Below are 57,671 nucleotides of genomic sequence, written 5' to 3'. Positions count from 1 at the left end.
GTCTTCCAATTATCTTAAATATCTTCATAATTACTCTATCTTATTATTTCGCCTATACGCCAGTTATTACTGGATTTATGTTGTTAGCAAACCTCTTGCTTATCATTTGGGAATGGAATGAGCTTAAAATTTTATTTAATTTAAATCCTAATTTTAATGAAAACGTAAGGTTAGAAAAAGATGTTCTTTGGCAAATTGTTGGATTAATTTTATTCGTTTTTACTTTTATTTACAGAGCATTGGTTGACAAATATAATCTTGGATTTTGGATGCTCACCTGTTTTTTTATTGGTTTTATTGGTCTAATGATTGGACTGTATAGAGAAAAGAAAAGAAAAAACTAACTACGATTCTGTGGCCAGTACGATCAACATGAAGATCATGTTTACTGCCACTTATGTGGTTTTTAATTTTTTGGAGAGCATTTTAATAGTAGCCGTTAGGCTAGGGGAGATATGAGAATAATCCAAGTTGAGTTTTTACGAGTAAACCAATCTATAAAAGCTACTGAAATTTATAGGTATGTAGCTATAAATGCTTTTATATCAATTAAAAATGCGGTAGATTAGTATTTTAACTAAAATGGATATATAGAGTTTTTTAGCAAAGAAACATCAGTTGTATGATATTCCAATGAATAGATGCACACCAATTTTTGAATTAAAAGTAGTACAGAAGAAAAGTATTAAGATCAAAGGCCTTAGCTAAACTGTGAAATGTGTTAACAATATAAGGTTTCTTTAGTAGCATTTGACTATGATTTATAACACTTCATTTGAATACTAAAATCATTATAAAATACAAAATAATGTTTCTAAAAATAGAATAAAGCAGAAGATCTTAAAGTGATGAAGATCATCCGATAGCCTACATTTCAATATTACTTTATTTGGAATTTATTTTTATTGGAATAATTCCTTTAATTTGGATGAAATTCCTAGTTAATGAAATTTTATATCGAAATGATGGAAAGTCCGCAAAATGGTCGAATTGAATATGACCATTACGGTGTGAAGTATGATTATTTTTTTATGGGAAGGGCGGTGATATCAGGTCAGATTCAAAACATACGAGAACAACCAAAGCCTCGATTCTCAGATCTTTTACTATATATTGAAATTATAGATTATCGGGATCAAAAATATATCAGAAAGGAGAGGTGCAGGCTATTAAGGGTTGAAGTAAAATCTCATATTGAGGAGCGGCTAAAAAATTTTATGAGGGATCTTGATATTTCTCCGGTATTTATTCGTGGATTGCTTCGCGATTTTGAAGTAACCTCTACAAAATGCAAAGCCTGGGATGAATTTGAATTTGACCGTTATTAAGCAGCTCATTTAATCAACTATCTTTAGGGTGGCACTCTGAAATTAACGAATAGTTATTATTTTTTAAATAACTTAAATAGGAGAAAAAACACTATTTACCTTTAGTACGTTAATATTTCATAATCTTTTTAATATCACTATAAATCTGCTGCTGGTTAAACAGTAAATCACTATCCGTAATATTCAAGGCAAAGCATGGTATTTCTTTTGTAATTTTTGGCAGTCTAAACCGCACCTTTTTATCCTTTCCATCGGCAAAGGCAACGAATTCCCCTTCTTTGAGTCTAAAAAAAGCATCAGCCCTTCGTTTGGAGATTTCTTTTTCTCCTTTGGTAATCCGGCTCTCATAACTAAGACCACTGCTTTTACTGACGCTTTTTGTCGGGGTCTTGATAATTTCAAAAAAGCGTTCGTAGTATTTAGCCGTATCGGGATCATTCACCTTCCCAAAAAACTGGTAGGAGAGGTTGCTTAGGATCGCTTTGCTGGCTTTATCCCCATATAGCATATCGTTCTGTAGCTTGTCCTGCATCACATAGACGGTAGAAATATCATAACTTCGTAATGTTGCCGGAATACGGTGCATATTGGGCAGTTTTAAGGTCGGTGCTTCTTCCATCAATAAAAAAGAGGATTCCCGATGACGGATACTCATCTGTTTGATAATGGTATGCATTATCATAGCAATGACAGGAGAATAGGCCCCATCGTATTTTGGATGGTTGACCAAGGCGATCACCGCCGGATGTTCCGGGTGGTTGATATCCAAAGGCACTTCATCTTTAGAGAGTACATAGAACAGTTTTTGTGAGCTGATCTTTTTAAAAGCATTGGCCAGGGTGCTTTTCACTCCGGCGGTCTGTTTTTCTGATTCGATCCCATTGATAAAGGCACTGGCCATACTGCGCGCCGTAAGATCTGATTGTAAAAAGGCGACCAGTTTTTTAGTACTGACCACTTGAAACAGGGCAATAATGTGGGGCAGGGTGCAGCAATCAGGATAAGTGGTTTTCATCTTCCAGATCATCCCGCTCAATAATCCTTCCACGGCATCCGAAAAAAACTTATTACTACCGGTATTTGCCGATAGGTTTTGTTCCAACAGGTTTTCCATCAATACCCGGGACACCTCATTCACACTTTCCTCATTGGGCAGGTATTTTGGGGCAATAGGGTTGACCCGATAATGGACCTGATCAAAAGCGATGGTGTAGAATTTTAGGTTTTTATTTTTGAATAGGGGGTAGGCCATTTCCGTGAGTTCAAAATCCTTATAATCGTGGATCACCCCACAAAAACCATATTCACTAAAATGCTGCAAGAAGTTATAGATGACACTTTCGGTTTTTCCACTTCCTGCCGATCCGATGATGGAGGCACCCCGGCGGATATTATCCGCTTTAAATTTTCCGTTACTCAACTGAAAACGCACCTGGTATTTTTTATCCTTTGGTGCTTTGCGTTCCGCGAAAAACAGTCCGTATACCACCGCACCCAGGAACAAAGCCGGGACGATGATATAAAGGGTAATATGTTCCCATTGCCAGTTCATATCCCGATCGATCCTGATTCAATAGCTTTACTCACCCCTTTTTTCAATTGATTCAGCGCTTTTATGGCCAACTGAAACTTATTAGTAGGAATACTTAATACCGCGGTATTCACTGCTGATTGCTGTAATAATTTAAACGCCATTGCCTTTTCATTGGCCGGGAGTTTGGTAATGTTAGCAAAATACAATTTCGGATCTTTAAGAAACGTTTTTCGGGCGGTATAGCTTTCCACATAATTTCGTTTATACTGGAATAGTTGATCAAAGGTTTTTTCTGAATTTTTGATAAAAGCATTGCGGTCAAAGCCCCTTTTTACGATCTTGCCGTGCATTTGCACTTCCGAGGCTTTGTGCTTACTTCCCGGGGAAAGACTGTACCGGTTGGAGGCATCCTTTCGGCTCACAATCATATGGATATGGCTTTGCGGTCCCGGTTTGGCCATTCCCCGCACGATCCGTTTTCCGTTCAATTGATGGGGTGCTGCTGCTTCCAGCCGTTGGATTTCTTTTTGAAGTGTCTTAATATTCCCAACGCGCTCCCCCCGGTTGATACTTCGGATATCATTTTTCAACGCCAAAATCTTCGTTGCATAGGGCTGATTTTCCCGCACCTGCTTATCGGTCCCTTTAAACGTGCGCTGGCGTTCTACCTTGGCGTAATATTTAATATCCGTAATAGCCACCGGGCGACCATCGATTTCCCGGTGAAAAGCCCTGGCGTATTCCTTCATTGCTTCCCGGGTATAGCGTTTGAGGGCTTCCGGGGAATCCTGAATGCTTTTAAGTTCCCGGCCACTTGGATTTAAGGTAATCGAATAAAACTTGGGTTCTTTATTCTTAAGTTTGGCCGTATTGCTATCGATTTCCCGGATGACTTCTTCGGCAGTTATTTCATCGTGCTGCTGATCAAAAAAATGCTCCAGTTCGGGAAGTGGTTTGCCTTCATTTTCCTTTTCCAGGTAATCCACAAAATCGGCAGCACTTTGCGCATAATTACCCTGCACTTTCTGAGCGGTGATGGTGATGTACATTGTCGAGTTCTTTTTGAAGTTCTTCTAATTCTTCTGTATTCATATTCAGCTTGTAATATCCCTTCCCAAAAGTTCCTTTCACATAGGTTAAATGTTCCAGTAGGTTTTTCGTGTTATTTCGGTAGGTGCTCAGTTCTTGTAGCATCTGGTCATAGCGTTTTTTGTAATGCTCTAGTTCGGTATCTCTTGAAAAAGGTTCTGGCGTTCCAAAATCAAACTGTTCCGCTTCTTTTTCTTCCTCGTCTACTTTGTTTATTTCCTGAAATAAGGTGTCCAGCATCGCCTTGGTCGGCAGGGTCTGTTGCTTTTCAATATTCCGTACAATGGCAATCAGAGCATTGATCCTTTTTTTGGTCGCATCCGTTTTTACGCCAAGATTGTCATTTGGGTCAAGATTATTCCATTTGAAGAAGTTCAACATTGCCTCGAGGGTTTCCGAATGCGATTTGGAAATATCTTTGGAAAATGCCCTAAAACGCTCGGCAATATCTTTTTTGATATTGATCCCTGAAAAGCCGTATGTTGAAAATTTCTTCATTTTTGCTGCAAAAAAATGCCTGTTTACAATGGGTTCCAGAGGTTTTGCTGCAAAGTCCTGAAAATCAGTATAATTGAAATATATTTAAACTACTGGTTATTAGTTATTTACATAGAAATTGACAGCCGAGACACCGATTTGCGTGTCACCCTCTTGCTCTTCCAATTTCCGTCCCGCAGGGGCCCAAATTTCCAGACATTCTCACCAATCCCTATAGCTGTCGGGAGAATGCCTTTATTAGTTTATGGATTGGTCATTTAAGGAAAGTCAAATCAAAAAATGTAATGACCAAAGTGTTATTAATCAATAATCTAAAGGTACGATTTAAACGAAATAAACAAAAGAACAAGCCCTCATTTAATAAGGGCTTATTTGGTGTTGTTTAATGGTTACATATTGAATACAAAATCATAATTGTATAGATTTCGTATGGCTTCCTCTTCCAACAAGGTATCGTAATTGACCTCCTGTTGTCGGGCATAGTTCTTTAATTGCTTTCCGAAACGATTTTCAATTTCTTTTTTAGACATCAAAAGCAAACGTTCCTGTGTTTCCTTATCTAGGTTGGTATAATTCAAATAGATCATGATACCAATCTTAAAGGAGACCTTCATCGGCAAAACTCAGATAATTACCTTCTCCAGTCATAATGATATGATCGAGTAATTTAATGTCTAGAAAATCACAGGCTTTCTGAATCTTTGAGGTCAGGTTTTTATCATGATGACTGGCCTCTAATTTCCCAGAGGGATGATTGTGGCAAACAATGATGGCCGTGGATAAGCTTTTAAGGATCAGCGCGAACATAATTCGTAAATCTACTAAGGTCATGGTAATTCCTCCAGAAGAAATCTGACAAATTCCTTTTACGATATTGGAGTTATTCAGTAACATTACTTTAAAACATTCCTGTAACTGAATTTCGTTTTTATCCCAATTTTGATAATACAGGTTGGCAGCATCTTGAGAACAACAGATTTTTGGACATTTAGAAATGTTGATGCGTTCTTTGTAGCATAATTTTATTTGATTAACTTTCATAATAATAAGGTTTAAATTAGGGGGTGTTAATTCTATTCGGTTACGCCCCTTTTTAATTCAATTTTCACTAGATTTATAAGGCCTAAACTTTAGGCTAAGATCATCTCAAAAAAACAAGGAAGCGAAAGGATTTTCGCTCCTTGTTTACCATTTTTAATCGTTACCACCTAATAGTAGGATTTCAGAAGCTAGCACTTCGGTAACATATCTTTTTACTCCTTCTTTATCCTCATAGGAACGAGAAGTTAATTTTCCCTCTACGGCAATTTCTTTGCCTTTGCTTACATAATTTTCAATGATTTCAGCAGTCTTTCCCCAAGCCACTACGGTATGCCAGGAAGTCGCCTGTACCTTTTCGCCTTTATTGTTTTTGTAGTGCTCATTGGTCGCCAATGATAAGCGGGCTACTTTTTTGCCGTTATCAAGGTTGGTGGTGCTAGGTTCTTGACCTACGTTTCCGATTAACTGTACTTTGTTTCTTAGATTACTCATAATTAAAAGTTTTAGAGGTCTGCCTTTAAAGACAGACGGTTACACATTGATTAAAAAATTGATTTACTTATTATATCCGGTAGCGTTTTTCCCTGCCACGGCAGGCAAGCTTTTTTGATTTTTTTAGTTTCCTTCCGGATTGATATGTTATTGATGATTTCATAATAATCTGTTTTGATTTACTTCCCATAGCGCCGTATAGCTGTTATCTTTTTTTGATGCTTACACGATTTCAATATTTTGGATTGATAAGGACTTATAAAAGCGAGTAGGGGAGCGGCTTATGCAGTGCGGTTCAACTCCAAAATGTTGGTGTTTTGCGACCAAAAAAAGAATAACTGTACGGCGTGGTAGGGAATCAAAAACCTAAAATGAAGAATCGGTAAGCTTCAGGAAGGGAAACTAAATGCAAGAATGGAAATTTGATGAAGCAGAGATAAGCCAAGTATGTTATGTAGATATGCCATCTCTTACTTATATATGATTATTCTATTTAACTACGCTGATGAAATTGAACCTGCAATAACCATGGACCGTTTCAATTTGATATTTAACCAAATTGATACAGTAAAAATAGAAGTAAGTTTCTTATGAAGTAATTGTTAATCTTTATTTTATTATTGCAACCGTAAAAAACGCAATACAACAAGCAGTATAATTAATAAGGGGGGATAGTGGTTTGCAAGGCATATTAGCCCACTTTAGGAAGAACTGAGCTTAAAGACAAGTAAAATCCTATAATTTTTCTTTTAAAAAAACCTGTTTTTTTACTTATCCTATGGTGATGCAAAATCATTAGAAGCAAAAAAAAACATATCGTTACCGGTATCGACGGCAACAAATGGATTGTAAAGGAACGGGAAAAAACGGGAAAGCTTTTTAAAGTGCCTATGCGCTCTTTATGGGGATAATAAAAAACGCTTGTATGCAGCAGTGTTAGTCATGCACAACGGTTGATGGAAAATATTATATTCCATACGAATATTGCTGACCATCACCCGTTTTCGAGACGGTCTCAGAACTTTTTTTCAGTACTTCCTGAAGGATTTGTTTGTCTAAGCTCAAATCAGCTACCAACTTCTTAAGTTGGGCATTCTCCTCTTCCAGATTTTTGAGTCTTCTCAGTTCGGAGACACCTAGACCACCGTATTTTTTCTTCCAGTTGTAGAACGTGGCTTCACTGATGCCCATCTTGCGGCAGACCTCGGAAAGATGTGTTCCGGTCCCAACCTGTTTAATCGCAAATACAATCTGCGACTCGGTATATTTTGATCGTTTCATAAGCAAATAATCTATTTAAAGTTAAACATTTATTTGCCCGAAATCCTTTAGTCTTTATCAGTCCGATTTAATGGGAGGAGGTCAAGGGGAAGTGCTGCTCTCCCGTTATGAATGCTATCAAATAACCCGTGGACGACTGAAACTCCATGCACGAACAACCGAATGCAACGGAACTGGAAGAGCGGTACGGTATGCGTGTTCGCAGCCTAATGCTGGATTAACCTGATAGCATTCGATAAAAATAGTGAAGGTAAACTTTCAGAGTTAAAAGAAAACAACTTTCGATTTTAATACTTTTAGGGAATAATCAGAAATTAAGGATAAAACAATGCAATTAATCTTTAAGTAATATGCTGTTCTGTTTGAAAATTATTCAATTTTTAGACAAAAAAAATCATATTCAATAAATTATAGCGGAATCATTCGCTTTAGTGCGGCCCCACTTTATGAAAATTAGTAATATTGAAAAGTTTTGGCTATAAAGAAAGAACAAATGAACTATGATGCTAAAGGGGACAATAAATTTTTAGTTTCCCAACTGAAAAAGGGAAATGAAAAAGCTTTTAATAGATTATATGATAAATATCTATTGGATGTATACCATTTTTCCCTGAGTTTACTGAAATCAAAAGATCATGCCATGGAAGTTGTTCAGGAGGTCTTTCTGAAAATATGGATCACTCGTGATGCCTTAGACGAAAATAAAAACTTTAAATCTTTTCTTCTCACCATTACTAAAAATCTTTCTTTAAATATCTTAAATAAAGCAACTACCGATTTAAATTTTAGAAATAAAATCTACGATAATTTAGAAACGCAAAGAAGTACTACCAATGAATATATACTTAGTAAGGAATATGAAGAGCTGAAGAATAAAGCAATTGCTGAATTACCCGCCGGACGAAAAAAAGTATTCTTATTGTCCAGAGAAGAAGGGAAATCGTATCAGGAAATTAGTGAGGAATTGGATATATCTATTAATACTGTAAAAACTCACATTAAAAAAGCACTCGAAGGGATAAGGGAATATTTTTCAAAAAACACCGATATAGACCTTATTTTTTTACTTTTTTTTATATTTTTTAAGTAATTAAGTATTTGATAAATAGTTGTTTAGTATATTTTTTTTGATTTTTTTTAAAAAATTACACCTTTCCGGATCACCCTTATCTCCTTTTCAATTGTATTATTAATGAAGCTGTTAAGAAATGAATAAGAACGCAAGGTTTACATATCTATTAGAAAAATATCTCAATAATTCCTGCTCAAGGGAAGAGTTTGATGAATTTTTTGAATTACTCAAAGATCCTGTTTACGCAAATTATCTGAAGGAATCAGCTCTTTCCGATCATCTCCTTGAAGAAGAAAGAAATAATGATATTTCAAAAGAAGCATCAGAAATAGTTTTTCAAAATATTCTGAAACGTGCCCATCAGGAGAAAGTTTCCAGACAACGATGGACGCAGCGTAAAATTTTAAGTGCCGCCGCTATTTTTATAGGTTTACTTATAGGGGGCAGTCTGTGGAATCAATGGAGGAATGAGAATAATACCAGCGATAGCTTTTCATCCGATCATGTTATTTTAGAGCAGCATGATGGCAATCAATTAATATTGGATACGCTGAAATCAACTAAGATCGTTTCAGCTGCAGGTGATACGATTAGGATCACACAGGGGAATTTAATCCGATATGATACAAATTCGAAAATTTTAGGAAATAATACTATTCGCGTGCCATATGGCAAAACTTTTCAGGTAGCCCTTTCTGACGGTTCCATTGTTCATCTGAATTCTGGTTCATCCTTAACCTATCCGATAAACTTTTCTGAATCTCGAGAAAGAAAGGTAGAACTTCAAGGCGAAGCCTTTTTTGATATCGCCCATGATATACAAAAGCCTTTTATAGTGAAAACCAATGAACTGAACGTACAGGTTCTGGGGACGAAATTTAATATTAACGCTTATCAGGAAAATACGGATATCGCTGTAGCCTTATTAGAAGGTGCTGTAAAAATGTATGATCAAAAGGATAATACTGGTAAATATGCTAAGATTTTAAGTCCTGGATTTGTTGGAAATTATAACAGAGCGGATAGTGCAATTCAAACGGAAGAGGCTAATGTACAGCATTTTGTGGCCTGGAGGTTTGATAATCTTGTGTATAGGAATGTGGAGGTCAAAGACTTATTGACAAAGTTAGAGCGTCATTTTAACATACAAATTGATAATGAGTATAAGGAAATGGAAAGTAAAACGCTAAATGCAAATTTTGGAGATCAGCCTATAGAAGAGGTTATGAAATATTTAAGTGAAATCTATGGATTTAAATATACCATTAATAATAAACGGGTGACAATTAAAGAAAAATAGGGAATGGTGGCTCATTCCCTATTGGTTAAATGCTTGTAACAAGCAATAAATAATAAAAATTAAAAATATGAAAAAATCTCTACTTTCTAAAGTAGATTGGACGACTATTGTTCAAATTCTTGCTAAAATAGTTGGTGTTTTTTTACTGGTATTTTCTTTTTTGGCCAGTAATCACGCTTACGCTAAAGAACTGCAAAATCAATTCATAACCATCAAAGCCAAACAAATCAGTATTCAGGATTTGTTTGATAGAATTGAAAAGCAAACTGATTACCGCTTCGTATATAGCATCGAAGATATTGATATTGGAAGAAAGGTAAATCTCAATGTTAAAGATATCGATATCATTAGCTTACTCAAGAAAGTAATCTCTACCGATAATGTTGTTTTCAAAAGAATCAAAAATCAAATTATTATACGAAAAAAAACAGCACAGGATGATCAGGCTTCTTCCAGTAGCAATTTGATACAGCAGCAAAAAAATGTGAAGGGGGTAGTGAGAGGTGAGGAAAATTTTTTGCTCCCCGGGGTTAATGTTATTATTAAGGGAAGCAGCCGGGGTACCATTACGAATATGGATGGGGAGTTTAATATAAGGACCATCCCGAGTGATACCCTTATTTTTAGTTTCGTTGGCTATAAGGAACAACAAATACCCGTGGGGAGTAAGTCTGAATTTGATGTGCGAATGAAGCTAGGTTCGCAATTGTCAGAAGTAATTATTACCAGTAGTTATGGAACAAAGGTTAAAAAGGAAAATGAAGTTAGTAGTAGTTTTACCGTGGATGCCGAACAACTTAAAAGTTTACCGCAACAAAGAGTGGACAAATTATTGGATGGTATAGTACCGGGACTGCAATATAGTCCGCAAAGCCAAAGCGCCACAAGTACTCGTTCCAGATATTCGGTTACGATTCGGGGAGAAGCTTCCATGAGTGCTTCCAACGAGCCCTTATGGATCGTTGATGGAACCAGAATGCATACTGGAGGAACAACGAATATGATAACGGGCCTAAATACAAGTGTAAGCCCGCTATCTTATATTAATCCTCAGGATATTAAAAGTATAAAAGTATTAAAAGATGCCGCAGCAACTTCTATCTATGGAGCGGATGGAGCCAATGGGGTTATCTTGATTACTACAAAAAGCGGTGCCAAAGGTAAACCATATTTTGATGTATCGCTTCGAAGAGGCCAATCAATTATAAACGATGGCACTCGTTTTAAGGTTCTTGATGGTGAGCAATATATGAAACTGGCCCGGGAAGCTTATCAGAACGCGGGAAATGATATGCGCTATTTTCCTTTTACCGATAATCAGATAAATACCTATAGCGATACAGATACAGACTGGTATGATACTTTTTATGATATAGGTAGTCATTCGGTTGTAAATGTGTCTGCGGGAGGAGGAAGTGAAAGAGGTACCTATTTTATTTCCGGTTCTTATTTTGATGAAAAAAGCACAGTTATAGGTAATGAAACCCAACGTTTTGCTTTACGTACCCGTAATACTGCTCAGATTACTTCTAAGATGGATATAGATCTTTCTTTGTCAGCTTCCTATAACCTGAACCAAATATTTAATCCAGGATCTGATTACTATGAAAATTTACCTATTATATCTCCCTATAATCCTGATGGGACCTTTAGGCAATATTATAAGGTTATTGAAGGTAGTAACCCTGATGGTTCTCCAAGATGGGTAGATAAGAGATTTTTTAATTCGTTAGCAGAACGGGAACAAAATGATAATAATCAAAAAGCATTTGCTTTTCAGGGGAATTTTAAATTTTCTTATAGTCCAATTGAAGAAGTACAATATACGGGGCAGTTTGGGGCAGACTATCAGGGTAACACCGAAGAAATCTATTATTCCATAAAAAACTGGTCAGGTAAAGATACGGAAGGAAACCCGCTTGGAACCGCTTATAGCAATCAATCCAATTTTCTGAATTGGACCATGATCCATCGACTTAATTTTAATAAGCAGTTAAAGAAACATCATATTAGCGGTGTTATAGGCCTGGAAATGAATTCCTCGGAGAATAACTTGACAGGGGCAAGAGGGACCGGTTTTGTGAATGACCACCTAAGAAGGGTGTCATTGGCACAAGATCGTTTCGGTTCGGGTAATTATTATGAGCGTAATAGTCTTTCTTATCTGGGGCAGGTATCTTATAGTTACAATGATCGCTATAATGCGAGTCTGAGCTTTAGAAGAGACGGGAATTCTAATTTTGGAAAGAATGTGCGTTGGGCCGAGTTTGCGTCGGCGGGGGTTTCCTGGAATATTCATAAAGAAGAATTCTTTGAAAGTGAGACCATAGATTTTTTAAAATTAAAGGCCAGTTATGGAACCAATGGGAACAGTAGAATCGGTTCGCAGGAAGCTAATGGGGTTTACAGCATTGGGGATAGCTATTACTATAATGGTCAGCCCGGAGCGAGCATGATCAAAGCGGCTAATCCTAACTTAAGCTGGGAAACTACTTACATGACCAATCTGGGAATCGATATTATGCTCTTTGATCAGCGCGTTAATCTGTCACTCGAAGGATACCGAAATAAAACCGTCGATTTATTAAGTGAACTTGATGTTAGTAGAACAACCGGAGTATTAAGAATTTATAGAAATATTGGTGCTATTGAGAATAAAGGGATAGAGGCAACGCTGCGGACTCAGAATATTAGAACGGACAAATTTACATGGAATACCACCCTTATCGCTTCGAGAAATGAAAATAAAATTCTGGAACTATATAATGATATTCCTAAAAATAATGACATAACCAGGTGGGAGGAAGGAGCCGATATTAATACATTCTACCTGATTCGATGGGCAGGTGTTGATCCTAGGGATGGCTATCCACTGTGGTATGATACGCAGGGAAATGTTACCCGACAATACAGTGCCGATAATAGAGTCAAGTATAAAAGTTCAACCCCTGATCTCTATGGAAGTCTTAGAAATACGTTCAATTATAAAGCCTTCAGTTTATCTGTTCTTGCCTCTTATACTATTGGAGGATATGCTTTCAGCCCATTTGGAAGGGATGTGAATTCCGATGGACTCAACATTATGGATGGGAACCAGTCCATTGATCAATTGGACAGATGGCAGCAAGCAGGAGATGTGGTATCGGTTCCGAAATTACAATGGGGGGTAAGTACACGGTCGGTGATGAATTCAACGAGATATTTATTTAATAAAACCCATATAAGAATTCAAAATGTGTCCCTTAATTATATGCTGCCAAATCATATAACCGATCAAATGGGAGTTCAGCAATTTGCACTTTCGTTAATCGGAGATAATTTGGGAGTGTGGACTCCTTATGACAATAAAAATAAAAATTCTTATCGAAATAACATGAGTGGTTATCCTATGGAAACCATGATTTCTTTAGGAGCAAATATTCAATTCTAAAAACGATGTTACGAAATATAAAGTTTTCCATAATTATACTTTTCGGTGTTATACTGACCTCAGGATGTGAGAATTTTCTTGAAGGCGATGATGCCGGTCGGGCTTCAATTCCCGTGTTTTTTTCTGATGTAGATGGGATAAAGTCAGCGCTTCCGGGCGCATATAGCAGGGTGTATGAATATTATGATTCAGAATTTTATTTATATCCTGAAGTAGCCGGTGATTTATTGGAACTAAGCGCTATAGGGGAGAATGTAAAGATGTTCTCACAATATAATTTTGTTTCTGAACCGGATCAGGAAGCAGCAGCAGTTGGACATATTTGGGCTAAAGGCTATGAAGCCCTGGCTAATGTGAATAATATTCTTGAATACCAGCCTTTATTATCGACTCAGTTTCCGAATAATAAAGATGAATTATTGGAAATAAGAGCGGAAGCTTTGTTTTTAAGAGCTTTGATCCATTTTGATTTAGTGAGAACCTATGCGCAAACCTATACCTATACTGAGGATGCATCTCACCTAGGAATACCAGCCCTCACCTTAACACCGGCAGAGAATGAGTTAAACCCTAGAAATAGGACGGCGGTGGTATATGATCAGATTATCACGGATTTACAAGAGGCGGTAGATTTATTTTCTGACTTTCCGGAAGCAGATTATCTCGTGCCATATAGAGGATCTGAAATGGCTTCCAGAGCTTTACTTTCCAAGGTTTATCTTTATAGGGAAGAGTGGGATAAGGCCAGGGCACAAGCCCATATCGTTTTGCAAAACATCGGTTTAACATCCCATGATGATTATGTGGAGATGTTCCGAACTTTAGAGCCTGGAGAAGAGGCGATTTTCGTGCTAAGTGGACAACAAAAAGTATCTCAAGTAGGAAAATTTTATGCAACTTCAGATCCTGTAGCCAAAGCTTCCCCAAAATTAATGGAAGTGTTTTCTGATACCTCTGATGTAAGGCTTAATTTATTGCAGGAGAAATCCGGGACATATCAAACCTTGAAATATTCACGACCGGGAGTAAATCAGGTCGAATTTGGAAGTGATCTTTACGTGCTTAGAGCTTCGGAGGTTTTATTAATACAGGCCGAAGCGGCAATTGAAGTGAATGATTTTGAGCAAGCAAAAGAAAGCATCATTCGAATTCAATCCAGAGCTTTAAATATCCCTCAGGATAGTTTACAAATAAACCTGAATGGCAAAGATGAATTACTAGCGGTTTTAGAGAAAGAAAGAATAAAGGAACTAAATTTTGAAGGGCAGCGCCTTTTTGATATTACCAGATGGCATCACAACCTGAACAGGTATGAAAACACCTCTTCCAATGTCAGAGAATTAGCCTATCCCAGCCACCTTTTTGCGCTGCCCATTCCTTTAAGAGAAATTAATGCTAACGAAAATATTATACAAAATGAAGGATACTAAATATGCTTTAAAGTTTTTTATAGGTGTGTGTACAATGGGTATACTTTCATTGATAGGCTGTAATAAAGATAGTATAGAAGACTTTCAAAAGAGCTATGTACATATCATGCAAAATGAGTCTAATATAGTCAATGTAAATTCCAATAGAAGGGATATTGCGACCTATTATATATATTATAGTACACCAGCAACAAGTAAAGACCTTCTGGTAAATTATCGAATTGAAACAGGCAACGGACTAAGAGAAGGGCGAGACTACCAGGTAATTACTACAGAAAATCCACTACTTTTTCCGGCAGGGGTCTACCAAAGACCTATTCAAATAAGATGGTTGGAGCATGAATTAGATGAGACTCTGGATAACACGATTAAGATCATACTAGAGGACACAAATAATGATGATGTTGCTGTAGGCTTACCAGGACCAGCTAAAAATCAAAGCGAATTTATCATTAAAAAAGTAAATCCATAAATGACCTATTTCAAAAGAATATTATTCACGTTTTTACTTTTACCTATCATTGCACTGGGGCAGCAGATCCAGGAAGATCCTAACCTTATTTCGGGAGAACTGGCTAATGGGTTGCAGTATTATTTATATAAAACCGTTAGATCTAAAGATCAGGCAGAAGTTCAACTTTTTGTAAAGGCGGGCTCACTTCAGGAAAGCAATGAGCAAAGAGGGCTTGCTCATTTTATGGAGCATATGGCATTTAATGGATCCACCCATTTCCCGGGGAACACGCTCATTGATTTTCTGGAACGTCATGGAGCTAAATTTGGTCATGATCTTAATGCTCATACCAGTTATGGGGAAACAATTTATAAGTTAAAGATTCCAACAAGGGAGAAAAGTGTTGTTGACTCTACTCTGGTTATTATAAAAGACTGGATAGAAGGGATAAGTTTAGATAGCCTGGAAATTGAGAAGGAAAGGGGAGTGGTGCTGTCTGAATGGCTCTCTAAACAAAATGCTAGTCAGAATACCAATGAGGCTTTTTTAGAGCTGTTATTGAATGATTCTAGATATAGCCATAGAAAAGTAATCGGTGATACCGCCACGTTGAGAAACTTTAATAGGAGAGATATTCTTGATTTTTATAAGTCCTGGTACGATCCTTCTTTAATGGCTATAGCAGTGGCTGGTGATTTTGATGTGGATGATGTGCTTAAACAAATTAAGACAAACTTTAAGGATATCCCTTCCAATGATATAACAGATACTTCTTATCCTATAAATGATTTCGAAGCATCTGATTATAACGTGATAACTGATCTGGGAACAAAGAAAATTGAGCTTACAGGTGTTCAGTTGTTAGAACCCTTTAGAGATATTAAAACTGAAAATGAGTTTACTTACTTTCTTCAAAAGAATCTGCTTAATGATCTATTTCAGGAACGTCTGGATAATAAGTCTTTCTTAAATCCTGCTTATGAAGGAGGAGGTATTAGTCTGGGGAATTACTTCCCCGTGAAAGCTGCACTTATGTATACCGTGGAACTTCAGAAGGATTCTATAGCTAAAGGATTGGAACAGTACTGGTATGATGCGGAGCAAATCTTTCGATATGGCTTTACCTCCATGGAGATTTCTAAGGTTAAAAAGCAACTGCTTCAACAATTACGGAATAATGCTGAAAATAAAGAACAGCCTTCTTCCGGAAAAATGATCAAGGAAATGTATCAGAAATTTTTCTATGGAAACGCTATAGTGACCCCGGAAAAAGAGTTTGAATTAACCCAAAAAAATCTGACCTCTATTGATTCTTTAAGTTTATTAAACTACCTGAAACAGATTAGAAAACCTGGACAAACAAAATATATTTTAACTGCTAATAAAGCGGATGAAGCAGTTTTACCGAATGCGTCGGAATTTTCAATGTACCTCAATTTTAAAGATAAGGAAATTCAACCTTACGAAAGGAATTTAGATGTTCCTGAAAATCTACTCTCTGAAATACCAGCTCCCGGTAAAATTACCTCGAAAAAGTATATTGCTGAAATTGATGCTACGGAATACGTACTGTCTAATGGCGTGAAACTAATTTATAAACAGACGCAGCTGGATAAAAATGCAATTATAATTAGTGGGTTCAGAAAGGGCGGATATTACGCACTTAAAGAAGAAGATTATATCACCGGACTTTATACCACTCCCGTCATCTCTCTTAGTGGTTATGGTGATTTTACCAGAGATGCCTTAAGTCAGTTTCTTGCCGGGAATAGTGCTAAAGCTACTTTACTGGCAGATAAAACCAGAACAGGTTTTTATGCCAGTGCCGATAAAAGGGATCAGAAAACAGTATTCCAACTACTGTATTTAAAGTGGACTGCCCCCAGGATGGACGAGAAAATTTTCGAGGAAATTAAATCACGAACAATCGAAGCGAAACAAAATGAAATTCCGAAACCGGGTGACTTATTTGGTGAAAAAATAAAAAAGACTTTAAAGGGTGAAGATTATGTCTCCAGAAAATTGAAAGCAGAAGATATCGAGTCGGAGTTGGATGCTTCGAAAATTATAGATACGTACCATCAGTTTTTTGGTAGTGCCGAAAATTATACTATTAGTCTTATCTCAGATCAGCCTTTTGAAGCTCTTAAATCCGATGTTTTACAATACATCGCTACTTTACCTAAAGGAAAAGCAGCTACTAAATACAGGTATCAGCCAAATCATGTCTTGAAGGATAATGTTGTGATACAACAAAAAGATGGTGATAGTCCAAAAGCGACCGTCTCGCTTATTTATCAGCAGCATACTATTCTAAAATCTTTGCCCGAGACGGACCTCTTAAATCTGATGGTGAAGAACCTGATAAGAAACCGCTTGTTAAAAAAGCTTAGAGAAGAAATGGGGGCTGTTTATAGTGTCTCGGTATCGGCAAGTTCTACGAAACAACCCAGAGCGCTGAGCAGACAGAGTATTAGTTTTGTTTGCGACCCAAAAGATGTGGATAAATTGATTGAAGAAACCGAAAAGATTCTTTCCGTTATGGCTGTAGGCAATTTTTCGGAGGAAGAACTTTCAAAAATAAAAACAAACCTAAAGAAAATGGATGATCTGCTAAAGCAGCGAAATACCTATTGGACCAAAGCCATAAGGGAACACTATTTCAACCATTTTCCAAATTGGGAGGCCGTTACCCAATACAAGGAATGGATAGATTCCCTAAGTAAAAATGAAATTGCTGAAGCCATACAGGTGTACTTTAAAAAATCACCAGCTATCAAAGCCGTTTTATGGCCTGAAAACGAACAGAATAATAATCAATAATTACTCAAAATTAAACTTTATGAAAACTAAAATTAACTTTCTTTTACTATTAATAGCCTGTACAGGTTTTTTTAGCTCTTGTAGCAGCGATGATGATGCTTTGCCACCAGAGCCTGCAGAAGTAGGAATGATGTCTTTCGGCTTTTATCAGGAAGATAATGATCAATTAGTTCAGGATTATATCCTGGAAAACATATCAGGAAAATCAATCAGTTTCGCCCTTCCTAAACAGGTTGATGTAACAAACCTGGTAGCCAGATTTACAACCACCGAAAATGATATTGTGACCGTTGGAGGCGCTACACAAGTCAGTGGAGAGACTACAAATGACTATAGTGCAGCGGTAGAATATCTTCTTAGTGAGGAAAATACCAATGAAATATATACCGTGACTATAACAAAAATGGCTAATGCGGTATGGTCTCAATTAACCGCTTATGATCAGGAGGTGAGAGATGTTTCATTAAGTATCAACCCTACAAATGCTATGCCTTATATTGGGTATATTTCAAATCCAGAGGAATATGAGGATAGAAGATTAAACCTTATTTCTTATCAGGATGATGTTTGGAGTCGAATAGGTGCAGCTGACTTTAATTCAGCAAGAGCAGCAGATCCTGATCTTGATTTCTCGAATGAGGGTAATCCAATAGTATCTTTTGGAGATTATTCACTGGATCCATCTCAGGTTTCTATAATGGAATATACAGAGAATTCCTGGAACTATGTCGGACAACCTGGTATCTCCGAAGGAGAAAGAAGTTATAGAGAATCAGCATTAGTAACTGGGGAAGATGGCACTATTTATAACTTTTACATAGATAATGATCGTCAACTAAAATTAAAAGCTTTTGATGGGACTGCATGGAATACTATTGCCATTTCAGGAGTAAATTCTCCAAGTGTGGATCTTGATGTGGTATACGAAAAAGGTGCTTTATACGTAGCAACAATAGACAGAACGACTCTTCAGAGTGTATCGGTATTCAAATATGAAAACGGAAACTGGACGACACTGGCAGATCAAATGAAAGAAGCTCCTGAGAATGCTATAAGAACTTACAGAATAGCTATGGATGTGGATACTGAAGGGAATGTTTATTTAGCTTATGCAGAATCTGATGCGGCTGCAGGCACAGATTATCAGGTAAAAGTGAAAAAATACACAGCAGAAAGTAATTCTTGGTCAATTTTAGGAGATATTCTTCCAGATGCTTCTTTCCGCTCATTCGATCTTGCCGTTGATGCTTATGATAACCCGATGATTTTATATAGAAATGCGTCTGATAACCCAACAACATTAGCATTTGATGATGAAGTGAACAACTGGGCTTCTCCAGTGGTACTTTCAAATAATGAAGCCGATGATTTAGAATTAGAATATGCCGCAAATGGAATTGGATATGCTGCCTATACCGTAGGTAATCAACTTTATTTGCATAAATATGATTCTCCGGATAATCAGTAATTTAATTTAATGATATAAAAAGGCGGATTTTTTCCGCCTTTTTATATTCTAGTATAATAGCCATGATTAAAAAACTATGCATTTTAATATTTTTCTTTGGATTTAGTGTTAATGCTTTAATTTCTCAGGAATACCGTAGTATAAGTGGAAAAGTATACCTCAAAGAGAATAGTGATCAGCAAAAAAGAAAGTCCAGGGGAATAGCCGGAATCTATTTATCCGATGGCGAACATCTTTTTAAAACAGATAAATCTGGAAATTTTATTGCGAGAATACCATCAGAATCCCCTTTTTTTGTCATAGTTCCCGATGGCTATAAAATGGAGAATACTTCATGGTATCGATCTATTCCAAAGGATGGAGAACAGATAAATTTCGAACTTCAGAAGGAATCCATAAACGATAATTTTAATTTTCTGGCTATTGGAGACGTACAGGTAGGCTCCAGAGAAGAAATAAATATGGCTGATGTTAGCTTTTTTCGTGAAATAGCCAATCGAGATGACTTTGATTTTGGAATGTATCTTGGAGATTTGGTGAATGATAATACAGCACTCTTTCATCCTCTTCGACAATCCATGAACAGTATTCCCAAACCCTATAGAGTAGTTTATGGAAATCATGATTGGAAGTATGGTGCATTACATGAGCTACAGGATAAACCTTTTACGGCTGATTTTGGTCCTAAAAATTATGCATTTGAAAGAGGGAACGTTCTTTTTATTACATTAAACTCAATTTATCCGGTTGGGAAATATGGCTATAAAGGAATATATAAGGCGGAAACCATCTCTTTTTTTAAAGAGCTTCTTGGTAAGGTGCTTAAGAAAAATCAGTTGATTATTATTAACCAGCACATCCCATTACGCTGGATGAAAAATAAAAATGAACTTTTGGATTTGCTTAATATTGACCATGAGGTTTTACTACTGAGCGGACATACGCATAGTGTTAGTCGTTATTTTTATCAACGGGATAGCAGATCAGATATTCAGGAAGTCGTATGCGGTGCTGTTTCAGGAAACTGGTGGACGGGTCAGAAGAACTGGGAAGCGCTTCCATCAGCCCTTATGAAAGATGGTACACCAAGAGGTTATTTTAAGGTTTCAGTTTCGGATAATACATATAAATTAAGGTATAAAGCAATAGGATTGGATCCCAGTAGACAAATGAATACCTGGTTCGGATCTTTAGATAATAATAACATTGCCAATATGATAGATACTATAAGCAATAAATTTATTCTTAATTTTTATGCTGGATCTGATAAAACGAAAATTAAGATATTCGTTAAAGACAAATTTATGGGATATATGGAAAAAGAAAACGAGCTGGATCCTTATATAAAGCGTATCAAAGCTTGGCAGGATAAAAAATTATATCCAAATAAGCTGAGTCAGAAATCTCCGTATCTTAGTACACCTTCTTCCCATATATGGAGTATGGACATGTCGGATTTGAATTTTAAAGATTTTAATTTGCTTACTATTGAAATAGAAGATCCGTTTCTTGAACCGTTTAAGTATTCCATTAATTTCCGTGATTTTATTGAATGATTTAAGTACGGATCTAACCAATTTAATATTCGCAATTCCTTATATCTGGAAAGAGTTTTTCTTCATCCCATTGATTTTTATAGATGATTTAGAATTATGTTTTTTAAAAACTAGATTCCGCAAGATGAGCTTAATTTCATTCCTGGTGGATTAACATGCATGACCTATTTAGTGATGCAAGAACTCTAATGGTTTTTATAAAATGTAGCCTATAGTCCCGATAATCGGTATTTTTCTATTTTAAAAATATACTATTCAGCTTCGAATACATTCGATAGTTCTGTTACCTTTTCTTTTTTTGACAGGATCACTAAAATATCATTTACAAAAATACGCGTATCCCCTTCAGGAATAATGACCTGATTGTTTCTTTTAACCAATACCACTAAGGAATCCTGTGGAAAAATTTTATCTTTTGTTAGTTGTTTGATATACTTATTGGATACTTTAGAGTTTTTTTCTACAATCATTTCTAACAACTCAAAGCCATCCCCAAGATCTAAAAATTCCTTTACATTAGGTCCTTGCATCGCCCTATAGAGGTATTTTCCGTTTAACCGATAAGGGCTTTCCACAGTATCAATCCCTAATTGTTCAAAAATAGGCAACAATTCATCGTTATTAACGGAACTTATGAGACGTTTAATCCCCATTTTTTTGGCTAAAAGAATCACTAACGAGTTTACAGCATCATCATTCGTAGTAACGATGATGGCATCGGCTACGTCCGCTTTTGCTTCTTTTAAAGTTTCTGGATTGGTGGCATCAGCATTAATAACCACACAATCATAGTTGGTAGCCACCCAATTAGCGATATTTTTATCTTTTTCAATAACGTGAACATTGTGACGGTCTTTTAACGCATCTTCAATAACGTGTTTTCCTGTTCTTCCTGAACCTACGATAATTATATTCATTTTTTTAGTTTAGATATTTCTAATTTTTGTGCCATACATTAATACTCTTACCAATACCAGAATGGGAATAATCTCGATCCGTCCGGCCCACATCTGTATGATATAAACCGTTTCTAGAATCGGGGACATTGAAGGATCTGAAATCCCTGTTGATAGCCCTACGGTTCCCTGCGCTGAAGCCGATTCAAAAATAGCATCGACCAGGCTATAATCTTCTCCCATAAAATAGACGGTAATACAGGTAGAGAAGAATACAAAAAGGATATAAATAAGGGTGAAAATACCGGCTTTGGCCAGTTGGGCATTCATCTCTTCAGGAAGTAAATACCGATTATTAAATTTCACTTTTTTTACGGTGTTTTTCGAAGCAAATATTTTATTAATATGCCATCGTAATCCTTTTTGAAGTAAGAGGGCACGTATAATTTTAACGCCACCAACCGTACCACCGGCACAACCTCCAATAATCATTGCTCCTGAAACTATAAAAAGTACCGGTAGATCACTCCACTGTCCGATATTTGAAGTTTGCCAGCCCGTAGTGGATAGACCACTGATAAATTGAAAAGCCCCTTCTCTAATGGGGTCGGAAACTCCGTCCGAAGTCATTAATAGCAGGGATAAAAATATCCCTCCTAGAATAGAGGCTATAATAAATGCCCGTGATTGAATATCGCACCATAATTCTTTAAAATTTTGCAGTACCGTAAATCGGTATAGAAAAGGGATAGAAAGTCCGCCAATAAGCATAGGGAGCAGAAAGAGAATTTCCATTTTCTCAGATTTATAGCCCGCAATGCTATCATCAAGGGTACTAAAACCACCAGTTGATTGCCCTGCCATTGCGTGGTTAATCGCATCAAAAATATTTTCAGCAATAGGATAATCCGGTAGTATAAAATAGGTGCCTATAAATAAGTAAGCAACCATTGTTAAGGTAAGGAAAAGATAGATTTTCCATATGGACTGTGCTGTTTGTATAACGTTGGTTTTTAATTTGGTGCCACTCGCCTCAGAGCCATACAGTAGGATGGCAGATTGCCCGGGAATATGTTTAAAAATGGCCAGCGCCATTACAATAAACCCGGCGCCCCCAACCCATTGAGAAAAGCATCGATAGAACATTAATGATTTTCCAATGGAAGGTTCGTGATAGGACATTGTAAGTCCTGTAGTGGTGAACGCACTTGTACTTTCAAACAAGCAATGTAATGGGTTCCTGAAATTGAGTAAACTCGATTGATAGTCCATTCCTTTAGGCACAAATGATTGCATTACTTCCAAAGGAGTAATTTGAGCAATGATAAAATAAGGAATACTCCCCATTATAATAATCATTAGCCAACCCAGCGCCGCAATAAGCAGCGATTGCTGATATTGAGGATCTTCAGTATTTTTAAGGTTTCTAAAGATGAGATAAGCTATTCCTGATACTATCATTGATGAGATAAGGAACCCTATTAGCGCATACCATTCGTTATAAATTACTGCCACGATACCGGGTATCAATATCACACCACCTAGAATAAGCTGTAGGCTGACCACTTGTTTAAGTATTGTTTTATACACGATGAATAAGGATTAAGTAGACAATTTGTTTAGAAGACTTTCGATTTTTAAGAGGTCTTTTTTCAATTTTTCTTTATCCAAAAGATGCTGGCCTGGCTCGCTATTACAGATTTCTAGAATACTTCTCACATTGGTTTTTCCTTCTTCTAAATAACGAGCGTATTCTTTATCTGTTTGGGAAGAAATCAAATTGTCTATTTTCTTTTGGATAAGGGAATCACATTCCAAAAGCTTGCGAAATTCAGCTACTTTTTCGGTGGCTAATTGATGTCTTAATCCATTTATCAAAAAGCAGAGGTCAATTAAGATCTTTGAATTTTTCTGGTCAAAAAATAATTTTTCCCGGTCACTCATTCTTTCCATCTTTAAGGATATAATTGTTTAAGTATGGGTACAACAATTAAACTTTACGACAAAGATGAGTTGGAAAATCGGTACTAGAAATCAAAATTATAGCTGAAAGTATAAAGATTTTATAAAGATTTCTGAATATTGGGAAGTGTGATTTTAATTCTTAGTTATATTTTTTGTAATATGATAATCAGTAGGTTGCAATCTTGGACTACTATTTTAAAACTTTAAAGAGCTCTTATTTTTTGAGTGTAGCTTGAAAACAGTGATAGTATTTCTTTATATATGGAGTTATTGAAACCTATATCCGATACCACTTTCAGTAATAATATGACTGGGATTATTGGGGTTTTTCTCAATTTTTTTGCGAAGTGTACCTATAAAAACTCTCAAGTATTGGGTTTCATATTGAAAATTTTCTCCCCAAACTTCTTTTAATAAATATTGATGGGTGAGTACTTTGCCTTCGTTTTTAACGAGTATGGAAAGCAAGGAGTATTCTGTGGAAGTCAGTTTAATTATGCTATCATTTATTTTTACCGTTCTGGCGATCAAATCTATGGTGAGCAATCCTCTAGTAATAATAGAATTATTATCGACCTGCTGATTTTTTCGGATAGCAGCGCGAATGCGAGCTAGTAATTCTCCCGTACGAAATGGTTTCGTAAGATAGTCGGTAGCCCCATTATCCAGTGCAGCAATAATATCCGCTTCATTATTTTGTACGGATAGAATAATAATGGGGTTATTATTCCATTCCCGTAAGTTCTTTAATACTTGATGACCGCTAAGGTCTGGGAGGCCTATATCCAATAGCATCAAATCTGGGCGATGATTGGCAGCCAAAGTTATTCCTTCTTTTCCTGTACTTGCCTGGATGACTTTATAATCGTTACTTTCTAAATTAATCTGTAGTAATTTCCGAATTTGTGGTTCGTCATCAATAATTAAAATACTTGGGCTATTCATTTTCTTTAATATCTAAAGTTGAAGTTCGGGCAGGGATTTCCAGACGGAAATGGGCGCCACCGGTTTTCTTGTTTTCCAGCGTTATTTTTCCGTTTAGGGCTTCTGTAAAACCTTTAACAATGGAAAGCCCCAATCCGGTACCTCCTGTAGCTGTTCCATTTAGCTTATAAAATTTATCGAATACAAAATCTATTTCTTCTTTAGGAAATCCCAAACCATTATCGGAAATATCGATGATTAATCTCTCATCTTTATACCCACAATTAATGAGAATATTTGAATTTTTTGGTGTATGGCGAATGGCATTATGTATCAAATTATAAAGAATCATTTCTAAAAACCCGCCATCTAAATAAATTAGAGCTACTTTTTCACTGGGTTCAAAAATAACTTTGGTATTTTCTATGGAATGTTCACTTTCCTTTATAGCTTTAAAAACGAGTTCATTCACGTCTACCCAATCAAAAGTAGGTTTTAGCATACCTGCGTCAAGCCGACTCATATTCAGTAGGTTTTCCACCTGCCGGTTTAATCGGCTTCCAGCGGTGGCAATTTCTGTATAAAGTTCGTGAATATTTTTTTTAGATAGCTTATCCTCGTTGTCTACAATAGTATCCACAGAACCAATTATGGTGGCAATGGGTGTTCGAAGTTCGTGCGATAAAGAATTAAGTAGGGTATTGTATAGGGCTATGGTTTTTTCTTTTTCCTCTTCATCCCGTTTTTTATTTTCAAATTGCCTGATTTTTATCGTGAGTACCGCATTAATCATTGCGACGAGTAAATACATTAAAAACATCAGGACGTCCTCTGCCGACTCAATTTTGAAGGTAAAGGTAGGAGGAATAAAGAAAAAGTTCAATAGTAGCGCACTTAGCAACGCGCAGATCAGTACTGGAAGGATATCAAATAGAACTGCTGAAATCGACACAGTCAGTAGTAATAGCAGTGCGACAGCGCGATAGCCCATAAGATCATGAAAAAAGTAGGAACTAACGGAAGAGATTAAAATAAGTGATATGCTTATGCCGTACTGTTTTGTTTTACTAATATCCCTGCTGAAAATTGATTTCATCTTCATATAAATGTGTGACCTGATTTAAATGATTTTCTATAGTTGTTTGGTTTTAATATTAAATATTCACCTAAATAGCCTTTTGAGTTGTCGGTTTAAAATTAAATAATTGAATGTAGTAAATAGCTCATAATTTTTATCTGACCTTTCATGAAAATTTTCTGATGATCAGGTTCCCAATTTTTTTATTTTCAAAAATTAAGACCCCTTCAATATCCTTCTTTTTAATAAAGCAACTTCGATTTTTAATTTTCAATACCATCTATATAGGACAGCTCATTGACTTTTTCCACATCTAATTTAGAATTAAAACCAATTTGTTTTAACCCTAATTAATTATTTAGACGCGGCAGCTCAAATAGTTGCGAAAGCTTATTTTTCGTAGTTAAAGGTTATCTAATAATTATTTCAACTGATCTAAAGGATTAGCCAACTATTTATATTATAATGTAAAGATATGCAATACTAGGACTAAAAGCCATAAAGAAAATGGGAAGGCTTAGATGATCTACACCAACTTTTAAAATTTCCAATCCATTACAAAAATCAAATTTAACTCTTTTAATTAGGAAAAATTCCATTAGGTTTAAAAAAAGAGAACCCGCTCTTACGAGCAGGCTTTCTGATGCTATACTAGTTTTAGAGTTCAAATTGAACAATTTGTTGTTCGATTTCGGCTTTACGCTTTTCCAGGGTGGATAATAAATGCGACGTCTTGATCAAATTGTTTTCGTTTAAAAAGAGATAATTGATTTAAAATAAAACTGATGATGCTTTCAATTAGTATTATTATATTATGTATAAACACGATTACTTATTGAAGACAGGCAGTATTGTATGAGGATTTTATGGAAAGAAATGCATGAAATGAAAGTATTATAAACGGCAATAAGATAAATTATTAGGGTTAAAAGTAGTGATGTTGTAGACCTGTGATTTTTATAAATAATTAAAAAAATCATTTTTGAGATACTTAGGATTGAGGGAAATGAAAAATAAATGCGTTACATAGTGCATATTCCTAAAATTCCAAAGATTAGCAATCAAAATGAATTTATACTTCTTAGTTTTTAGTAATATTGTCTAGTTTTTTTAAAATAGATTACTAAAAATCAACATTTAAGACTATTATCCCTACAATGAAAGTCGTTATTATTGAAGATGAAGATTTAGCCGCAGATTCCTTAGAGAGTTTATTGTTGAAGTCAAAATATGACATTACAATTGCGGCCAGGTTAGAGAATATTAAACAGGCTAAAGAATGGTTTGCAAATCATTCATGTGATCTGATTTTTAGTGATATTAGCCTTGGTGATGGAGAAAGTTTTGAAATATTCAATGCATTAAATATTAAAATCCCCATCATTTTTACCACTGCTTTTGATCATTTCGCGGTGCAGTCTTTCCAGTTTTTTGCTATTGATTACCTTCTTAAACCTTACAATAGACAGAAACTCGATAAAGCCCTTGAAAAATATATGAACTTTGTTGGAGATAAGAGGGAATCCGATAAAGTGGAGAGTTTATTGGAACGAATTCAAACAACTTTGCCGGATTTTCAATCCCCGAAAATTCAAAATCGTTTCCTGGTTTCTCAGGGTGAAGAATTAATATCGATTAAAAGCGAAGAAATTGCCTATTTTATGGCAGAAAATAAATCTTTGTTTTTGTTTACAAGGGAGCATCAAGTTTATCTTTATGATAGTACGATTTCAAATTTGGAAGATAAACTGGCGCCAAAAGAATTTTTTAAGATCAACAGGAAATTTATTATTAGTCATAACGCCATTAAATCAATTGTGAAATACAGTCAAAATCGACTGAAAATTGAATTAAACCCATCTCCCGGTAGTAATGACCCTATTTTAATAAGCTCAATGAATATCAACGCTTTTAAAGAGTGGTTAAATCATTAAAATGGAACTTATTAATTATTTAAGACGCTTTAGAAAACATCAAAAGTATTTCTATCTAAGCGTTCTGATTATTATAGCATTTTTTATAGGAAGCTCTTTAATTACCCCAAAAATAACTTTTGTGGCTTCCGATCTGATGGAAGATGTAAGACTGGCAGACCTGTATTCTAAAAAGAATAATATAGCTTCTGAGTTTTTACAACTGAACAGTTTTTTAAACTATTCCAAAAATATTATTGAAGACTCTTCAGATGTTCCCCTAAGTAGCTTAATCAACAAACTAAATTTTGTAAGTGATTTAGCTTTATCGAACGCGGTAAATACCAGTAGTTATATATATACCATCACGCCGGACGAGATTCAAAAAACGGAACATTTAAGATCAGATAAAAAACTCGGTGAGGAGTCGGTTCCGTACAAAGAAATATTGCTACAAGCTCCTAAAGGAACTTTAGATACCATAATCAATACTGGTGACAAAGTGCTTAACCGTAAGGCGTATGTTTTTCAGAGAAATAAAGATACTACTATCATTGTTGGATATGATGTTGACTTAAAGGCCTTTTGGAAATATTACTCAGAAAAATATCAGGGACGTACTTCTTATACCAGTGTTTTTAATAAAAACGGGATATGTCTGCTGCATCCCGAAGTTGAAAATATTGGAATCAAAATACCCTCGTATTTTGATTCCTTTGCTATTTCAGACATCTTTAACCAGCCTGATAGCGAGGTGCTGATAGATAATGGATTTTCGCAATATCTAGGATTGGACATCGTACGCTATTTTGACGAAGTGATTATTGGGGATCAGGCCTTGATCGTGGTCGCTAATTTTATGTACTTCGATCTTCAGGATACAACCGGGGAAATACAGCAGTATTTTTCCTGGATTAGCTTTTTAGCTTTTATTACTTTCATATTGCTTTTACTTATTGCTAGGTTTCAATTGAAAAAAGAGTATAGAGAGAATTTACGGGTGCTTAAAGAAAAAGAACATTTGGCTACCGCAAACGAAAACTATCAACGGGAAAATGCGCTATTGCAGCTTAGTCAGCTCAAAAAGAAGATGAACCCACATTTTCTCTTTAATACGCTGAACTCATTGCATTACCTTATTGAGACCAAACCAAACCTGTCTCAGAAATTCGTACTGCAACTTGCTGATGTTTATCGCTATTTATTGGAGAATAGAGATGATAATCTAACCAGCCTGAAGAAGGAATTAGCTTTTTTGAAACAGTATATTTTTCTACATAAAATTCGATTTAAAAATAGTTTGAATATTAAGATTTCAGATCATAGCGGTGATGACCTGATTTTATATAAAAAAATTCCCGTACTAGCTTTGGAGACTTTAGTGGAAAATGCAATAAAGCATAATGAAATCACAAAAAATAAGCCTTTAGATATAGAAGTTGAAATTAATGCCACTCATGTAATAGTAGCTAATAGCTATGCGCCTAAAAAGAAAAAAAATATTGAAGGTCATAAAATTGGCTTAACTTATTTAAAGAATATTTATAATTATTACGAAGTTAATAGCTTTAAAACAAAAATTGTAGAAGATAAATTTATTTGCATACTTCCTCTGTTATCCTAATACTAAACTTCACTCCTTTTTTTTAAGAGTTCACTCCATTTGGTTTTTATTAACACTTAAGCAAATAGATATTTAAACTTTAAATAATCTATTTCATGAAAAAATTCTTATTGAATTTAAACATTCATCAATGGGCGGTAATTACACTGGTGGCTTTTTTTAGTACCGGAATAAGGGCTCATGCGCAGGAAGAAAAAAAGGAAAATAAGGAGAAAAAAGAGATTAAAGAAACTAGTGAAGATTCCACAAAGCTGGATAGTGATGAACTTAATTATCAGAAGTTTCTTAAGGAAGGAAAGCAGCGAAAAGGATTATTTAATATATATACTATAGAAGATGAGTATTATTTTGAAATACCTGATAGCTTAATGTCCAAGGATTTACTCATTGTAAATAAAATCTCCAGTGTTCCTTATGCTTTAAATGGTCACGGACTTAATAAAGGGATGGCTTTTGAAACCAAACTGGTTAGATTTTATAAAGATACTACCCGAAATAAAGTCTGGGTCAAAACTATAAACCCTAGAGTGCAATCGCCAAAGAATGCCGCAATAAGCTTATCGGTTAAAGATAACTTCAGTGAGTCCATCATTGAGGAGTTCGATATAACCACACAAAATACGGATTCAACCTCCAGTATTTTTAAAGTCAATAAAATTTTTAGTGGAAAAGAAAAAAGTTTTAGTGATGTCCTGGCAAATACCGGTCTGGGCGGAAGTATTAAGACGAATTTATCCCTTATCGAAACAGTCAAGACTTTTCCAAAAAATATTGTTGCGAAATCTTTACTTACAACCTCGGTTAGTGAAGGTGGTGGTCCCGCTTTACCACTTTCTATAGGAGTTACAACAAATATAGTATTGCTGCCGAAAGAAGTGATGAAACCTCGATTCGGAGATAAGCGAATTGGATATTTTTCCACCCCAATGGAATATTTTTCCGATACGCAACAGGAAGTAGAATCCAGAAAGCTTATTACCCGATGGCGATTGGAACCCAGGGAGGAAGATATACAGAAGTATAAGCAAGGGATTCTTGTAGAACCTAAAAAGCCTATCGTTTATTATGTAGATCCTTCTACTCCAAAACAATGGGTTCCCTTCATTGAGCAAGGTGTTTTGGACTGGAATGTAGCTTTTGAAGAAGCCGGGTTTAAAAATGCCGTTCAGGTGAAAATCCCTTCTGCAGAAGATAAAGACTTCGATATTGATGATGTGCGGTATTCCGTGATTACCTATGCGGCTTCTGAACAGCAAAATGCTATGGGACCTTCAGTAGTTGATCCCAGAAGTGGAGAAATTTTAGAGTCTGATATTATTTGGTGGCATAACCTGATGAAAGGACTTCATTCCTGGATTCGTGTACAGACTGGAGTGATCGATGCTGCGGCCAGAGCAAATACTTTTTCAGAAAAACATATGGGAGAAGCGATACGCTTTGTTTCTTCTCATGAGGTAGGACATACCTTTGGCCTTAAACATAATATGGGGGCTTCTTATAGTTATCCGGTGGATTCATTACGATCTAAAAGTTTTACCTCAAGAATGGGAGGGACAGCTCCTTCCATTATGGATTATGCACGTTTTAATTATGTAGCACAACCGGAGGATAGTGTCGTAGATATAACTCCTAAGATCGGAGTCTATGATAAGTATGCAATTGATTGGGGATATAGATGGACAGGAACCGAAACAGCACATAAAGAATTGGCTCTTACCAATAAATGGATCCGTAAACATGAAAATGACCCGTTGTATTTCTATGGAGCCCAACAAATGAGTATTGTTGATCCAAGATCACAAAGTGAAGATCTTGGTGATAATGCTGTAAAAGCTAGTGAATATGGGCTAAAAAATCTTAAACGGATAATGCCTAATATTCTGGAATGGACAAGAGAAGAGGGACAGGATTATTATAAAGCTTCGAAATTATATAAGGCAGTCATAGATCAATGGGAACTTTATAGTAAACATGTGATGGCCAATATTGGTGGTATCTACCTCAATAATACCGTATATGGGGATGGAAAGGAAGCTTATCAGCCGGTACCTGCTCAACTGCAAAAAGAAGCACTGCAATATTTGGTAGAAAATGCCATACTTCCTCAGGAATGGTTATTTACACCTGATATGATTGATAAAGTATTTGCGGAGAGGGACGCGCCTGATGGAGAACGTTATTATTCGCCCGTTTCCATGCAGCGGATCTATCAGACTAATATGATCTACGCGTTGTTGAAAACAGATCGGTTGATGAGAATCACGGAAAATGAAATTCTTGCGAAGAAGGAAACAGAGGTGTTTACCGAGGAATATCTCTTTAATCAGCTTTTTGAAGCCATTTTCAAAAACACAAAAAAGAATAAACACCTGAACAGGTTCGATAGAATTACGCAGAAAAATTATGTAGACGTACTTACAGTAGATCGAAATGAGCTGTTGAAGAAAACCAAAGAACATACATTTTCTGATGACGACAGGAATTTTAAAAATGTTCATTTCTCCTATATCCCAAGGGTATCTGATGCGAGTACCAGTAAAAGATATGCCCTTGAAAAAATACTAAAGCTCCTTAAAAAGAAAAAAAATAAGGGAGATGAAATAACTAAAGCACACTATAGGGATTTAATATCTCGAATAGAATACAATCTTAATAATTAGAAAATGAAAAGATTAATCTACTTGTTAATATTTATGCCATTGGCACTTATGGCTCAGGATCAGGTTCTGGTTTCTGGTACCGTAGTGGGAGATAAAGATGGAATGCCGGTTGTCGGAGCTTCTGTCTATGTTTCCTCCTCTATGATTGGCAATCAAACGGACGAGAAAGGTATTCTTCAGGGAGCCATGCTGGGAACAACCACCGATTTTGATGGAAATTTTGAACTGAGGGTCGACCCTAATATTAAATCTCTGGTGATTTCATATATGGGGTTTGAATCTAAAACTATTCAACTTGGGAATAATACCCAAAACTTAAAGATTAACCTAAAGGAAAGTTCAGAGAATCTTGATGAGGTGATTATTACGGGATATCAGAAAATTGAAAAACGGAAGGCGACATCGTCTTATGCGAAAATTGATGTATCTGAGATTGAGCAAGCGGGGGTAGCGACTGTGGATCAAATGTTAACCGGACAATTACCAGGGGTGATGGTACAGCCTACAACAGGTGCTCCGGGTGCTCCTTCAAAAATATCTATACGTGGTATCGCCACTTTAAATGGTTCGTCAGATCCGTTATGGGTGCTTGACGGAATTCCATTACAGGGTGATGATATCCCGGAAGATTTTAGAGATAAAGATAATATTGATAATCTTCAATCTTCGCCTATCGCCGGACTGAATCCGGGAGATATAGAAAGCATAACTGTTTTGAAAGATGCCTCGGCTACTTCCATTTATGGAGCCCGTGCAGCAAATGGTGTAATTGTCATTACCAGTAAGAAAGGTAAGAAGGGAGCCATGCGAATTAATACCAATGCCAATGTATTTGTTACGCAGCGACCGGATTTCAGTAAACTGAATTTAATGGATTCTTCTCAAAAAGTAGATTTTGAACTGTACCTGGCTGGAAGATCGGATCTTACTTATCAGCACAACAGGGGAGCGGTTGCCCGAATTTTAAATAATTATAATCAGTACGATATTTTTCAGGATAATGGGTTTGACGCCATTTCCTCAGCAGCTCAAAACGCCATTAACGAGCTCAGAAATGTGAATACCAACTGGGGAAAGGAGTTATACCAAATGGCCGTAAATCAGCAATATACACTTAGTATATCTGGAGGTAGTGAAAATAATGATTATTACTTCTCTGCAGGTCTTTTTGATGAACAGGGAACAACCATTGGTACTGGCCAAAAGCGTTTTAATATAACTCTTAAAGATAATTTTTCGATTACCGATAAATTAAAGGTTGGGGTGGCTTTATTTGGAAGCCAAAACAGAACCTCTTCTTATATCACAGGGGCTGATGCCTATACAAACCCGGCATATTACGCCAGACATGCAAATCCATATCTTCAATTAACCGATGCGAATGGAAACTATGTTTACGATCCCGATCTGGTAGAGCGCTCAGACCTAAATCTTAATTATAATGTTCTTGAAGAAAGAAGAAATACAGATCATGAGTATAAAGCGAATTCTCTAAAATCAATTTTTAATATTGATTATGATTTTAATGATGATTTGAAGTTTTCTACCCAATTAGGGCTTCAGTTGGATTTTAATAGTACGGAGAAATTCAGTGACAGAAACAGTTATTATACCAGGAAATATCGTCAAAGATCACAATACAGTGTAACTGGAGGCTATGATTATTTTATGCCTGAAGGTGGGATAATCCAAAATTGGAACGCCGATGTATTTCAGTATAACTGGAAAACAACCGCTAATTATAACACTATTTTTAATAAAAGACATGAGCTGGATCTAATGTTGGGAACCGAGTTCAGACAAAACAAGAATACTGAAATTCATACCAAAGGATTCGGTTTTAATTCCAATACGCTCACTACCATTCCAATTACTAATGAATTGGCTTTGGAGAATTCGTTATTTGATACCTATAAAAAGACCTATAATGAGAATGTGTTTGCATCATTCTATGGAACTGCATCTTATACCCTGGACAGAAAATATACCGTGTTTGGGAGTTTAAGATATGATGGCTCTAACTTATTTGGTGTAAATCCTAAATATAGATACCTCCCAATATGGTCTTTTGCGGGTTCATGGAATTTAGATAAGGAGGATTTTATGGCAAATATTCCTGCTATAGATGTATTTAAACTTAGAGCTTCTTACGGGGTGCAGGGAAATATCGATAAATCTACTTCTCCTTTTGTTGTTGGTATATATGATAATGTCTCGATACTTCCGGGAACCAATGAAGAAGTTATACGAGCAACCAATGCACCTAACCCTAACCTGAGATGGGAAAAAACTACTTCGTCTAACATCGGTTTTGACATGAGCTTGTTTAATAATCGTGTTTTTCTTACCGGAGATTATTACTCCAGAAAAAGTACAGATCTAATAGGTTTACGATCCATTCCACTGGAGAACGGTTATAACTTTATAAGTACAAACTGGGCTACGGTAAGTAATAAGGGATATGAATTATCGATTAATACCACCAATATCAACACCCCGAACTTTAGATGGACAAGTGGATTAAATATTTCCCATAATAAAAGCGTGGTTGAAGATATTGAAATACCGGAAAACAACCTGAAACCTTCTTTAAAAGGTTATAGTGTGAATGCTATTTTTGCGCTTAAAACAGCCGGATTGGATAGTAATGGACTACCGTTATTCTGGCAAAACGGAAGAAAAGTAACTGCGGTAGAGTTTTATAATCTGGAAGAAGGAGTAGATGGAAGTCAGTTATCACGAGAGGATCACAGAAACTTATATACCTATGCGGGTGATGGGATGCCAAAGTTTACCGGTGGTTTTAGAAATACCTTTGCATACAAACAATTTGATCTTCGGGTTTTAACCAACTTTAATATTAAACAAACCGTAAGAGCTGAGCCAACCTACAACCCTACTCAGGCTCAGCCGGGTTCTAATTATAATACGGATATTTTAAAAGCCGGTACAGGAAAGTATCCTGCGCTAATTGGTGCTAATTCTCCAGGATTCAATACCAATCTCCTGTATAGTTGGTACAATACCTACGATGCCGGAAATACCTATCGGGATTTGGATATATGGCTTAAGGATATTTCCTATATACGAATTAGTAGTATTCGTTTAAGCTATGCGCTACCTAAAAAGCAACTGGAAAGACTGAGAATTTCAGGTTTAAATTTTAATCTGGAAGCCCGAAACATGTTTGTGATCGGAACCGATTACGACGGGTACTTTGATCCTGAAACTTATGGCAGCTTATACGCACAACCTATTCCGAAAATTATCTCGGCAGGATTTAATCTCTCTTTATAATACTGATTATAAAACGTACTATGAAAAAGCTACTTTACTTTTTTACATTAATAATTGGCCTTACTTCCTGTAATGATTATTTGGAAGTAGAACCTGTTGGTCAGGTCATTCCAAAAACCGTAGAAGATTATAGAAGTTTTCTAACTTCTGCATATTCGATTACTAATATTGGTAAGATTTTAACCAGCTATCGCGGTGATGAACTTCGATTAAATACAAATGCTTCCGGAATTGAGCAATATGAAGACATTTTTATATGGAATGATCGCAATGCTAGTCCGCTTACCAGAGCTTTTCCTTATGCCAGTTTTTATAGTATTATTTTCTACTGTAATCATATTATAGAAAATCAGAATAACATTGAAGGCGATCAAAACAGTATTGACCAGTTAGTGGGAGAGGCTTATGCACTTAGAGCTATGCAATATTTTGAACTGGTTAATTTATACGCAAAGCCTTATGATAATAATGCTACAAACGATGAACCTGCAGTACCCATAGTTACCGTGTATGATGCAGAAAAAGCCTATCCAAAAAAATCTCTTGAGGAGGTCTATTCTCAAATTCTGAGTGATCTTGAAGAAGCACAAGCTTTAGTGAATGTAAACCAACAGGACGAAGGGCTAAATTATAGGTTTTCGAAAATAGCAGTTCTGGCATTTCAGGCGCGGGTAGCCTTGTATCAACAAAACTGGGAAGAAGCCATAGCCTTTTCGGAAGAGGCATTAAGTATAAGATCTGATATTCAAAATCTTAACGATAATGCATCCATAATGCCGTCAGAATATAACTCAGTGGAATCCATTTTAGCCCTGGAAAATGTAGCTGATCTGGATCTTGTAACGAAATCAAGTATATCTGATGATTTGATAGCAGCTTATGATCCAGAATCAGATTTGAGATTTGCACTTTATTATGAACAGTATAATGATGGCCGATATCACTCTAAGAAAAGTGCTCAAAATAAATTTAAAGTGAGCTACAGGACATCCGAGCTATACTTTATTATAGCTGAATCTCTCGCTCATTTAAATCAAACGGATAGTGCCAAAGAGACACTTCTTGATTTTGCAGAGAACAGATATACCCCTTCTGGATTTTCAGCATATCAGGATTTTGTAAATACGCTGGATAATGAAAGCCTGTTGACCGAAATTTTAAAAGAGCGTAGAAGAGAATTTGCCATTGAAGGGCATCGATGGAATGACCTAAGAAGAACCACACAACCTGAAATAACAAAAACATATAATGGTAATAGCTATACGCTAGAAGAAGGAGATGAGCGGTATACGCTTTTGCTCCCCAATGATGCCATCATTAATAATCCTGATTTATAATCTGAAAAGCTTTTGGGTGGGACTGATTTTATCTTGCAGCTTACCTAAGTATATAAACCTAAGATAACTTAAACACCTTAAACATTTAATCATGAAAAAAACATTTTCAATTATTTTTGCTTTTATCGCCATAGCCTTAACCTCCTGTTCAAGCGATGATGATAATGCGGTACAGCCTTCTTCATTGGCTGAAATTACAGATTTCAGTCTTACGTTTAATAATGCGAATGAAAGCGATATTAACTATGATCTTGGGACCAATATCACTGTAAGCGTTCCTTTTGGAACATCCTTAGAAGATATCATTCCGAATATTGCGATTTCTGAAGGAGCAACGATTACTCCTGCATCTGGAGAACAGGTGGATTTCGTTGATGGTGAAGCTAAAACTTTTACCGTTACTGCTGAAGATGGTTCTGTAAAAGAATATACCGTAACCGTAAACGTACGTGGAGAAGTGGGTAGTGGTACAAGATTAGAAACTTATACCATTGCTGATTTATATGGTGAAAATTCAGTAAGTACTTATTCTTATAATGATGCAAATTTTGTTTCTGAGATTTCAAAAGAAACTGATGATTGGGGTACAATCACTACTACTGTTTCTACTTTTGTTTATGATGATAAAAATCAAATCATTGCACGTCAGGTAGAAGCTACAAATGAAGAAACTACCTATTCTTATGAAGATGGTAGAATTGTAAGCGCAGAGCATACTATAGATGGTGAGGTTGATTTCACTTATGAGTATACTTATAATGAGGCTGGGGATCTTACATCAGAAAAGCGTACAGATCATACAAATGAAAATGCGATTGATGAAATTACATTTGTTATTGAGAACGGAAATGTAACTCAAGAAAACCGATATGGAGAGATTTATACTGCTGAGTATGATGATCAAAATAATCCTTTCATCGAGTTATATCCTTCTGCTTATGCCGCAATTAATGTAGGTATTCAATCAGTAAATCAGAATAATCCAATTAGTGGAACATTAGCTGATGATGCAGTTACTTACGAGTATAATGAAGATGGTTATCCTGTTAGTGCTTCATATTCTTATTTTGATAATCTAGCTACAGTTGATAAGACATTTACTTACTACGCAGAATAATTAAGATTAGCCATAGCAAAAAAAGCAAGTATTCCTCTGGAATGCTTGCTTTTTTTTTAAAATAGAAAGAATGAATAAATATTTTTTGCTTCTCCTTCTTGGAATCTTATGCTCATGTGATGAGCATCATTCCGAAAATCAGGGCAATGATGAGGACTTATCCAACCCGGAGTTCCAATCGGAAACCAAAGAAGAAAAGCTGGTAAGTTTGTACAAAGATTCTGTCATCCCGCTGTTTAAGGATATTCCTGATGTGAATCCTCCACAAGAAATTCATATTAACGCTGAAGATTTAAATATTGATGCGGGTGCTGCTTTTGATTATTTAGAGGTGAGTCAGGGATTGATTGATTTAGAGAATGAAGCCATTCAGCTCTTTGCCTTGGCTCATGAAGTAGCTCATATGGCTACGCTACCGCAGGCTAAAATTTTTAATCTTCCAGCGGCTATTCCAGAGGGGAATAGCACCAATGATTATCAAAAAGCCGAGTATCTGGCAGACCTGATCGCAATTCATTTGATTCATCTTAAAAAGCCGGAAAAATTCAAATTGATTCAAGGTGATTTTGAAACACTTCAGGGGATATTTGGAGGAGAAACTTTTACTCATTCTAGTGGAAAAAATAGAATCTCATCAGTGAAATTATATATTGAAGATTGTAATTCTAAAGATGAAGCATTAGCATTTAAAGAGCGTTTTTTAGCTATTTGGAATATGGATTGATCTTTAAAAATTCTAAACTCAGTTTATAAAGTCTTGCCTTCCCCTGATTAGAACTGCCTGATTGTCTAAAATTAATTCTTTTGACATCCTCCCATATTTAGGTACTGGTCATAACTAGAGAATCTGGGCTATTTTCATTGATTTCAATGTACTCATTGGGTGACATGTCACCCAATGAGCTGTGTGGTCTAAACCCGTTATAGTCTTCCCTCCAAATATCGAACTTTTCTTGAGCATCTTCCAAAGAGAAGAACCAGTTTGTATTTAAACATTCATCTCTGAAAGATCCATTGAAGCTTTCTATAAATGGATTATCAGTAGGTTTTCCGGGTCTTGAGAAGTCTAATTCAACATTGTTTTCATAAGCCCATTTATCCAATACTTTACTGATAAATTCACTTCCATTATCTACTTTTATGCGTTTAGGATAAACTCTTGCACTAGTAACTAAATTATCCATCACCCCAACAACATCACTTCCTTTAAGGGATTTTCCTGCATATATAGCTAAACATTTACGACTATAATTATCTACTACAGTTAAGGCTCTTAAACGGCTTCCATCGTAGAGTTGATCTGTCACAAAATCCATACTCCAGCACTCATGTAAACTAGAGGCATTACCAAGAGCAGGTTGTCTATGGGCTGCACACCGACTTCTTTTAGGTCTCTTGGATCTGAGGTTTAAACCTTCTTCGCAATACACTCTATAAACGCGTTTATGATTATCCATAAAGCCTTCCCGGCGAAGCAAGATATAGATCCTCCAAAACCCATAGCGTACCCGTGTTGCTGCTATTTCTTTCATTCTCATACGCAGCAATTCATCTCCACGTTCTTTGGGTATAATAAAAAACGCTTTTGTGCAGCAAAATTAGGCGTATACAACGGTTGATGGAAATATTATATTCCATACGAATATTGCTGACCATCTCCCGTTTTCGAGACGGCCTCAAAACTTTTTTTTCAACACGTCCTGAAGAATCTGCTTGTCAAGACTTAAATCAGCTACAAGCTTTTTAAGCTGCGCATTCTCCTCCTCCAAGTTTTTGAGCCTTCTCAGTTCAGAGACACCCAGACCACCGTATTTTTTCTTCCAATTGTAAAAGGTAGCCTCGCTGATTCCCATCTTGCGACAGACCTCAGAAAGACGTGTTCCAGTCTCAACCTGTTTTATCGCAAATACAATCTGCGACTCGGTATATTTTGATCGTTTCATAAGCAAATAATTTATTTAAAGTTAAACATTTATTTGCCAGAAATACTCTAGTTTTTATCAGTCCGATTTAATGGGTGGAGGTCATTTTTCATAGTTCTGGCGATAGCGCCAGAACTATGTCACTTACCACTATGACCAACGCTTGATCAACACCTTTAAATGGATTATCTATTTTTTCAATGACAAATCGCTCCCATTGATCTTTATAGGATTTAGATCTAGTTTCCCATCTGCAACCAGTTGATTGATCAATTTATTCCCTTCGGTTGCAACTAGAATTAAGCTTTTAGGAAAGCTGGAAGAAGTCGTGTAGAGATCAGGCTTTCTATTTGTTACTTTTTTAATATCTGCGGCTAAAAACCCTGCCCCTTTTTCATCAAAATATTTTCTGATTCCTCATAAAAAATAGGAGTCACCTTAGTAATATTAATAATTTTAAAATGATGATCCTGGATATCGGACTTATGAATTACAATCTGACTGTGAATTAGGGTTGGTAGAAAGAAAAGGAATAATAATTTAATTTTCATATGAAAAGCTTACGTTTAATTAAATATAATAAAATTTTACGCAATCGATTGCTTTTCTAATGATTCATTAATTTTCTTCTTATAAAACTGCTCTTTATTTATCCCTGAATATTCAATTGCTTGTACACTTCATTTTTATAAGTTTCACCTATAGGGATACGTATATCATCAATAATTATTTTGCGTTTTAGAACCGCCCTAATGGCATTAATATTCACAACATAACTGCGGTGTACCCTTAAAAATTGTTTTTCAGGTAATTTATCAAGTATCTCTTTAAAATTACTAAGGGTTAGAATGGCTTTGGTCCTGGAGTGGGTGTAAATTTTAATATAATCTTTTAAGCCTTGCATATATCTGATGTCGGGAACATCTATTTTTATATTTTCATATTCGGCTTTTACAAAAATATAGTCTTTACGTGATAAGATATCATTAATTTTATCAGGTGCGCTGGCACTTTCCCTACTTTTTTTAAGTTCGTAGACTTCTCTTGCCCTGGATACTGCTTTTAAAAAGCGTGAAAAAGGGATAGGTTTTACCAGGTAATCTGTAGCGTTTAAATTAAAACCATCTAACGCATATTGAGGATAGGCCGTAGTAAAGATAAATTGTGGAAGATGGTCTAAAGTTTTTACCAGGTCTATACCACTAAGATTCGGCATTTCTATATCTAAAAATACCAGGTCTATTTGGTGCTGTTGTAAAATACGGATAACTTCCAATGGGTTATTGGTAGTTGCTACAATATTAATATCTCCTACCTGCTCTATATAAGAAACAATAACATCCACCGCCAAAGGTTCATCATCTACAATAAGACAGTTCATTAATCTAACTTTAAATTTAAAAATACAGAAAAATAATCTGAATCATTGTCGATCTGCAAAGTATACCTGTTAGGATACAATAAATTAAGTTGTTCTTTGGTGTTTTTTAAACCGATACCAAAAGTTTCATTAGCTCTTTTCTTACGACCAACGATATTTATGCATTTAAATTGAAGCTCATTTTGTACAATTTCGATCTCAATTTTTACCAGCGTATTTCCTTTAAAATCTGTACCGTATTTAAACGCATTTTCGATAAATGAAATAAGCAACAATGGTCTTATTTTTTGCTGATTGAGTTCTCCACGAATGTTAAGCCTTACATTCTCGTTATTTGCAATGCGTAAGCGTTGTAATCGTAAGTAATTCTGAATATATTCTACCTCCTCTTTAAGCAAAACAAATTCCTGATCGGCCTGAAACAACATATATCTCATTAATTCAGATAAAGTAATTACTGCTTCGGGAGCATCATTAGATTTCTTTGCAGTAAGGCTATATATACTGTTAAGTGAATTGAACAAAAAATGGGGATTAAGCTGATTTTTAAGAAACTGTAATTCTGTTTTAGCCTTTTGAGATTCGACTTCCTTCCTGTTTCGTTCATTCCTAATCCAGGCTTCATAAACTTTAATAGCGGTCCCCGCCATGATAAAGGCCAAATGAATGATTACCGGAAGGAAAAAGAAAAAGCGCGGACCATTATCTGGTGGTGGAGGCATGTTTTCTGAACCCGCTTCACCAAATTTCCGATGCATTCCCGGAGGCTCTGGCATATTGAAATGACTTATTGCAAAAAACAAAAAAGTCAATCCAATTACCGATAATACATACAAGAAGGTTTTCTCTTTTAATAATAATTTGGGCACCAAAATGCCATAATTAAAATAGAAAATGAAAATATTAAAAGAGAGCACCAAAAGGGAGTGAAGTTCAACCGTACCACGGTTTAAGACTCCCTGAAGTATGTTGAAGATGATAAATGTGATCCATACAGAGATATGAATAACAATTTTACGCTTTCTTTCCAGAGTAAAAGTTCCCATTATGGATTGCATTTAATATGGATCCCCAAATCACTAATTTCTTCAGAAGTAACACTGGGGCTGGATCCATAATTGAGCTTGGTATTTACCAATCGGGCTACTTTTTCGGCATCTTCAGCATTACAAAATTGCTGTTTCGATCTTAATCCCGGGATATATTGTTGCTTTATCACAATTTTTTTATTTATCAAAATATCATATCCGTAGCCTGAACCCGACTTAAATATTTCATACTTAAAATTATCTGGCTGAGCATCCTGAATTTCAAAACTAAATAAAATAGCCAGTAATATGCCGCAAAGAAGAAAAATTTTAAATGCTAGTTTCATTACTATTTTTTTAATAATCATTTATAATTAATAACCGGAGCTTTTTGAAGGCAAAAGATTTTCCCACACCAATGATAGTTCTTAAACCTTCAAACTCCGGGTTATATGAACTAATTCAAACAATTAATCTTCATCGTCGTACTCCTCCTGTGGATGCAATTCGTAAATATCATCCAGGTATAAACTTCCAGATCTTCCCATAAGCACAAAAGCTTTGGATCCTATACTAAAGCTTACCGCATCCTGTCTTACCGTCGCCTCTAAATCGGTTATTTCTTCCCATTCATCAATTAAAGGATCATATTCCCAGGTGCTGGTCAGCGCTCCTGCATTATATCCAGAGGATAAATATCCCATTCCACCGATGCTAAAACTTACCGCATTAGAACGAGTAAGGTAATAATCATCTTCCTCATCCAGATCTGTTAATTGTGTCCAGGTTTCACTTGCGGGATCAAACTGCCAGAAATCCTTCTTATATAAACCATTACTAACCCCGGTTCCCATATATACATAATCATCAATGATAAAGCTAGTAGCATATCTTCGTTTTTCACCTCCAAATCCAACAAGTTCACTCCACTTGTCACTAACCGGATCGTATTTATAAAAATCTTTTTTATCATTATCACCATCATTTCCGGTTCCCATATAGCCATAAGAATTTATACCAAAGGCGACCGCCGCGATACGTTTTCCGCCGCCAAAACTGGCAATTGGGGACCATGAATTAGATCCTGGATCATAGGAATAAAAGTCGCTAAGTTCGTCATCTCCATCGTAACCAGTGCCTACATATCCAATACCGTCTAAAGCAAAAGCACTGGCGGCGCTACGAGGTGTACCAGGAAAATCTGCTACCTGTTCCCAGTAATCCCCATCGATATGATACGCCCAAAAATCGTTCATATAATCGTCCCCGTCGTAACCGGTTCCCATATACCCTAAACCATCAATGGTAAAGGAAACCGCGTTACTTCGAGGAACCCCATCAAAGACACTGCGTCTCACCCAGTTTCCTCTTTGATAATCATCATCATCACTAGAGCATCCCTGAAATAGCATACTAATTACCACTAGGGCGATCAAAAAACTCTTTTCTTTAAAATGTAATTTCATTGTTTATAATTTAAATTGGAATCCGGTACTGAATGTCATCCCCGGATTGCTGTAAGATTGAACAGTTGTTTTTTCTGAATGAAGCTGAATATCATTTTTATGAAAATATCCTGCTGAAAAGTGAATACCCCAATGAGTATCGAGCATTAAGTTATAATCGAGGCTTGTAGAAACCTGTTGCATTTCAACCGTTTCACCTGAAGGATAATCGTTAAAAAGATTACCTGAATAAAGATGCTGCAGACTTAAAGATTGCCTGTCATTGATCTTATATGCCAACTTAGAAAGTGGAAATCCTGCCTGAAGATTAAATGCTTCAGATAATTGAAAATCGGCTTTTACTAAAGGCGTAAATTGTTGCTTTCCAAAAGTGGTGTTATATGCCAGCCCAAATTCGATATTGTTGAGGATTGTTTTTTTCAGACTTAAAGAAAAACCGGCGCCATAATTCAGTATATAATCATCGGAAACCAGTTTTTCTTCAAGAGTGGAACTTATTCCCATATCTGCGAATCCAAAAACACTAAAATTATTAGTCCATTGATAGTTTATTTCTGGTTGATAGGCTATTTTATAATAAGTATCGGTATCATATTCCATTCCTAAGGATAGATCATTAGATGAATATTGATGCGCAGCAGCGTAAAAGCTGTTCTTAAGAGAGAAGTCCCCAAGTTTTAGTGGATAAGTAAGCTTTATTTGCTTCTTATTATAATCCAATTGATCATCTCCTGAAGGAGCCAAAGCATAATCGAGGGAAATTATGCTTTCGTCTTGCTGACTATAAGATCTGGCTCCAATAGATAGTAACAGGATAACTATGATATTTTTACTCATTTCAGGATCAAAATTTTGCCAAACCTATAGCAGGAATTTCAGCTTAAAAAATGAAGTCTACAAACCTGTAATATCAATCTACCAACACGAAAAAGCACTCTGTAAAACCAAAAAAATGTATTTATAGTCACAAATTTTAGACTGGTAGACAAAGACATTGATTTGGTCTATTCTAATTTCTACACATAAAAAGATTAGATAGGTTCGCTCAAATTTTAGTTTATGAAGTCAGTCTATTTTAGATGTTTTGGAGTACTCTGTTTTATTCTATGCTTTAGTTGTAGCAACGACCAGGAAAGTATTAGTGTTGGTGAAGATTGGATAAACAGTGAGGTTAAAGTGTATACCTTCGATACTTTACCTATTGAGGCTAGCACCATTCAATTTGATAGCCTTATTGTTAATAGTGAAGATAATTTTTTAGTTGGATCTTACAAAGATGATATATTTGGAAGAACCACGGCCTCTTCTTTCCTAAAATTTACGGGACAGACTTTTACTATTGAAGATGAAGCTGAATTCGATTCTATAAGTCTTATTCTAAATTATGATTCTTACAGTTTTGCTGACACCACCCATGTTCAGTCTTTAAATATCTATCGTTTAGCTGAAGAAATTGAAACCGATGAGAATGCAAATCTTTATAGGAATTCAGATTTTGAAATTGAGACTGCTTCTCTTTCTATTTTTAATTATTCGCCGCGACCTCATCAAAATGACAGTATTCAAATAAACATCGCTGCAGATTTAGGGCAGGAATTATTTGATAAAATTCAAAACGATGAGATTAGTAGTAATAATGATTTTAATGATTTTTTATTAGGATTAGCGATCGTTCCAGATTCGTTGAAGAATACCAGTATTGTTAGTTTCAGTAAAGAAAATAGTTATTTAAGGCTGTATTATAGCATTAAAGATGAAATTGAAAATGAAGATAAGTTTATCGATTTTTCTATAAATGCTTCAGAAAGTTTTCATCAGATAAAAGACAATCATCAGGACACTTATTTTTTAGGAATCGAGGATCAATTAGATCAAATTCCTTCTTCCCAAACCAACAATCAGGTTTTTATTCAATCTGGCACCGGTATCGTCACTCGCATAGAGTTCCCAAATTTTAAACAAAGTCTTAATGATATTCAGGGTTCTGGTTCAATCAGCAATGCCATTTTAAACTTCAAAATAAAAGTAGATCGAAACAACGTGAATTACGGAGTTAAGGATTCGTTACCGGTTTACATTATCAATAAACGTGCAGAGGTTCAGGGGCATGTGTACAATTATTTAGGTACACAATCTTACGCTCAAATTACACAAGAGAGTGATGAATTTAATACGCTGGAATACAGTCTATCATTAAAATATTTCTTGGATGATCTCATTGCCGATACTCAAAATGATGATCAATACTTAGCGATTTACAGTCCTAATTTTAATAATTCAGTAGATCGCTATGTAATCTATGGACCAGATGCTGCTGAAGATAACCGAATGAAATTACAAATTACTTATGCGATCTATAATGAAGATGAATAAGCTCTTTACAGCACTTTTTATACTTATTGGCTTTGTACAAATTAAAGCTCAAAATTCAAACTCACTGTCCAGCTCGCCCTATTCTCTATATGGGTTGGGTTTAGAGAACCCATTAAGCACAGGAAAAAGTGATGGTTTGGGATATGCAGGGCTTGCCATGACTTCAGCAAATTCGCTAAACTTATTAAACCCAGCCAGTCTTGGAGGAATAAATCAGCACAGTCTCTTTTATAATATTGGTTTTAAGGTGGAGAATAAGTACTTAGAGCAAAACCGAGATAGTGAACATTTAACCTCAGGAAACTTTAGTAACCTAGGTTTAGGAATGGCCATTAATGATCGTAGCGGGATTGCTGTTTCGCTTATGCCTAAAACTGATGTTGGCTATGAAGTTTCTGGATTGTATTCTCCCATAGAAGGTTCTTCCGAGCTTTTTGAAACTGAGGCTGAAGGCAATGGCGGACTCAATAATTTTATGCTTTCTTACGGTTACGCACTTACCGATAAGCTGAGATTTGGCGTGAATGCCTCCTTATTATTTGGCGAAATTACAGAAACACAATTCAATTATATTCAGTCTAACATTTTATATATCGCCGACGAAAATGATTATTCTGGGTTTCGTTTTGGTGCCGGTTTACAATATGACCTATCTAAAAGCATCAGCTTAGGATTTACAGCTAAAACTCCCGTAAGCTTAAGTGGCTCACAAACCAGAACCATCTCTCAATATTATGCCAACGACGAAATTGTTGCCGGGATCGTAGAAGAAAACGAAGTAGACAATTTTGATCTTCCGCTTGAATTAGGTTTTGGTTTACAATTAAAACTTATGGATGGTTTTGATGTTTTGGCCGATTATAAACGTCATTTTTGGTCTTCTACGAATCAATCTGATGCGCTGGGTAAATTTACAGATCAGGACTTTTTCAATCTTGGGTTTAGCTTTTCGCCATTACCCAATAGCAATCCACTGGTTTATGCTAATCACTTAGATTATCGTGCCGGGGCTTATTACGATTCCGGAAACCTTGAAATTAGCGGCCAAAAAATTTCAAAATACGGTTTAAGCCTGGGGATCGGTTTTCCTTTAAATAAACAGGATAACAGTATGATTAACCTTAGTTATTCCTACGGAACACAAGGAACTGTCAATAACGGACTTATCAAAGAAAACTTTCATTTACTCAGCTTAAACTTGAGTTTTGAAGACCTCATTTTTGTAACCCGAAAGTTTAATTAACAATTCGTTTAAACTAAAATTAATACTAAAATTATCTAATATGGACAGAAAGAAATTTTTAAAGGGACTTAGTTTAGTTGGTATGTCTATCCCAACACTTCACTTTTTGGATGCCTGTAGCACAGATGATTCAAATACAGAAACTTCAGAAAATATTCCGGAGACGGATGTCGATATTTCGACAGATTGCGCCGTTACCAACTCTGAAACCGAAGGGCCTTTCCCAACAAAATCCCCAGATTCGCTGGAACGTGTAGATATTATTGGTGACCGAACAGGAATAGATCTTGATATCAATTTAACTATTGAAAATGTAAATGCAGAATGTTCTCCGCTGGCAAATGCTGTTGTAGATATTTGGCATTGTGATAAAGATGGTAATTACTCTGAATATGGAGGAACAGGAATGCAGTCTACTAATTACACTACTTATCATTTTTTAAGAGGAAGGCAAATCTCAGATGAAGATGGGATAGTACGATTTAAAAGTATTTTCCCGGGTTGGTATCGCGGGCGCGCCACTCATATCCATGTTCATATTTACAATAATCTGGGCACATCTTTGCTGATTACGCAAATTGCTTTTCCTGAAGGCAACGATAGTGCTGTGACCACTGTTAACCAGGCGAGCAGCTATGGGTATACCAAAGGAATGTCTGGTTACACCTACAACAGTACAGATAATGTATTTAGTGATGGTATCGAAAATGAACTTTGCACTATTACCGGATCAATAGAAGACGGCTACGAATTAGCGCATACGATAAAAGTTTCGGCTTAAGATCGATAAATTAATAAGTAAATCAGTCTGGGAGCAGCCCTACCTGCTTCCAGGCTTTTAAAATAGTTATAGATGAATCCCACAAAACAGGCAAGGATATTAACGGCGAATCGCAGAAACTTAATTAAAAAAGAGAATGTTAATACTTATGAAACTATTAATAGCAAAGATAGCTTCGGAAGTCTTGTTCATTTCAGTTCAAATATTCTAAAAGCGAATCAGCAAACATTTCTCAATTATTCTGAAAATGTGCTAAGCTTAATTATACCTACATTTGGCGGAATAGAAGTCGCGGCAGGATCAGATAATTTTGTACATATTAGTCAGTTTTATTCTGAATTTAAACCGAAATCAAGCTTATTAAGAATTAATAATCCTTATGAGGATTACGAAATAAATTTTCTACGCATCGATTTTTTAGCAGGGATGGGTTATAAAAAGATAACCGACTTCAATTTAAAACCTAATAGTTTACATTTGCTTTATCAGAATTACGCCATAAATGCTTCCTTAAAAATGGGAAAATACGAAGGCAGGCAAAAGGGAGAATCGCGGGTGCAATTTAATCACAATACTTTTATTTATGTTATTAGTGGTGCTTTTGAAGTCAATGAGCGACTTTTAGAAACAGGCGAAACCATTTTCTTCTGGGACATTAATTTAATCGAATTTGAAGCACTGTCTAAAAATGCAGTTTTTCTTATGATTGAAGTTTCAGAATAAGAATGTGTTTACTTGATGAAAAAAGTGTAAAAAGTTAGAATTCTTGGGTATATCTAATTGAGTACAAAAATGGATTCATTAGAATTAGACTTACTACATTCGATTGTGTTTAAATCTATCTTTTATTGGAAAATCATCTTTTTTTTACTAGAAATACGCATAATAAAATTTTTGTAAACGGTTCGAGCTTTCTAAGGGGTTGAGGGGCCAGGGTTCGAACCCCATAATGTATACTTTTATTTATTGCCTCTTTAAGATAGCGTAAGGATATCATGCTTTTAAGTTTACAACGAAGAAAAAATTAATGAATTCGACATATACTTCTAATACAGTCCCTTTCATTTGAACCTTTATTTTGACCTATATTCTGAAAGTACCATAAGTCGTTCATTTGGACTCTTGAAATAGTTAATTTGATGAGGTAACTATAAATTTAAACAGTATTCAAGTTTTCGAACGTTTGGTAAAAAACTATATTTTTTATAGTTTTGTAGTATGAGACCACAAAAAACACTGGACAAAGATGTACTTGTAGGATTAACCGAGGTTTTTCAGTCCAAAGGATATGAAGCCGCAAGTTTGCAAGATCTGGCTACTGCCACAGGTCTAAAAAAAGCCAGTTTGTATCATCGATTTCCGGGAGGAAAAAAGCAAATGGCCGAAGCCGTTTTAGAGCATCTGGCCAAGTGGGTAGGGGAGAATGTATTTCAGGTACTTCGTAATAGCGAACATTCACCGGAAATCCGATTAAAAAATGCGATGGTTCAAATAAAGGTGTTATACGATGACGGAAAAAATACCTGTATCTTCCGTGCACTTTCAATGGAAACCGGCATTAGTTTATTTCGACTTCAGATAGAAAAAGGAATGAAGGAGTGGTTAAATGCTTTTGAGGCCATTGGAGAAGAACTAAAGTTAGATTCAAAAACCGCAAAAGACTATGCCTATCAGTCGATGATCGATATCCAGGGAAGCCTTATTCTAACTTCTACATTAAATAATCCTCAAATTTTTGAAGAGGCATTACAAAGAATTATAAACAGGTATCTGACATAAAAAAATTTATCTATAAATTTTACCGAACGTTCGGTAATTTAAAATTAATCTTAAAACAATGAAAATGGAAAAGACAAAATTTAAGACAACTCTAGTAGACGGAATCAAGATAGCCTATCATGAAGCAGGAGATCCTCATAAACCAACGCTACTATTGTTACACGGTTATCCTTCCTCTGCTCATCAGTATAGAAAAGTTTTTAATCGACTAGCCGATACCTATCACCTGATAGCGCCAGATTATCCGGGTTTTGGGCTGAGTGATTTTCCTGCCCCTGATCAATATGAATACACTTTTGATACTATTGCAAAAACGATTAATCGCTTTTTAGAACAACTGGAAATTAACAGCTACGCTATGGTGATGCAGGATTATGGCGCGCCTATAGGATTTAGAATTGCGGTTGCACATCCAGAAAGGGTTACAGCTATTATCACTCAAAATGGAAACGCTTATGAAGAAGGTATTGGTGAAGCCTGGAAACCGATTAAGAAGTTGTGGGCTAACCGTACTCAGGAAAATGAAGAAGCCTTATTGGACGCTTTCAGCCTAGAAGGTTTAAAATGGAACTATACCCACGGCACGAAAAATGCCGAATTAATCAATCCTGACTGCTGGCATCTTGATTATCTGAGAATGCAACGTCCCCACGCCAAAAAAGTGAATATCGATTTATGGTATGACTATCAGAACAACTTAAAAAAATATCCTGAGTGGCAGGCTTATCTAAGAGAACACCAACCACCGGTACTGGTGGTATGGGGTAAAAATGACGAGTATTTCCCTGAAAGCGGTGCAGAAGGTTTTAAAAAGGACGTCAAAAATCTCGAATATCATATTTATGATACCGGACATTTTGCAATGGAAGAATTTGGTGATGAAATCATCGATGAAATTGAAAAATTTATGCGAAAGGTTGTTTAAAGTATATGCATTTTCTAAAATCAAAAAACAGGGCTTATCGTTACAAGTCCTGTTTTTTTTTTAGAAAATTTGTTACCGCTATTCAAACACTGCTTTTATATTCAGAAGGGGTCATTTTCGTTTTAGATTTGAATAATTTGGTAAAAGACTGTGGATGTTCAAAGCCCAGTATATAGGCTATTTCTGAAATCGAAAGACTTGAAGTACCTAACAAACTTTTTGCTTTTTCAATGATATGATATTGAATATATTGTTGCGTCGTCTTACCGGTAAGTACGCGTAGCAAATCACTTAAATAGCGCTGTGACACGCCAAGATGATTACTGATAAAGTGTACGGAAGGAAAGCCCTTAGCAAATGCATTTTTATTTTGAAAATAATCTTCCAGGAATTCATCCAATGCCTGAATGAGTTGATGATTAGCAGTTGCCCGGGTTATAAATTGCCTATTGTAAAAACGTTTGCTGTAATTCAGTAATAAGATGAGTTGCGACACCAAAACGTCCTGACTAAATTGATCAATGTTTTCGTGTAACTCTGCTTGTATCGCTTCAAATAATTGTTGAATAATGGACTTCTCTTTGGCTGACAAATAAAGGGCTTCCGTTACCTCATAGGAGAAAAAACCATACTCGCTCATTGTATTTCCCAAAGGGCATTTACGAATGAAATCAGGATGAAAATAAAGCGCATAACCTTCATAGCTTTTCAAATCCTTATAAGGACTTACTACTTGGCCGGGTTTTAAAAAAGCCAGTCCTCCTTCGGTGAAATCATAAAAATCCTGCCCATATTTTATTTTTCCGCTAAATTCATTTTTCAAGGAGATTTTGTAAAAATCTAGCACTAATTTTTCCTGACTTTCCAGAGAACGTAACGGACTTTTACGATAATCTACCAAGGTAAACAACGGATGTTTGGGTGCAGGCAGTTTTAAGTAGTCCATCAACATTTGGATACTTTTAAACTGTTTTATTTCTGAATGATGCTCGCCCATTATTTGAAGATACGGTTTTAATTCTGAACAGCGGGCCGAATAATGATGTCCCCAATCTCCACTTCCTTAGGCTGTTCCATTGCAAAAATAACTGAATTTGCAATCGCTTCAGGAGGAATCGCTATTTCGTCCCTGCTTTTTAAAATGGCTGTGCGCATTTTTTCATTCTTTATATTGGTAGCAAAATCAGTATCAACAAATCCCGGGGAAATGCCGGTGATACGAATTTTTCCATCCGATTCTTGTCTAAACGTTTCAGACATAGTTCTGACCGCATTTTTTGTTGCTGAATAGACACCCATTGTCGGCGTTATTTTGAGACCTGCCGTTGAAATAATATTAATAATATGCCCCGAATCCTGCGCTTTAAAAATGGGAATTGCGGCAGCCATTCCGTATAAGGTTCCGTTTAAATTAGTCGCTATCATTTCTTCCCATCCTTCAACATCCAGTTCGTCCAGTCGGCTCAGTTGACTTATCCCGGCATTATTAATCATTACGTCCAGTTGGCCATATTTTTGGACAGCAATATCAACCAATTCCATAAGATCCTGCTTTTTAGTAACGTCGGTGACCACATATGCTGCCTCTCCATTTTCTTTAAGAATCTGTTGCTTAATGCTTATTAATTTTTTCTCACATCGGGCAGCCAAAACAACTTTTGCTCCTTTTAATGCCAACTGAATGGCGATCGATTTTCCTATACCACTACTGGCTCCGGTAACCACGACTACTTTATCTTTTATACTTTCATTCATAACTTTTGACTTTTTAAAAATGAACATTCAAAATTCAACATTTTCAATCGCTAGCAGTTAGCCGGATTGGTAAATCTCTTCGCTATGCTGGTAAAACCTTCAGCGCTGTTGGTATTTAAAAAAAGATTTTTATTTTTGTAGTGAACATTACAAAAAAATGAAAGGACGACCTCATATTTATAAAAATCAGGAATTGATCTTAAAAGCTCAGGAAGTATTTTGGGAAAAAGGCTATAGTGCTACCTCTTTATCAGATTTGAGCAAAGCGACGGGCGCCGGCGCAGGAAGTTTGTACAACAGCTTTAAAGGTGGAAAAAAAGAACTCTTTAAAAAAGCACTGGCGCAACGAAGAGAAGACTTTAAGACATTTAAAATAAAACTGGAAAGTAGCGAAGCCCCCGTTCAACTCATCAAAGATTTTTTCTTAAGTCTAGCTTCTGAACCTCAAAAATCACACGCTAAAGGATGCATTATCGCTAATACCTTAGTCGAAATGTCATTTGTAGATGAAGAACTGGAAAAAGAAGCAATCAACATATTGAAGCAAACGGAAAACCTTTATAAAACAACGATTCTTGAAGCCCAGAAAAGCGGAAGCTTAGAATCTAAAATACCCGCAGATGTATTAGCCAAGCATTTAATTAGCCTTTGGTGCGGCATTAACTCACTGCGCAGAATGTATCCTGATAAAAAGATTCTCCAGCAGCAGATTGAATTACAGCTACAGATCATCAACTAAATTTTTTTATTCATTTTTTGAACGATCATTACAAATATAAATACGCATATAATGGATTTACAACTTAAAGGAAAAAAAGCATTTATTAGCGGTTCAACGCAGGGCATTGGATTTGCCACTGCACAGCAACTTTTGAGAGAAGGCGCTTCGGTCATTATCAATGGACGAAATAAGGAGAAAACTGAAAAGGCCAAAAAGCAGCTTGAAAACCAATTTCCAAGAGCTGAAATTTCAGGCATAGCCGCAGATTTTCAAAACAAAGATGAAGTTTCGCAGTTACTTGAAATACTACCCGAAGTCGATATTCTGGTCAATAACTTAGGCATTTTTGATATCGCCGAATTTGAAGAAATTCCTGATGCCGAATGGTACCGCTATTTTGAAATTAACGTGATGAGTGCGGTACGGCTATCCAGAAAATATTTTCCGAAAATGAAACTAAAAAATTGGGGACGAATCATTTTTATTAGTAGTGAATCTGGCGTCAATGTTCCTGAAAATATGATTCATTACGGGATGACTAAAGCGGCTCTTTCAGCGGTGGCCAATGGACTATCCAAACTCACCAAAGGGACAGAAATTACCGTGAATACCATCTTGGGCGGGCCAACCTATTCTGATGGCGTTGCCGAAGCTGTTAATCAAATAGCCTCTAACCAGAATATAGATGTTGAAGCAATGAAAAGAGCCATTCTACAGCAATCCAATCCACATATTCTCTTGCAACGCTTTATCCAGCCTGAAGAAATTGCCCATTTAGCGGCCTATTTAGCAAGTCCGTTGTCAGTGGCCACAAATGGCGCTTCTCTAAGGGCAGATTCGGGAGTGTTGAAAACAGTTTAAATCATAAACCGATCATCCTAACCTGAATGTGGAGGATCGGTATTTAATTAAATAAAAAGAAGTTAGATTCTAATTACACTATAGAAATTAGTTTAAGAGCATTCACTACAAAATCCTGAGATTACAAGGTTATGCATTTTAGCAACATATCCTTCTGGTAAGGCTACGGAAATATCCCTTTCCAGGCATTCAACCTTCCCACATTGTAAACATCTAAAATGAATATGATTATGGGAATGTAGGTGCTTTTTCTCACCACAATTAGAACAAATAGCAAAATATTGCTTTCCATTATCTCCCACTATTTTATGCACTTGACCATCCTCACAAAATCTATTTAAAACCCTGTAAATAGTAGCCCTGTCAATATCAGATTTCAAATTGGCCTGTATCATATCGTGACTTAAAGCGTTACCAGAGGATTTAAGCACTTCTAATATTTCCGTTTTTGAATGTGTTTTTCTTCGTTTCATATTTTATTGCGACAAAGTTGCAATATTACAAAAATAGAGTATATTTGCAAAACAATTATTGCGACAATATCGCATTAATATTTAATAATGACAGGATGCGAATTAATTAAATAGTTCAGGGTATCTGGATTAGTCCTCTCACTGCCAGTACCGCTTTCAACCTAGATAAATTCAACATTATGACAGATAAAAAAACATTTGACGCCATTATTATTGGTGGTAGTTATGCAGGTCTTTCGGCTGAAATGGTATTAGGAAAAGTATTAACGATAATGAAAAACGCCTGATAAGATTGGAGCTAACAATTTTAAAATAAAAAATTTATGGTAGAAGTATTTACAACGAATATTCCGAATAATGAGAAAGGATTACATATGATAAAAAAATTAAAAGTCTTATTCCCTCATTCAAAAATTCATTTTGATATAGACGTAGAAATCACTAATTATCCTTGTACACACAGTATTTTGAGATTTGAGGATCGTTATATTTCTTCAGAAATTATTCAAAGGCTAGTTGAAGGAGAAGGATTTAAATGCGATGTTTTATTAGATAAAGTTTGTAACTCATAATAAGGATACTATGAATGATTTTTGGGAGAAGAGTTTTCAGAAAAATAGAAAAATGTGGGGAGAAGCACCTTCTGAGTCGGCTGTTATTGTAGCGAATGATTTTATGCAGCAGGGGTATAAGGAAATTTTGATTCCGGGCTGTGGTTATGGAAGAAACGCTAAACCGTTTGTTGATTTAAATATGAATGTGACGGGCATAGAGATTTCTCAAACGGCTATAGACATCGCATCCAAAGTAGTTCTTGATAGTTTTAACATTTTTAAAGCAAATGTAATGGATATGCCATTTGATGAAAAGAAATATGAGGGAATATTTTGTTATTCATTACTTCATCTTTTGGGTTTAGAAGAAAGGTTAAATTTGATAAACAAATGCTATTCTCAGTTGACTAGAGGTGGAACAATGATTTTTGTCACGCTTTCCATAAATGATTATCAATATGGTAAAGGAAAAGAAATTTCAAAAAATCGGTTTTTATCAAGGCACAATGTCGAATTGTATTTTCATAATGCTACAACTATTGATGAAGAATTTAGTGAATTTGGATTAATTGGAGCTAAAGAAATCTTTGAACCGATAAAAAACTCAAAAATGAGAAACCACCAAAGCCTATGGATGGTCACTTGTAAAAAAGGCTAACTTCAAAAGTCTAGGTTGGAATTCCCGATTTTTCTATTTACGCAATTATAAATATAGTTCTATAAAATCATTTGGTTATATTTGTTATATAGAAAGCGTAAAGTGCTCTCGTTGATGTCTTAATTGATGTCCTATTTTTAAAATTAAGATGTAAAATACTGGCATAGAGGTGGTTGGTTTTAAATTTTAAATCCTGTCATCCCGACTTAGGCCATATATAAATGGCATCAAAAACCTTGTTAATCTATTGATTTTCAAGGTTTTTTTTACTTTTAAGGTACTTTATCATATCATTTGCAATCATTAAAAATGAGTCCGATTCGGTGACCTATTCGGTGACCTTTTTTTAAGTATATTGTAGCTCATATTGATTTGACTTTCGTTTTCACGCCTTTTTGTCTAATTTGAAAACGAAACACTATGAAAAATGCCGTAAGTTTTGGAATTATTTTTACTCCAAAATTGTCAAAAGCAAAAAATGGTACTGCTCCGTTGTATGCACGGATTACCGTAAATGGAGAACGTATTGAACTCAGTCTTAAACGCAGGATTACTCTAAACCTCTGGAATGAGAAGCGTAGCCGACTAAAAGGCTATAGCGAAGAGAGTTTACAGGTTAACAAATCCTTAGATCGTATCTTCAATAAAATTTACGAGGCCTTTAGGCAACTTCAGGAAGAAAATAAGCATTTAAGCGCTAAAAGTATTAAAGCTCGTTATTTGGGATTAGATGATTCCTATAAGACTTTAGCCGAACTTATGACCTATCATAATACCAAAATGACTTCGGTATTAAAACCAGGAACGATGAAAAACTACTATACGACTGAAAAGTACGTATTAGAATTCCTGAACAAGAAGATGAATACCAAAGATATTTATCTAAAACAACTTAATTATCGTTTTATCACTGATTTTGAACATTTCCTTCGCAATTATAACCCAAAAACACATCGACGACGACCAACCAATAATGGGGTGATGAAACATTTGGAACGCTTAAAAAAGCTAAGCAATCTTGCTTTAAAAATGGAATGGATCGAAAAAGATCCTTTTGCGAGATATTCGTTGCATTTTAAGAATAAGGAAAGAGATTATTTGCTCCAAAGAGAAATTGAAACTTTGGCAAACTTAAATCTGGAAAGAGAAACCTTATCCAGAACAAGAGATATTTTTATATTTTCCTGTTATTCCGGATTATCTTATGGCGATGCTAAATCATTGGAACGAAGACATATTGTAAAAGGTATTGATGGGAATAATTGGATTGTAAAAGAGAGAGAAAAGACCGGCAAACTTTTTAAAGTACCGATGTTGCCGAGGGTAAAAGCCATTCTCAAAAAATATCAAAGTGAATCTAAAGTCAGTGGTTTTTTACTACCTGTATATTCCAATCAGAAAATCAATCAATATTTAAAAGAGTTAGCAAAGCAATCTAAAATATCAAAGAGGCTTACATTTCATGTAGCTCGTCACACTTTTGCAACAACGGTAACTTTGTCAAACGGAATCCCAATTGAGACAGTATCTAAACTTCTGGGACATACAAAGCTTTCCACAACTCAAATTTATGCAAGGGTAATTGATTCCAAAATTTCGGACGATATGGAGAAGTTGAAAGATATATTATAAATCCTGATTTTTGCTGGTTTAAATTTAAGTAGATAATATTTTGGAATTACTACATTAGACTGGACATAGAGCTGAATGAATATTATTGCAAGTTGTCAACTTAGCAATTATGAGACGTAAAGCCAAACATTACACCTTAGAGTTTAAGCAAAAAGCAGTAGAATTAAGTTATGCCAAAGGCAGTGTAGCACAGGTTTGTGAAGACTTGGATATCTTACCTGCTGTTCTTTACCAGTGGCGTAAAGAGCAAAAGAATTATGGTAAAAATAGTTTTCCCGGCAGGGGTAATCCTAAAATGACCGATGAACAAAAAGAGATAGCTCGTTTAAAGAAACAGCTCAAAGAAACCTTCTATTTCTTTGTCCAGATGGTATTTCTAAACCAGCAAGTCATTTAATTCACCCTATAGATTAGTTCATAATCGTGGGCAGTTACGAACATGGGAGTATTAGTTATTGGTTCTTCCATTTTTGAATATGTTAATCTAAACAGTTCTTGAAGTCTAAGAATGA

General features: G+C 35.7%; 47 protein-coding genes and 3 pseudogenes (1 of these 50 running past the window's edge). 29 read left to right on the top strand and 21 right to left on the bottom strand.

Annotated features, from left to right (window positions below):
- Together L1967_RS16845 and L1967_RS16840 are read left to right on the top strand one after the other, a co-directional pair.
- Positions 1-344 carry the 3' portion of a hypothetical protein gene (locus L1967_RS16845; protein WP_249602672.1) on the top strand. The gene continues 274 nt to the left of window position 1, outside the view, so 344 of the gene's 618 nt are visible here — the last part of the coding sequence; the start codon falls outside the window, past its left edge; the stop codon is at positions 342-344.
- 600 nt (positions 345-944) lie between these two features.
- Entirely contained in the window at positions 945-1,328 is a 384-nt protein-coding gene (locus L1967_RS16840; protein ID WP_249602671.1) for a hypothetical protein, read from the top strand.
- Between the two features lie 109 nt (positions 1,329-1,437).
- On the opposite strand, the gene L1967_RS16835 is transcribed toward L1967_RS16840, so the two are convergent.
- From L1967_RS16835 to L1967_RS16805, 7 genes and pseudogenes are all read right to left on the bottom strand, one after another.
- Complete coding sequence (locus tag L1967_RS16835) at positions 1,438-2,880, bottom strand: type IV secretory system conjugative DNA transfer family protein (protein ID WP_249602670.1); 1,443 nt, start codon at positions 2,878-2,880, stop codon at positions 1,438-1,440.
- Complete coding sequence (mobB, locus tag L1967_RS16830) at positions 2,877-3,911, bottom strand: MobB family relaxase (RefSeq protein ID WP_249602669.1); 1,035 nt, start codon at positions 3,909-3,911, stop codon at positions 2,877-2,879. The genes L1967_RS16835 and mobB overlap by 4 nt, the downstream gene beginning before the upstream one ends.
- Positions 3,874-4,449 (bottom strand): BfmA/BtgA family mobilization protein, encoded by a 576-nt coding sequence (locus L1967_RS16825; RefSeq protein ID WP_249602668.1) that lies wholly within the window; start codon positions 4,447-4,449, stop codon positions 3,874-3,876. The genes mobB and L1967_RS16825 overlap by 38 nt, the downstream gene beginning before the upstream one ends.
- Positions 4,450-4,838: 389 nt before the next feature.
- Positions 4,839-5,036 (bottom strand): hypothetical protein, encoded by a 198-nt coding sequence (locus L1967_RS16820; RefSeq protein ID WP_249602667.1) that lies wholly within the window; start codon positions 5,034-5,036, stop codon positions 4,839-4,841.
- A 10-nt stretch (positions 5,037-5,046) separates the two neighbouring features.
- Positions 5,047-5,490 carry a JAB domain-containing protein gene (locus L1967_RS16815; RefSeq protein ID WP_249602666.1) on the bottom strand — a complete coding sequence of 148 codons (444 nt, stop codon included), beginning with the start codon at positions 5,488-5,490 and terminating at the stop codon, positions 5,047-5,049.
- 153 nt (positions 5,491-5,643) lie between these two features.
- Positions 5,644-5,982 (bottom strand): single-stranded DNA-binding protein, encoded by a 339-nt coding sequence (locus L1967_RS16810; RefSeq protein WP_249602665.1) that lies wholly within the window; start codon positions 5,980-5,982, stop codon positions 5,644-5,646.
- 962 nt (positions 5,983-6,944) lie between these two features.
- Positions 6,945-7,263 (bottom strand): annotated as a pseudogene (locus L1967_RS16805) (transposase); the annotation flags it as partial.
- Between the two features lie 472 nt (positions 7,264-7,735).
- Here L1967_RS16805 and L1967_RS16800 point away from each other — a divergent pair.
- The 8 genes from L1967_RS16800 to L1967_RS16765 all read left to right on the top strand — a co-directional run bounded on the left by L1967_RS16800 (position 7,736) and on the right by L1967_RS16765 (position 20,796).
- A complete protein-coding gene (locus L1967_RS16800) occupies positions 7,736-8,353 on the top strand; it encodes an RNA polymerase sigma factor (protein ID WP_249602664.1) in 618 nt (205 codons plus the stop codon).
- A 118-nt stretch (positions 8,354-8,471) separates the two neighbouring features.
- Positions 8,472-9,635 carry a FecR family protein gene (locus L1967_RS16795; protein WP_249602663.1) on the top strand — a complete coding sequence of 388 codons (1,164 nt, stop codon included), beginning with the start codon at positions 8,472-8,474 and terminating at the stop codon, positions 9,633-9,635.
- Positions 9,636-9,702: 67 nt separating this feature from the next.
- A complete protein-coding gene (locus L1967_RS16790; protein WP_249602662.1) occupies positions 9,703-13,065 on the top strand; it encodes a SusC/RagA family TonB-linked outer membrane protein in 3,363 nt (1,120 codons plus the stop codon).
- Between the two features lie 5 nt (positions 13,066-13,070).
- A complete protein-coding gene (locus L1967_RS16785) occupies positions 13,071-14,495 on the top strand; it encodes a RagB/SusD family nutrient uptake outer membrane protein (protein WP_249602661.1) in 1,425 nt (474 codons plus the stop codon).
- Positions 14,458-14,967: a hypothetical protein gene (locus tag L1967_RS16780; RefSeq protein ID WP_249602660.1), complete on the top strand. Its 510-nt coding sequence runs from the start codon at positions 14,458-14,460 to the stop codon at positions 14,965-14,967. Before L1967_RS16785 ends, L1967_RS16780 begins: the two co-directional genes overlap by 38 nt.
- Positions 14,968-17,772: a M16 family metallopeptidase gene (locus L1967_RS16775; protein WP_249602659.1), complete on the top strand. Its 2,805-nt coding sequence runs from the start codon at positions 14,968-14,970 to the stop codon at positions 17,770-17,772.
- Positions 17,773-17,791: 19 nt separating this feature from the next.
- The gene (locus L1967_RS16770) at positions 17,792-19,240 is read left to right on the top strand and encodes a hypothetical protein (protein WP_249602658.1); all 1,449 of its coding nucleotides are present in this window, start codon (positions 17,792-17,794) and stop codon (positions 19,238-19,240) included.
- Between the two features lie 62 nt (positions 19,241-19,302).
- Positions 19,303-20,796 carry a calcineurin-like phosphoesterase C-terminal domain-containing protein gene (locus tag L1967_RS16765; RefSeq protein ID WP_249602657.1) on the top strand — a complete coding sequence of 498 codons (1,494 nt, stop codon included), beginning with the start codon at positions 19,303-19,305 and terminating at the stop codon, positions 20,794-20,796.
- Between the two features lie 251 nt (positions 20,797-21,047).
- On the opposite strand, the gene L1967_RS16760 is transcribed toward L1967_RS16765, so the two are convergent.
- The 5 genes from L1967_RS16760 to L1967_RS16740 form a co-directional block, all read right to left on the bottom strand.
- On the bottom strand, positions 21,048-21,713 hold the full coding sequence (locus tag L1967_RS16760) for a potassium channel family protein (RefSeq protein ID WP_249602656.1): 666 nt from the start codon (positions 21,711-21,713) through the stop codon (positions 21,048-21,050).
- Between the two features lie 9 nt (positions 21,714-21,722).
- Complete coding sequence (locus L1967_RS16755; RefSeq protein WP_249602655.1) at positions 21,723-23,282, bottom strand: TrkH family potassium uptake protein; 1,560 nt, start codon at positions 23,280-23,282, stop codon at positions 21,723-21,725.
- A gap of 12 nt (positions 23,283-23,294) precedes the next feature.
- The gene (locus tag L1967_RS16750; protein WP_249602654.1) at positions 23,295-23,636 is read right to left on the bottom strand and encodes a hypothetical protein; all 342 of its coding nucleotides are present in this window, start codon (positions 23,634-23,636) and stop codon (positions 23,295-23,297) included.
- Positions 23,637-23,924: 288 nt separating this feature from the next.
- The gene (locus tag L1967_RS16745) at positions 23,925-24,602 is read right to left on the bottom strand and encodes a response regulator (protein ID WP_249602653.1); all 678 of its coding nucleotides are present in this window, start codon (positions 24,600-24,602) and stop codon (positions 23,925-23,927) included.
- Positions 24,595-25,677 (bottom strand): ATP-binding protein, encoded by a 1,083-nt coding sequence (locus L1967_RS16740; RefSeq protein ID WP_249602652.1) that lies wholly within the window; start codon positions 25,675-25,677, stop codon positions 24,595-24,597. Before L1967_RS16740 ends, L1967_RS16745 begins: the two co-directional genes overlap by 8 nt.
- A gap of 1,139 nt (positions 25,678-26,816) precedes the next feature.
- Between L1967_RS16740 and L1967_RS16735 the strand changes: the two genes are divergently transcribed.
- The 7 genes from L1967_RS16735 to L1967_RS16705 all read left to right on the top strand — a co-directional run bounded on the left by L1967_RS16735 (position 26,817) and on the right by L1967_RS16705 (position 38,331).
- Positions 26,817-27,593 (top strand): LytR/AlgR family response regulator transcription factor, encoded by a 777-nt coding sequence (locus tag L1967_RS16735; RefSeq protein ID WP_084842321.1) that lies wholly within the window; start codon positions 26,817-26,819, stop codon positions 27,591-27,593.
- A 1-nt stretch (position 27,594) separates the two neighbouring features.
- The gene (locus L1967_RS16730; RefSeq protein ID WP_249602651.1) at positions 27,595-29,196 is read left to right on the top strand and encodes a sensor histidine kinase; all 1,602 of its coding nucleotides are present in this window, start codon (positions 27,595-27,597) and stop codon (positions 29,194-29,196) included.
- Between the two features lie 95 nt (positions 29,197-29,291).
- Positions 29,292-31,856 carry a zinc-dependent metalloprotease gene (locus L1967_RS16725; RefSeq protein ID WP_249602650.1) on the top strand — a complete coding sequence of 855 codons (2,565 nt, stop codon included), beginning with the start codon at positions 29,292-29,294 and terminating at the stop codon, positions 31,854-31,856.
- A 3-nt stretch (positions 31,857-31,859) separates the two neighbouring features.
- Positions 31,860-35,153: a SusC/RagA family TonB-linked outer membrane protein gene (locus tag L1967_RS16720; RefSeq protein WP_249602649.1), complete on the top strand. Its 3,294-nt coding sequence runs from the start codon at positions 31,860-31,862 to the stop codon at positions 35,151-35,153.
- A 20-nt stretch (positions 35,154-35,173) separates the two neighbouring features.
- A complete protein-coding gene (locus tag L1967_RS16715) occupies positions 35,174-36,490 on the top strand; it encodes a RagB/SusD family nutrient uptake outer membrane protein (protein ID WP_249602648.1) in 1,317 nt (438 codons plus the stop codon).
- A gap of 91 nt (positions 36,491-36,581) precedes the next feature.
- Complete coding sequence (locus L1967_RS16710; RefSeq protein WP_249602647.1) at positions 36,582-37,607, top strand: hypothetical protein; 1,026 nt, start codon at positions 36,582-36,584, stop codon at positions 37,605-37,607.
- A 70-nt stretch (positions 37,608-37,677) separates the two neighbouring features.
- Complete coding sequence (locus L1967_RS16705) at positions 37,678-38,331, top strand: hypothetical protein (protein ID WP_249602646.1); 654 nt, start codon at positions 37,678-37,680, stop codon at positions 38,329-38,331.
- 97 nt (positions 38,332-38,428) lie between these two features.
- Here the strand turns inward: L1967_RS16705 and L1967_RS16700 are convergent.
- The 6 genes and pseudogenes from L1967_RS16700 to L1967_RS16675 form a co-directional block, all read right to left on the bottom strand.
- Positions 38,429-39,550 (bottom strand): annotated as a pseudogene (locus L1967_RS16700) (IS3 family transposase).
- A gap of 628 nt (positions 39,551-40,178) precedes the next feature.
- A complete protein-coding gene (locus L1967_RS16695) occupies positions 40,179-40,910 on the bottom strand; it encodes a LytR/AlgR family response regulator transcription factor (protein WP_249602645.1) in 732 nt (243 codons plus the stop codon).
- A complete protein-coding gene (locus L1967_RS16690; RefSeq protein ID WP_249602644.1) occupies positions 40,910-41,956 on the bottom strand; it encodes a sensor histidine kinase in 1,047 nt (348 codons plus the stop codon). The genes L1967_RS16695 and L1967_RS16690 overlap by 1 nt, the downstream gene beginning before the upstream one ends.
- Positions 41,956-42,285 (bottom strand): DUF4907 domain-containing protein, encoded by a 330-nt coding sequence (locus L1967_RS16685; RefSeq protein WP_249602643.1) that lies wholly within the window; start codon positions 42,283-42,285, stop codon positions 41,956-41,958. Before L1967_RS16685 ends, L1967_RS16690 begins: the two co-directional genes overlap by 1 nt.
- A gap of 123 nt (positions 42,286-42,408) precedes the next feature.
- On the bottom strand, positions 42,409-43,404 hold the full coding sequence (locus L1967_RS16680) for a Kelch repeat-containing protein (protein ID WP_249602642.1): 996 nt from the start codon (positions 43,402-43,404) through the stop codon (positions 42,409-42,411).
- A 3-nt stretch (positions 43,405-43,407) separates the two neighbouring features.
- Positions 43,408-44,241, bottom strand: a complete 834-nt coding sequence (locus tag L1967_RS16675) for a DUF6268 family outer membrane beta-barrel protein (RefSeq protein WP_249602641.1) — start codon at positions 44,239-44,241, stop codon at positions 43,408-43,410.
- A gap of 222 nt (positions 44,242-44,463) precedes the next feature.
- Between L1967_RS16675 and L1967_RS16670 the strand changes: the two genes are divergently transcribed.
- The 6 genes from L1967_RS16670 (at position 44,464) to L1967_RS16645 (ending at position 50,505) form a co-directional block, all read left to right on the top strand.
- Positions 44,464-45,777, top strand: coding sequence for a DUF4270 family protein (locus tag L1967_RS16670; protein ID WP_249602640.1), 1,314 nt, complete (start codon positions 44,464-44,466; stop codon positions 45,775-45,777).
- A complete protein-coding gene (gene bamG, locus L1967_RS16665) occupies positions 45,752-47,020 on the top strand; it encodes a BamG family beta-barrel-assembly machinery protein (protein ID WP_249602639.1) in 1,269 nt (422 codons plus the stop codon). Before L1967_RS16670 ends, bamG begins: the two co-directional genes overlap by 26 nt.
- A 40-nt stretch (positions 47,021-47,060) precedes the next feature.
- Positions 47,061-47,801, top strand: a complete 741-nt coding sequence (locus L1967_RS16660) for a dioxygenase family protein (RefSeq protein WP_249602638.1) — start codon at positions 47,061-47,063, stop codon at positions 47,799-47,801.
- A gap of 72 nt (positions 47,802-47,873) precedes the next feature.
- Entirely contained in the window at positions 47,874-48,524 is a 651-nt protein-coding gene (locus L1967_RS16655) for a pirin family protein (protein ID WP_249602637.1), read from the top strand.
- A gap of 495 nt (positions 48,525-49,019) precedes the next feature.
- Positions 49,020-49,580: a TetR/AcrR family transcriptional regulator gene (locus L1967_RS16650; protein ID WP_249602636.1), complete on the top strand. Its 561-nt coding sequence runs from the start codon at positions 49,020-49,022 to the stop codon at positions 49,578-49,580.
- A gap of 64 nt (positions 49,581-49,644) precedes the next feature.
- Complete coding sequence (locus L1967_RS16645) at positions 49,645-50,505, top strand: alpha/beta fold hydrolase (protein ID WP_249602635.1); 861 nt, start codon at positions 49,645-49,647, stop codon at positions 50,503-50,505.
- An 82-nt stretch (positions 50,506-50,587) separates the two neighbouring features.
- On the opposite strand, the gene L1967_RS16640 is transcribed toward L1967_RS16645, so the two are convergent.
- A complete protein-coding gene (locus tag L1967_RS16640; RefSeq protein ID WP_249602634.1) occupies positions 50,588-51,451 on the bottom strand; it encodes a helix-turn-helix domain-containing protein in 864 nt (287 codons plus the stop codon).
- A 68-nt stretch (positions 51,452-51,519) separates the two neighbouring features.
- Positions 51,520-52,260 (bottom strand): SDR family oxidoreductase, encoded by a 741-nt coding sequence (locus L1967_RS16635; protein ID WP_249602633.1) that lies wholly within the window; start codon positions 52,258-52,260, stop codon positions 51,520-51,522.
- Between the two features lie 157 nt (positions 52,261-52,417).
- Between L1967_RS16635 and L1967_RS16630 the strand changes: the two genes are divergently transcribed.
- Together L1967_RS16630 and L1967_RS16625 are read left to right on the top strand one after the other, a co-directional pair.
- Positions 52,418-52,999 carry a TetR/AcrR family transcriptional regulator gene (locus tag L1967_RS16630; RefSeq protein ID WP_249602632.1) on the top strand — a complete coding sequence of 194 codons (582 nt, stop codon included), beginning with the start codon at positions 52,418-52,420 and terminating at the stop codon, positions 52,997-52,999.
- A 51-nt stretch (positions 53,000-53,050) separates the two neighbouring features.
- Positions 53,051-53,842, top strand: a complete 792-nt coding sequence (locus L1967_RS16625; protein ID WP_249602631.1) for an SDR family NAD(P)-dependent oxidoreductase — start codon at positions 53,051-53,053, stop codon at positions 53,840-53,842.
- 92 nt (positions 53,843-53,934) lie between these two features.
- On the opposite strand, the gene L1967_RS16620 is transcribed toward L1967_RS16625, so the two are convergent.
- The gene (locus tag L1967_RS16620; protein WP_249602630.1) at positions 53,935-54,315 is read right to left on the bottom strand and encodes a Fur family transcriptional regulator; all 381 of its coding nucleotides are present in this window, start codon (positions 54,313-54,315) and stop codon (positions 53,935-53,937) included.
- A gap of 323 nt (positions 54,316-54,638) precedes the next feature.
- Here L1967_RS16620 and L1967_RS16615 point away from each other — a divergent pair, with 323 nt between their 5' ends.
- The 4 genes and pseudogenes from L1967_RS16615 to L1967_RS16600 all read left to right on the top strand — a co-directional run.
- Positions 54,639-54,887 (top strand): hypothetical protein, encoded by a 249-nt coding sequence (locus L1967_RS16615; protein WP_249602629.1) that lies wholly within the window; start codon positions 54,639-54,641, stop codon positions 54,885-54,887.
- A 10-nt stretch (positions 54,888-54,897) separates the two neighbouring features.
- On the top strand, positions 54,898-55,527 hold the full coding sequence (locus L1967_RS16610; protein WP_249602628.1) for a class I SAM-dependent methyltransferase: 630 nt from the start codon (positions 54,898-54,900) through the stop codon (positions 55,525-55,527).
- A gap of 420 nt (positions 55,528-55,947) precedes the next feature.
- Positions 55,948-57,159 carry a site-specific integrase gene (locus L1967_RS16605; protein ID WP_249602627.1) on the top strand — a complete coding sequence of 404 codons (1,212 nt, stop codon included), beginning with the start codon at positions 55,948-55,950 and terminating at the stop codon, positions 57,157-57,159.
- A gap of 85 nt (positions 57,160-57,244) precedes the next feature.
- Positions 57,245-57,505: pseudogene (locus L1967_RS16600) on the top strand (transposase); the annotation flags it as partial.
- Positions 57,506-57,671: the final 166 nt, after the last annotated feature.

The organism is Zunongwangia pacifica, assembly GCF_023499215.1.
In the GTDB taxonomy this organism is placed as follows: domain Bacteria; phylum Bacteroidota; class Bacteroidia; order Flavobacteriales; family Flavobacteriaceae; genus Zunongwangia; species Zunongwangia pacifica.
This window is presented reverse-complemented; position numbering and strand designations above follow the sequence as displayed.

What these genes read in the sequence shown, in the direction of transcription:
- L1967_RS16740 (WP_249602652.1), bottom strand. Translation starts at nt 25,677, where the DNA reads ATGAAATCAATTTTCAGCAGGGATATTAGTAAAACAAAACAGTACGGC.
- L1967_RS16605 (WP_249602627.1), top strand. Translation starts at nt 55,948, where the DNA reads ATGAAAAATGCCGTAAGTTTTGGAATTATTTTTACTCCAAAATTGTCA.
- L1967_RS16630 (WP_249602632.1), top strand. Translation starts at nt 52,418, where the DNA reads ATGAAAGGACGACCTCATATTTATAAAAATCAGGAATTGATCTTAAAA.
- L1967_RS16840 (WP_249602671.1), top strand. Translation starts at nt 945, where the DNA reads ATGAAATTTTATATCGAAATGATGGAAAGTCCGCAAAATGGTCGAATT.
- L1967_RS16735 (WP_084842321.1), top strand. Translation starts at nt 26,817, where the DNA reads ATGAAAGTCGTTATTATTGAAGATGAAGATTTAGCCGCAGATTCCTTA.
- L1967_RS16780 (WP_249602660.1), top strand. Translation starts at nt 14,458, where the DNA reads ATGCTAACGAAAATATTATACAAAATGAAGGATACTAAATATGCTTTA.
- L1967_RS16795 (WP_249602663.1), top strand. Translation starts at nt 8,472, where the DNA reads ATGAATAAGAACGCAAGGTTTACATATCTATTAGAAAAATATCTCAAT.
- L1967_RS16670 (WP_249602640.1), top strand. Translation starts at nt 44,464, where the DNA reads ATGAAGTCAGTCTATTTTAGATGTTTTGGAGTACTCTGTTTTATTCTA.
- L1967_RS16790 (WP_249602662.1), top strand. Translation starts at nt 9,703, where the DNA reads ATGAAAAAATCTCTACTTTCTAAAGTAGATTGGACGACTATTGTTCAA.
- L1967_RS16620 (WP_249602630.1), bottom strand. Translation starts at nt 54,315, where the DNA reads ATGAAACGAAGAAAAACACATTCAAAAACGGAAATATTAGAAGTGCTT.
- L1967_RS16745 (WP_249602653.1), bottom strand. Translation starts at nt 24,602, where the DNA reads ATGAATAGCCCAAGTATTTTAATTATTGATGACGAACCACAAATTCGG.
- L1967_RS16610 (WP_249602628.1), top strand. Translation starts at nt 54,898, where the DNA reads ATGAATGATTTTTGGGAGAAGAGTTTTCAGAAAAATAGAAAAATGTGG.
- L1967_RS16675 (WP_249602641.1), bottom strand. Translation starts at nt 44,241, where the DNA reads ATGAGTAAAAATATCATAGTTATCCTGTTACTATCTATTGGAGCCAGA.
- L1967_RS16810 (WP_249602665.1), bottom strand. Translation starts at nt 5,982, where the DNA reads ATGAGTAATCTAAGAAACAAAGTACAGTTAATCGGAAACGTAGGTCAA.
- L1967_RS16705 (WP_249602646.1), top strand. Translation starts at nt 37,678, where the DNA reads ATGAATAAATATTTTTTGCTTCTCCTTCTTGGAATCTTATGCTCATGT.
- mobB (WP_249602669.1), bottom strand. Translation starts at nt 3,911, where the DNA reads ATGTACATCACCATCACCGCTCAGAAAGTGCAGGGTAATTATGCGCAA.
- L1967_RS16770 (WP_249602658.1), top strand. Translation starts at nt 17,792, where the DNA reads ATGAAAACTAAAATTAACTTTCTTTTACTATTAATAGCCTGTACAGGT.
- L1967_RS16760 (WP_249602656.1), bottom strand. Translation starts at nt 21,713, where the DNA reads ATGAATATAATTATCGTAGGTTCAGGAAGAACAGGAAAACACGTTATT.
- L1967_RS16625 (WP_249602631.1), top strand. Translation starts at nt 53,051, where the DNA reads ATGGATTTACAACTTAAAGGAAAAAAAGCATTTATTAGCGGTTCAACG.
- L1967_RS16640 (WP_249602634.1), bottom strand. Translation starts at nt 51,451, where the DNA reads ATGGACTACTTAAAACTGCCTGCACCCAAACATCCGTTGTTTACCTTG.
- L1967_RS16690 (WP_249602644.1), bottom strand. Translation starts at nt 41,956, where the DNA reads ATGGGAACTTTTACTCTGGAAAGAAAGCGTAAAATTGTTATTCATATC.
- L1967_RS16825 (WP_249602668.1), bottom strand. Translation starts at nt 4,449, where the DNA reads ATGAAGAAATTTTCAACATACGGCTTTTCAGGGATCAATATCAAAAAA.
- L1967_RS16715 (WP_249602648.1), top strand. Translation starts at nt 35,174, where the DNA reads ATGAAAAAGCTACTTTACTTTTTTACATTAATAATTGGCCTTACTTCC.
- L1967_RS16750 (WP_249602654.1), bottom strand. Translation starts at nt 23,636, where the DNA reads ATGAGTGACCGGGAAAAATTATTTTTTGACCAGAAAAATTCAAAGATC.
- L1967_RS16645 (WP_249602635.1), top strand. Translation starts at nt 49,645, where the DNA reads ATGGAAAAGACAAAATTTAAGACAACTCTAGTAGACGGAATCAAGATA.
- L1967_RS16655 (WP_249602637.1), top strand. Translation starts at nt 47,874, where the DNA reads ATGAATCCCACAAAACAGGCAAGGATATTAACGGCGAATCGCAGAAAC.
- L1967_RS16730 (WP_249602651.1), top strand. Translation starts at nt 27,595, where the DNA reads ATGGAACTTATTAATTATTTAAGACGCTTTAGAAAACATCAAAAGTAT.
- L1967_RS16650 (WP_249602636.1), top strand. Translation starts at nt 49,020, where the DNA reads ATGAGACCACAAAAAACACTGGACAAAGATGTACTTGTAGGATTAACC.
- L1967_RS16775 (WP_249602659.1), top strand. Translation starts at nt 14,968, where the DNA reads ATGACCTATTTCAAAAGAATATTATTCACGTTTTTACTTTTACCTATC.
- L1967_RS16695 (WP_249602645.1), bottom strand. Translation starts at nt 40,910, where the DNA reads ATGAACTGTCTTATTGTAGATGATGAACCTTTGGCGGTGGATGTTATT.
- L1967_RS16765 (WP_249602657.1), top strand. Translation starts at nt 19,303, where the DNA reads ATGATTAAAAAACTATGCATTTTAATATTTTTCTTTGGATTTAGTGTT.
- L1967_RS16685 (WP_249602643.1), bottom strand. Translation starts at nt 42,285, where the DNA reads ATGAAACTAGCATTTAAAATTTTTCTTCTTTGCGGCATATTACTGGCT.
- L1967_RS16615 (WP_249602629.1), top strand. Translation starts at nt 54,639, where the DNA reads ATGGTAGAAGTATTTACAACGAATATTCCGAATAATGAGAAAGGATTA.
- bamG (WP_249602639.1), top strand. Translation starts at nt 45,752, where the DNA reads ATGCGATCTATAATGAAGATGAATAAGCTCTTTACAGCACTTTTTATA.
- L1967_RS16815 (WP_249602666.1), bottom strand. Translation starts at nt 5,490, where the DNA reads ATGAAAGTTAATCAAATAAAATTATGCTACAAAGAACGCATCAACATT.
- L1967_RS16835 (WP_249602670.1), bottom strand. Translation starts at nt 2,880, where the DNA reads ATGAACTGGCAATGGGAACATATTACCCTTTATATCATCGTCCCGGCT.
- L1967_RS16725 (WP_249602650.1), top strand. Translation starts at nt 29,292, where the DNA reads ATGAAAAAATTCTTATTGAATTTAAACATTCATCAATGGGCGGTAATT.
- L1967_RS16680 (WP_249602642.1), bottom strand. Translation starts at nt 43,404, where the DNA reads ATGAAATTACATTTTAAAGAAAAGAGTTTTTTGATCGCCCTAGTGGTA.
- L1967_RS16710 (WP_249602647.1), top strand. Translation starts at nt 36,582, where the DNA reads ATGAAAAAAACATTTTCAATTATTTTTGCTTTTATCGCCATAGCCTTA.
- L1967_RS16660 (WP_249602638.1), top strand. Translation starts at nt 47,061, where the DNA reads ATGGACAGAAAGAAATTTTTAAAGGGACTTAGTTTAGTTGGTATGTCT.
- L1967_RS16635 (WP_249602633.1), bottom strand. Translation starts at nt 52,260, where the DNA reads ATGAATGAAAGTATAAAAGATAAAGTAGTCGTGGTTACCGGAGCCAGT.
- L1967_RS16820 (WP_249602667.1), bottom strand. Translation starts at nt 5,036, where the DNA reads ATGATCTATTTGAATTATACCAACCTAGATAAGGAAACACAGGAACGT.
- L1967_RS16720 (WP_249602649.1), top strand. Translation starts at nt 31,860, where the DNA reads ATGAAAAGATTAATCTACTTGTTAATATTTATGCCATTGGCACTTATG.
- L1967_RS16785 (WP_249602661.1), top strand. Translation starts at nt 13,071, where the DNA reads ATGTTACGAAATATAAAGTTTTCCATAATTATACTTTTCGGTGTTATA.